This window comes from Roseivivax halodurans JCM 10272, from assembly GCF_000521785.1.
Classification (GTDB): domain Bacteria; phylum Pseudomonadota; class Alphaproteobacteria; order Rhodobacterales; family Rhodobacteraceae; genus Roseivivax; species Roseivivax halodurans.
In genome coordinates, this window is the sequence record NZ_JALZ01000019.1 from 1 (window position 1) to 46,715 (window position 46,715).

Annotated in this window: 42 protein-coding genes, 2 pseudogenes and 1 other annotated feature; of the genes and pseudogenes, 27 read left to right on the top strand and 17 right to left on the bottom strand. The window is 65.4% G+C overall.

Features of this window, described 5'->3' with window-relative positions; all coding sequences use genetic code 11:
- From OCH239_RS23535 to OCH239_RS14975, 4 genes and pseudogenes are all read left to right on the top strand, one after another.
- A pseudogene (locus OCH239_RS23535) lies at positions 1-154 on the top strand (GTP-binding protein); the annotation flags it as partial.
- The gene (locus tag OCH239_RS14965) at positions 151-807 is read left to right on the top strand and encodes a DUF1826 domain-containing protein (protein WP_084782507.1); all 657 of its coding nucleotides are present in this window, start codon (positions 151-153) and stop codon (positions 805-807) included. The pseudogene OCH239_RS23535 and the gene OCH239_RS14965, both read left to right, overlap by 4 nt.
- A 241-nt stretch (positions 808-1,048) precedes the next feature.
- Complete coding sequence (gene uxaC / locus OCH239_RS14970; protein WP_037264396.1) at positions 1,049-2,455, top strand: glucuronate isomerase; 1,407 nt, start codon at positions 1,049-1,051, stop codon at positions 2,453-2,455.
- Entirely contained in the window at positions 2,452-3,876 is a 1,425-nt protein-coding gene (locus OCH239_RS14975) for a mannitol dehydrogenase family protein (RefSeq protein ID WP_037264399.1), read from the top strand. The genes uxaC and OCH239_RS14975 overlap by 4 nt, the downstream gene beginning before the upstream one ends.
- A 9-nt stretch (positions 3,877-3,885) precedes the next feature.
- Here the strand turns inward: OCH239_RS14975 and uxuA are convergent, their stop codons facing one another.
- The gene (gene uxuA / locus OCH239_RS14980) at positions 3,886-5,103 is read right to left on the bottom strand and encodes a mannonate dehydratase (protein WP_037264402.1); all 1,218 of its coding nucleotides are present in this window, start codon (positions 5,101-5,103) and stop codon (positions 3,886-3,888) included.
- 116 nt (positions 5,104-5,219) lie between these two features.
- Here uxuA and OCH239_RS14985 point away from each other — a divergent pair, with 116 nt between their 5' ends.
- The 5 genes from OCH239_RS14985 to OCH239_RS15010 all read left to right on the top strand — a co-directional run bounded on the left by OCH239_RS14985 (position 5,220) and on the right by OCH239_RS15010 (position 10,019).
- Positions 5,220-5,942, top strand: coding sequence for a GntR family transcriptional regulator (locus OCH239_RS14985; protein WP_037264405.1), 723 nt, complete (start codon positions 5,220-5,222; stop codon positions 5,940-5,942).
- Positions 5,943-5,947: 5 nt separating this feature from the next.
- Complete coding sequence (locus OCH239_RS23350; protein WP_084782508.1) at positions 5,948-6,991, top strand: AGE family epimerase/isomerase; 1,044 nt, start codon at positions 5,948-5,950, stop codon at positions 6,989-6,991.
- A 141-nt stretch (positions 6,992-7,132) separates the two neighbouring features.
- On the top strand, positions 7,133-8,116 hold the full coding sequence (locus tag OCH239_RS15000) for a C4-dicarboxylate TRAP transporter substrate-binding protein (RefSeq protein ID WP_211241993.1): 984 nt from the start codon (positions 7,133-7,135) through the stop codon (positions 8,114-8,116).
- A 14-nt stretch (positions 8,117-8,130) separates the two neighbouring features.
- Positions 8,131-8,736 (top strand): TRAP transporter small permease, encoded by a 606-nt coding sequence (locus OCH239_RS15005; protein ID WP_051489510.1) that lies wholly within the window; start codon positions 8,131-8,133, stop codon positions 8,734-8,736.
- The gene (locus OCH239_RS15010) at positions 8,733-10,019 is read left to right on the top strand and encodes a TRAP transporter large permease (RefSeq protein ID WP_037264413.1); all 1,287 of its coding nucleotides are present in this window, start codon (positions 8,733-8,735) and stop codon (positions 10,017-10,019) included. Before OCH239_RS15005 ends, OCH239_RS15010 begins: the two co-directional genes overlap by 4 nt.
- Before the next feature lie 281 nt (positions 10,020-10,300).
- On the opposite strand, the gene OCH239_RS15015 is transcribed toward OCH239_RS15010, so the two are convergent.
- From OCH239_RS15015 to OCH239_RS15040, 6 genes are all read right to left on the bottom strand, one after another.
- On the bottom strand, positions 10,301-10,918 hold the full coding sequence (locus OCH239_RS15015; RefSeq protein ID WP_037264416.1) for a class I SAM-dependent methyltransferase: 618 nt from the start codon (positions 10,916-10,918) through the stop codon (positions 10,301-10,303).
- Position 10,919: 1 nt separating this feature from the next.
- Positions 10,920-11,672: a CDP-diacylglycerol--serine O-phosphatidyltransferase gene (gene pssA, locus OCH239_RS15020; RefSeq protein ID WP_037264419.1), complete on the bottom strand. Its 753-nt coding sequence runs from the start codon at positions 11,670-11,672 to the stop codon at positions 10,920-10,922.
- Positions 11,669-12,355 (bottom strand): phosphatidylserine decarboxylase, encoded by a 687-nt coding sequence (locus OCH239_RS15025; protein WP_211241994.1) that lies wholly within the window; start codon positions 12,353-12,355, stop codon positions 11,669-11,671. Before OCH239_RS15025 ends, pssA begins: the two co-directional genes overlap by 4 nt.
- Positions 12,356-12,704: 349 nt before the next feature.
- Entirely contained in the window at positions 12,705-13,499 is a 795-nt protein-coding gene (locus OCH239_RS15030) for a metal ABC transporter permease (RefSeq protein ID WP_037264425.1), read from the bottom strand.
- The gene (locus OCH239_RS15035; protein WP_037264487.1) at positions 13,499-14,242 is read right to left on the bottom strand and encodes a metal ABC transporter ATP-binding protein; all 744 of its coding nucleotides are present in this window, start codon (positions 14,240-14,242) and stop codon (positions 13,499-13,501) included. Before OCH239_RS15035 ends, OCH239_RS15030 begins: the two co-directional genes overlap by 1 nt.
- Positions 14,243-14,247: 5 nt before the next feature.
- Entirely contained in the window at positions 14,248-14,724 is a 477-nt protein-coding gene (locus OCH239_RS15040) for a transcriptional repressor (protein ID WP_037264428.1), read from the bottom strand.
- A 93-nt stretch (positions 14,725-14,817) separates the two neighbouring features.
- On the opposite strand from OCH239_RS15040, the gene OCH239_RS15045 reads away from it, so the two are divergent.
- From OCH239_RS15045 to OCH239_RS15055, 3 genes are all read left to right on the top strand, one after another.
- A complete protein-coding gene (locus OCH239_RS15045) occupies positions 14,818-15,936 on the top strand; it encodes a zinc ABC transporter substrate-binding protein (protein WP_051489515.1) in 1,119 nt (372 codons plus the stop codon).
- A 373-nt stretch (positions 15,937-16,309) separates the two neighbouring features.
- Positions 16,310-16,369 (top strand) — a sequence feature (sul1 is cis-regulatory element that is thought to sense ions involved in sulfur or methionine metabolism; They are found in Alphaproteobacteria).
- A gap of 69 nt (positions 16,370-16,438) precedes the next feature.
- Positions 16,439-17,920 carry a SulP family inorganic anion transporter gene (locus OCH239_RS15050; protein ID WP_037264432.1) on the top strand — a complete coding sequence of 494 codons (1,482 nt, stop codon included), beginning with the start codon at positions 16,439-16,441 and terminating at the stop codon, positions 17,918-17,920.
- Positions 17,921-17,933: 13 nt separating this feature from the next.
- The gene (locus OCH239_RS15055) at positions 17,934-18,785 is read left to right on the top strand and encodes a universal stress protein (protein WP_037264434.1); all 852 of its coding nucleotides are present in this window, start codon (positions 17,934-17,936) and stop codon (positions 18,783-18,785) included.
- A gap of 166 nt (positions 18,786-18,951) precedes the next feature.
- Here OCH239_RS15055 and OCH239_RS15060 read toward each other — a convergent pair whose 3' ends face one another.
- Entirely contained in the window at positions 18,952-20,805 is a 1,854-nt protein-coding gene (locus OCH239_RS15060; protein ID WP_051489511.1) for a sigma 54-interacting transcriptional regulator, read from the bottom strand.
- Positions 20,806-21,013: 208 nt separating this feature from the next.
- Between OCH239_RS15060 and OCH239_RS15065 the strand changes: the two genes are divergently transcribed.
- The 5 genes from OCH239_RS15065 to OCH239_RS15085 all read left to right on the top strand — a co-directional run bounded on the left by OCH239_RS15065 (position 21,014) and on the right by OCH239_RS15085 (position 25,203).
- Complete coding sequence (locus OCH239_RS15065; RefSeq protein ID WP_037264435.1) at positions 21,014-22,393, top strand: CmpA/NrtA family ABC transporter substrate-binding protein; 1,380 nt, start codon at positions 21,014-21,016, stop codon at positions 22,391-22,393.
- A gap of 4 nt (positions 22,394-22,397) precedes the next feature.
- Positions 22,398-23,234 carry a nitrate ABC transporter permease gene (ntrB, locus tag OCH239_RS15070; RefSeq protein WP_037264437.1) on the top strand — a complete coding sequence of 279 codons (837 nt, stop codon included), beginning with the start codon at positions 22,398-22,400 and terminating at the stop codon, positions 23,232-23,234.
- A 13-nt stretch (positions 23,235-23,247) separates the two neighbouring features.
- A complete protein-coding gene (locus OCH239_RS15075) occupies positions 23,248-24,159 on the top strand; it encodes an ABC transporter ATP-binding protein (protein ID WP_037264439.1) in 912 nt (303 codons plus the stop codon).
- Between the two features lie 19 nt (positions 24,160-24,178).
- On the top strand, positions 24,179-24,646 hold the full coding sequence (cynS, locus tag OCH239_RS15080) for a cyanase (protein ID WP_037264440.1): 468 nt from the start codon (positions 24,179-24,181) through the stop codon (positions 24,644-24,646).
- Between the two features lie 92 nt (positions 24,647-24,738).
- On the top strand, positions 24,739-25,203 hold the full coding sequence (locus OCH239_RS15085) for a nuclear transport factor 2 family protein (protein WP_037264442.1): 465 nt from the start codon (positions 24,739-24,741) through the stop codon (positions 25,201-25,203).
- A 120-nt stretch (positions 25,204-25,323) separates the two neighbouring features.
- On the opposite strand, the gene OCH239_RS15090 is transcribed toward OCH239_RS15085, so the two are convergent.
- Complete coding sequence (locus tag OCH239_RS15090; RefSeq protein WP_037264445.1) at positions 25,324-27,591, bottom strand: FdhF/YdeP family oxidoreductase; 2,268 nt, start codon at positions 27,589-27,591, stop codon at positions 25,324-25,326.
- Positions 27,592-27,751: 160 nt separating this feature from the next.
- Between OCH239_RS15090 and fdhD the strand changes: the two genes are divergently transcribed.
- Positions 27,752-28,576, top strand: a complete 825-nt coding sequence (gene fdhD / locus OCH239_RS15095) for a formate dehydrogenase accessory sulfurtransferase FdhD (RefSeq protein ID WP_051489512.1) — start codon at positions 27,752-27,754, stop codon at positions 28,574-28,576.
- A gap of 289 nt (positions 28,577-28,865) precedes the next feature.
- Here fdhD and OCH239_RS15100 read toward each other — a convergent pair whose 3' ends face one another.
- From OCH239_RS15100 to OCH239_RS15110, 3 genes are read right to left on the bottom strand one after another with little or no spacing between them, the layout of a single operon-like run.
- Positions 28,866-30,203 (bottom strand): sensor histidine kinase, encoded by a 1,338-nt coding sequence (locus OCH239_RS15100; protein ID WP_051489513.1) that lies wholly within the window; start codon positions 30,201-30,203, stop codon positions 28,866-28,868.
- The gene (locus tag OCH239_RS15105; RefSeq protein WP_037264447.1) at positions 30,200-30,862 is read right to left on the bottom strand and encodes a response regulator transcription factor; all 663 of its coding nucleotides are present in this window, start codon (positions 30,860-30,862) and stop codon (positions 30,200-30,202) included. Before OCH239_RS15105 ends, OCH239_RS15100 begins: the two co-directional genes overlap by 4 nt.
- Positions 30,859-31,173: a PepSY domain-containing protein gene (locus tag OCH239_RS15110; protein WP_037264449.1), complete on the bottom strand. Its 315-nt coding sequence runs from the start codon at positions 31,171-31,173 to the stop codon at positions 30,859-30,861. Before OCH239_RS15110 ends, OCH239_RS15105 begins: the two co-directional genes overlap by 4 nt.
- A gap of 129 nt (positions 31,174-31,302) precedes the next feature.
- Here OCH239_RS15110 and OCH239_RS15115 point away from each other — a divergent pair, with 129 nt between their 5' ends.
- Together OCH239_RS15115 and OCH239_RS22730 are read left to right on the top strand one after the other, a co-directional pair.
- The gene (locus OCH239_RS15115) at positions 31,303-31,956 is read left to right on the top strand and encodes a PepSY domain-containing protein (RefSeq protein WP_037264453.1); all 654 of its coding nucleotides are present in this window, start codon (positions 31,303-31,305) and stop codon (positions 31,954-31,956) included.
- A gap of 439 nt (positions 31,957-32,395) precedes the next feature.
- A complete protein-coding gene (locus tag OCH239_RS22730) occupies positions 32,396-32,791 on the top strand; it encodes a hypothetical protein (protein ID WP_157577885.1) in 396 nt (131 codons plus the stop codon).
- Here OCH239_RS22730 and OCH239_RS15130 read toward each other — a convergent pair.
- Positions 32,788-33,723, bottom strand: a complete 936-nt coding sequence (locus tag OCH239_RS15130) for a LysR family transcriptional regulator (RefSeq protein WP_051489514.1) — start codon at positions 33,721-33,723, stop codon at positions 32,788-32,790. The two genes, OCH239_RS22730 and OCH239_RS15130, sit on opposite strands and share 4 nt — an antisense overlap.
- A 133-nt stretch (positions 33,724-33,856) precedes the next feature.
- Here OCH239_RS15130 and OCH239_RS15135 point away from each other — a divergent pair, with 133 nt between their 5' ends.
- Genes OCH239_RS15135 through OCH239_RS15150 form a run of 4 tightly spaced genes read left to right on the top strand, consistent with a single transcriptional unit; the run spans position 33,857 to position 38,423 of the window.
- Positions 33,857-34,807: a Bug family tripartite tricarboxylate transporter substrate binding protein gene (locus OCH239_RS15135; protein ID WP_037264462.1), complete on the top strand. Its 951-nt coding sequence runs from the start codon at positions 33,857-33,859 to the stop codon at positions 34,805-34,807.
- Positions 34,804-35,313 (top strand): tripartite tricarboxylate transporter TctB family protein, encoded by a 510-nt coding sequence (locus OCH239_RS15140; protein ID WP_244430365.1) that lies wholly within the window; start codon positions 34,804-34,806, stop codon positions 35,311-35,313. Before OCH239_RS15135 ends, OCH239_RS15140 begins: the two co-directional genes overlap by 4 nt.
- Positions 35,314-35,316: 3 nt before the next feature.
- Positions 35,317-36,828 (top strand): tripartite tricarboxylate transporter permease, encoded by a 1,512-nt coding sequence (locus tag OCH239_RS15145; protein ID WP_037264465.1) that lies wholly within the window; start codon positions 35,317-35,319, stop codon positions 36,826-36,828.
- Positions 36,828-38,423 carry a gamma-glutamyltransferase family protein gene (locus tag OCH239_RS15150; protein WP_037264467.1) on the top strand — a complete coding sequence of 532 codons (1,596 nt, stop codon included), beginning with the start codon at positions 36,828-36,830 and terminating at the stop codon, positions 38,421-38,423. Before OCH239_RS15145 ends, OCH239_RS15150 begins: the two co-directional genes overlap by 1 nt.
- A gap of 292 nt (positions 38,424-38,715) precedes the next feature.
- On the opposite strand, the gene yghX is transcribed toward OCH239_RS15150, so the two are convergent.
- The gene (yghX, locus tag OCH239_RS15155) at positions 38,716-39,630 is read right to left on the bottom strand and encodes a YghX family hydrolase (protein ID WP_037264469.1); all 915 of its coding nucleotides are present in this window, start codon (positions 39,628-39,630) and stop codon (positions 38,716-38,718) included.
- A 389-nt stretch (positions 39,631-40,019) separates the two neighbouring features.
- Between yghX and OCH239_RS15160 the strand changes: the two genes are divergently transcribed.
- The 3 genes from OCH239_RS15160 to OCH239_RS15175 all read left to right on the top strand — a co-directional run bounded on the left by OCH239_RS15160 (position 40,020) and on the right by OCH239_RS15175 (position 45,660).
- Positions 40,020-41,183, top strand: coding sequence for an efflux RND transporter periplasmic adaptor subunit (locus OCH239_RS15160; RefSeq protein WP_037264472.1), 1,164 nt, complete (start codon positions 40,020-40,022; stop codon positions 41,181-41,183).
- Positions 41,184-41,187: 4 nt separating this feature from the next.
- Positions 41,188-44,295 (top strand): efflux RND transporter permease subunit, encoded by a 3,108-nt coding sequence (locus OCH239_RS15165; RefSeq protein WP_037264474.1) that lies wholly within the window; start codon positions 41,188-41,190, stop codon positions 44,293-44,295.
- A 345-nt stretch (positions 44,296-44,640) separates the two neighbouring features.
- On the top strand, positions 44,641-45,660 hold the full coding sequence (locus OCH239_RS15175) for an ATP-binding protein (protein WP_037264478.1): 1,020 nt from the start codon (positions 44,641-44,643) through the stop codon (positions 45,658-45,660).
- 231 nt (positions 45,661-45,891) lie between these two features.
- Here the strand turns inward: OCH239_RS15175 and OCH239_RS22735 are convergent.
- The 3 genes and pseudogenes from OCH239_RS22735 to OCH239_RS23545 all read right to left on the bottom strand — a co-directional run.
- Positions 45,892-46,002: pseudogene (locus tag OCH239_RS22735) on the bottom strand (IS5/IS1182 family transposase); the annotation flags it as partial.
- 67 nt (positions 46,003-46,069) lie between these two features.
- Positions 46,070-46,186: a phage integrase central domain-containing protein gene (locus tag OCH239_RS23890; RefSeq protein ID WP_425280289.1), complete on the bottom strand. Its 117-nt coding sequence runs from the start codon at positions 46,184-46,186 to the stop codon at positions 46,070-46,072.
- Positions 46,152-46,559 carry an Arm DNA-binding domain-containing protein gene (locus tag OCH239_RS23545; protein ID WP_341871951.1) on the bottom strand — a complete coding sequence of 136 codons (408 nt, stop codon included), beginning with the start codon at positions 46,557-46,559 and terminating at the stop codon, positions 46,152-46,154. The genes OCH239_RS23890 and OCH239_RS23545 overlap by 35 nt, the downstream gene beginning before the upstream one ends.
- Positions 46,560-46,715: the final 156 nt, after the last annotated feature.

The following is a 46,715-nucleotide window of genomic DNA, read 5'->3' on the forward strand; positions in this document are numbered from 1 at the left end:
CCAGGAGCTTGTCTTCATCGGCGTAGGCATCGACTGGCCCGCGCTGAAGGCGCGGCTGGACGCGGCGCTGGTGCCTGCGGCGGTCGCCCCGGGTCCGGACGCGCTGCCGCACCTGCCTGACCCGTTCCCGGCCTGGCGGAGGGCGGCGGCATGACGGTCCAGCGCTTCATCAGACCTGCCAGCACCCATGGCGTGGTGAGCACGCCGTCGCCTCACGGGATGCGGGATATCCGGACCTCCGAGGTCGGCGGTGTCATCTGGGACCGGGAGCCGCTGGCCTCGTTCCAGACCTGGATCGGTGGACTGAGACCGTCACGCCTGCCGAAGGCACGGGTCATCCTGCGGCCCGCGGCGATCCGCGACGCGGTCACGGCGGCCTGCGACAACGCCGGCACGCCGGACGGCCCGGAGCGGCGGCGCCTCATCGACGACGTCGCGGCGCTCGCCCACATCTTCTCGGACGTCATGGATGCCCGCTGGATGCGCCTGCGCGTCGATGTGGTGACCGGCAATGCCTGCCGCCGCTTTCACGTCGACCGCATCACCGCGCGGCTCGTCTGCACCTATCGCGGCACCGGCACGCAATACGGAGTCTCCGAGACTGGAGACGAAGATCCGCAGACGATCCACACCGTCGCGACCGGATCGCCCCTCGTCATGCGCGGAACGCTCTGGCCGACCCGACCCGATCAGGGGCTGCGGCACCGCTCGCCACCGATCGAGGGCACGGGGGAGACACGCCTCGTCCTCGTCCTCGACCCGGTCGCCGACCCGGCGGACGAGGCAGAGAGTGACATCGTTCACTGAACTGATGACCCAGGAAGTAGCTTCACGAAGACGCGCGCCGCCGTCGCATGGGAGCCGAACCGCCCCCTGGAGATCGAAGAGATCGTCCTCGAGGGCCCGAAGGAGGGTGAGGTCGCGTCCGGATCGTCACGACGCGCACGCTGATCGACGACGCTGCGCTCACTGGCGCGGGTCCGTCGACACGCGCAAACTGATATGCTAGTTGGACCAGTAGGTGACTGGCGGAGGAGATGTGACCGATATGCCGAAACTCGATCCCGACCGGCTGTTCCCGTCCGAGCCACGTCGCCGCGATATCGCGCGCGATCTGTTCGCCGCCATCGAGGGGCGCCCGATCCTGAGCCCGCACGGTCATTGCGACCCATCGTGGTTCTCGGAAAATGCGGCCTTTCCCGATCCCGCGCAGCTCTTCGTGGTGCCTGACCACTATATCTTCCGAATGCTCGTCTCTCAGGGGGGCGGGCTGGCCGATCTGGGGATCTCGCGGCGCGATGGCGGGCCGGTGGAAACCGATCCGCGCGCGATCTGGCGGCGCTTTGCCGCGCACTACTACCTGTTTCGCGGCACGCCCACGCGGCTCTGGATCGATCACGCGCTGGAGCACGTGTTCGGCGTTGACGACCCTCTTGGTCCCGACACTGCGGATGCGATCTACGATCATGTGGCAGCCTGTCTCGAAAGGCCCGAATTCCGACCTCGCGCCTTGTTCGACCGGTTCAATATCGAGCTTCTGGCGACGACCGACAGCGCGCTCGACACGCTCGACCATCACGACCGCATCGGCGACGCGGGGCTGAAGGGCCGGGTGATCCCGACCTACCGACCCGACGCTGCGCTCGATCCCGAAATCGAGGGGTTCGCCGAAAATATCGCCGAACTCGGCCGCATCACAGATTGCGATACCGCGTCCTGGGCGGGGTATCTCGAGGCGCATCGCCGCCGCCGTGCCTATTTCCGCAAGCGGGGCGCCACCGCGACGGATCACGGACATCCGAGTGCGCGGACTGAAGCCTTCGACACAGCCACCGCAGAGCGGTTGTTCCATACCTGTCTGTCGGGGCAGGCGACGGCGGAGCAGGCCGATGCTTTCCGGGGCCAGATGCTGACCGAGATGGCGCGGATGAGCGTCGAGGACGGCATGACGATGCAGCTTCATGTCGGATCGTTCCGCAACCATTCGGGGCCGGTGATGCGCGATTTCGGACGCGACAAGGGCTTCGATATCCCGATCCGCACCGAGTTCGTGCATGCGCTGAAGCCGATGCTGGACGAGGTGGGGCAGGAGCCAGGTCTCGAGATCATCCTCTTTACGCTCGACGAGACCACGTTCTCGCGCGAACTGGCGCCGTTGGCCGGGGCCTATCCCGCGCTGCGTCTCGGCCCGCCATGGTGGTTCTTCGACAGCCCCGAGGGGATCATGCGCTATCGCCAGCTCACCGGCGAAACGGCAGGCATCTACAACACCGCCGGGTTCAACGACGACACGCGGGCATTCTGTTCGATCCCTGCCCGACATGACGTGTCGCGCCGGGTTGATTGCTCCTGGCTGGCGGGGCTGGTCGCGGATGGGCGCATCGGCCTCGACGAGGCCCACGAGATGGCGGGTGAATTGACCACCGACCTCGTCAAGAAAGCCTACAAGATATGACCGACGGTCTGCGCCGCACCGGACCTGCTCCAGCACCGGGCATTGTGCATTTCGGCCTGGGCGCGTTCTGGCGCGCCTTTGGCGCGCTCTATATTGCCGAGGCGGTCGAAAGGTCGGGGGGCGCTTGGGGTATCGTCGGCGTCAGCCTGCGCTCGCCCGATACCCGCGACGCGCTTGCGCCACAGGCCTGGGCTTACACGGCGGTCGAAATCGGCCCCGAGGGCGATCTCCCGACCCAGGTGGAGGTCCTGACGGACGTGATAGTGGCGCCAGAGGACCCCGAAGCGCTTTGGGCGGCGCTCGACCGGGCCAATCTCGTGACGCTGACCGTGACCGAGAAGGGATATTGCCACGTGCCCTCGACCGGGCGGCTCGACCGGGCTCGCGCGGAGATCGCGCAGGACCTGCGCACACCCGCTCATCCGGCCTCCGCGTTGGGATATATCGCGCATGCACTCGATGCCCGGCGCCGGGCGGGGCGTATGCCCTTCACGGTGATGAGCTGCGATAACATTCCCTCCAACGGCGCGCTCTTGCGCGGTGTGGTGCTGGAGCTTGCCGCCGAGATCGACCCTGCGCTCAGCGAGTGGATCGCGGCTGAGGTCGCCTTTCCCTCGACTATGGTCGACCGCATCGTGCCGGCCACGACGGCGGCAGATATCGACCGGATCGAGACACTTATCGGAACACGAGACGCGGCGCCGGTCACGCACGAGCCGTTCAGGCAGTGGGTGATCGAGGATCGGTTTTGCGCGCCACGCCCGGACTTCGGCGCGGTGGGCGTTCAAGTGGTGAAGGATGTCGCGCCGTTCGAGCACATGAAGCTCCGCTGCCTCAACGGTACGCATTCGGCGCTGGCATATCTGGGATATCTTGCCGGCGCCGAAACGGTGGCCGAGGCCGCAGCGCGCCCGGCGCTTGCGGCGTATCTGCATTTTCTCTGGGACCGGGAGATCACGCCGGTGTTGACCGCGCCGCCGGGCGTGGTGCTCGCAGACTACACGCGATCCCTGTTCGACCGTTTCGCCAATCCCGCGATGCACCACCGGACGTGGCAGATCGCGATGGACGGGTCGTTGAAACTGCCGCAGCGCATCCTCGATACGATCCGCGAAACCCTGGACGCGGGGCGCGTGCCTCGTGGGCTTTTCCTCGCGGTCGCGGCATGGATGCAGTTCACGTCCGGGCGCGGCCTCGACGGGTCGGAGATCGAGGTGAAGGACCCGATGGCCGAGCGGCTTCGCGCATGCTGGGATGGCGATCCCGGAACCGAAGAGGTGGTACGACGCTATCTCGCTCTGGCCGGGGTGTTCGCGCCAGACCTCGCCTCCCGACCCGAGCTTCAACAGGGCCTCGTTGTCGCGCTCGATGACTTGCGCCGTCACGGGCCGGAGGCAGCCGCCGCCGCCATCGCTGGCTGAGCCCCGCGATCAGTCGCGCAGACCGACCGTGTCGTGAGACAGCGCCGCCATCACTCCGCGTAATTCCGCGAGCCCACGCAGCCGCCCGATGGCGGGATAGCCCGGCTGGGCGTTTCGGCGGTGGTCGTCGAGCAGGTTTTGCCCGTGATCGGGCCGGAACGGAATACTCGCATCGGGCCGTCCCGCGGAGCGGCGGCGCGCCTCTTCGCGCAAGGTTGCGGCGATCAGCGCGACCATGTCGGTGCCACCACCCAGATGCTCGTCCTCGTAGAACGAACAGGGCAGGGTGTCGGCGTCCCGGGTCACGTTGCGCAGATGCAGGAAATGCACGCGGTCGCCCAGCCGCTCCATCATGCCCGGTAGGTCGTTATCCGCCCGTGCACCGAGCGAGCCGGAGCAGAGCGTAACGCCGTTCGCGGGTAGGTCGACCGCGTCGAGCAAGGCGCGGTAATCGGCCTCGGTCGAGACGACCCGCGGTAGCCCCAGAAGCGGGAAGGGCGGATCGTCGGGATGGCAGCACAGGCGCATCCCGAGCGATTGGGCCACCGGCGCGACCTCGGAAAGGAAGTCGATGAGGTGCCGCCGCAAGGCGTCGTCCGAGATGGAAGAATAGGCCGCTAGGTGAGCCTTCACGTCCTCCATAGTGAAATTCTCTGCAGCCCCCGGCAAGCCGAAGACGACGTTCCGGGCGAGCGCGGATTTGCGATCCGCATCCATCTCCGTCGCGCGCCTGGCGGCGGCCTCCGCGATCTCGGGGGGGAAACTTTCTGCAGCGCCGGGGCGGGCGAGGACATGGATGTCGAATGCGGCAAAATCGATCAGGTCGAAACGCATGCAAGTCGCGCCGCTTGGACGGGGCCAAGCCAGATCGGTGCGAGTCCAGTCCAGGACAGGCATGAAATTGTAGCACACCGTCTCGATACGCGCCTCCGCGAGGTTGCGGAGGCTTTCCTTCCACGCATCGATATGGCCCCGCCAATCGCCGCTTTGGCGTTTGATGTCCTCGGAGACCGGGATGCTCTCGACCACATCCCAGGTGAGGCCGGTGGCCGTTCCGTCGGGATGGTGGGCGATCTCGGCCTGGCGTCGGGCGATTTCCCCGGCGCTCCACGCGGTGCCGGTCGGAACGTGGTGCAAGGCAGAAACCACGCCCTCGACGCCGGCTTGGGTCATGTCCGACGCGCTCACCTGATCTTTGGGTCCGAACCAGCGCCATGTCTGCCGCATCGCATGCCTCCTTAGTATCGCGGATCTGATTATGAGTGACGGCGCAGCGGATCGAAAGGAGAATCGTATTGACTAGAATGTTAGTTGGCATAGTCTGAAACGTGGGGAGAAAAACGATGACGAATCCGAGTGTCGTTCCGGATACCATACTCGCAGAGCGTATCGATCTGCGGCAGGCGGTCGGCCCGCAGCTGTGCAATGTCATGCGGGAGCAGATCATTCGCGGCGAACTCGCCCCTGGCTCGCGCCTTCTGCGCACAGAGATCGCCGCGCGCTTCGGCGTAAGCCGCCAGCCGGTCAGCGACGCCTGCGCGCGTCTCGCGGAGGAGGGGCTCGTCGACATCCTGCCGCAACGGGGTACCTTCGTCAGCCGGATCATCCTCAAGTCGGTCCTGTCCGCGCGCTTTGTCCGCGAGGCCGTGGAGGTGGAGATCGTGCGAGCGCTTGCGGCAAACCGAAGCGACGCCATGCTGATCGAATGTGCTCTTCTGCTCGAGGATCAGAAGCGCCAGATCGACAACCCCGATCCGATGCCGTTCATGGCCCTCGATGAGGCGCTGCACTACCATTTCGCGCAATCCGCCGGGCAAGAGGCGGTCTGGCGAATTCTGCAGCCGCTCAAGACGCAGATGGATCGCCTGCGTCATATCTCCGCACGGGAATTGCCCCGCAAGCTCCTGATCGAGCAGCACGAAGCGATCATCGACGCAATCCGCCACAACGATGTCGCCCGCGCGGATGCGGCGATGCGCGAACATCTGCGCCAGATGCTGGATGACCTGCCCGCGCTGATCGGCAGCCACAGGGATTACTTCGACATCCGGGGGGCCGCGATTTGAGCCTCATGGCTGCCACCTTCGCCACGCAGTTCGTGCCGCGTTGGCTTGCCCGCGTTGCCGACACGGATCGCGGTGGCATGGCCGAGAGCCTTGATATGCGCGGGCGCCCAAAGATGGACGAACCGCGTACGAGTCTCGCGCAGGCGCGCTGCGCGTTCGCGCTTGCGCATCTGTACCTGAAGACTGGCGACACGCGGCTCTGCGACGGCGCGATCCATGCCTGGCAATTTCTCGAGACGCATTTGCGCGACGGCGATGGCGGCTATCGCGCATCGACCATGCCTAGTGCCGAGGGTCGCGCTCGTCGGAGCTATGATCAAAGCTTCGTGCTGCTTGCGCTCGTCACCATTTCGAAAGCTGCGCCCGGCCTGGTCCCGCCGGACCGAGTTCCGGCGCTCTGGGACTTCATCGAAACGCTGACCGAGCCTGCGACCGGCGCGCTTTGGGAACATGACGGGATGGCCAACGCCGGTGCGGGGGCGGGCGACAAGCGGGGGCAGAACCCGCAGATGCACATGCTTGAGGCGACGCTGCAGGCTGCCGAATTGACCGGTGACCCGTGCTGGCTGGCCCGCGCGGAGCGGTATGTTGCGCTGGCGCCGAGTTATCTCATCGACCCCGTGACCGGGGCCCTGCGGGAATGGGTCGGGGCGGATCTGAAACCGCTCTGCGGGCCGGAGGGCGGACGCCGCGAACCCGGGCACCAGTTCGAATGGGCGTGGCTTCTGCACCGGTTTGCCGATCTCGGTGGCGATCCAGGCGTCCGTGATCTGGCCGAGCGTATGGTCGTCTTCGCCGAGACGCATGGACTGAGCAGCACCGGTGATGGCAGGCGCGCCTGTCGATGCGCTCGGCGCGGATGGCACTGTCACCGAGCCCACCCACTTGCTCTGGCCCGCCACCGAGGCAGGGAAATACTATGCCTGGCGGCACCTTGCGCGGCGCGACAAAGCCGCGGCGGAGGACGCCCACCGCCTCGAGCGGGTCGTGTTCTCACGCTTTTTCGCGTCCGAGAACCCGCCCGTCTGGCACAATCAACTGGATGCTGAGGCGCGTCCGATGCAGCCTGTCGCGCTCAGCCGGTTGGTATATCACGTGGCGCTGTTCGTGACCGAAGGCGCACGCGCCGGTCTTTGGCATTTGGCCGAATCCGATACTGCCGATACCATCATGAACAGGGAGGAATTAACATGATGACCCGTTGGACCACCACCGCGCTTGTCGGCGCGATGGTCGTTGCCGCGAGCTCCGCCGCGGCTCAGGATTACACCCTGGGCCTGTCGACCTCGCAGCCGACCAGCGACCCGCTGACCCAAGCGATGCTCGCCGCAGAGCAGCGCATCGAGGAGCGCACCGACGGCGCGGTCGACGTGACCGTCTATCCGTCCTCGCAGCTGGGCGAGGACAACGATGTGCTCGAACAGATCCGTAACGGTTCGCCGCTGGCCGTTCTGGTGGATGCGGGCCGGCTCGCGCCATTCCAGTCGGAACTCGGCATCCTGTCGGCGCCGTATCTCGTCGACGATTACACGCAATATGCCGAGATCACGTCGTCGCCGGTCTACGAAGGCTGGGTGGACGAGCTTGCCGCCGGCTCGAATCTTCGCCTTCTGAACTACAACTGGTTTCAGGGCACGCGGCAGGCCTTTACCCAGAAGCTGATCGAGGAACCCGGCGACCTGCAGGGTGTGCGCATGCGCACCATCGACGCGCCGATCTGGGTCGCCACGATCAACGCGATGGGCGCAACCGCCGTGCCAATGCCGTGGACGGACGTCTATTCCGGTCTCCAGCTAGGCTCCATCGATGCTGCCGAGGCGCAGCTCACCGGGGCCGAGGGGATCAACCTGCAGGAAGTCACCACCAACGTGGCCTTCACCAACCACATCCAGCTCTTCACTGGCCTCGTCGTGTCGGAGGAATGGTTCCAGGCGCTGCCCGAGGATATCCGCGCCATCGTGGATGAAGAGCTCGACGCGGCGGGCGAAGAGGCCTCGGCCAACACCGTTGCAGCGCTCGATGCGGTGCAGGGACGCATGGAAGAGGCAGGCGTGTCCTTCAACGAGGTCGATCTCGCGCCGTTCCGCGAAGCCACGCTCGGCGTGTACGAGGAGGTCGGTCTGACCGCCGCGCGCGAGGCGCTCGCGCCCTACCTGCCCGGCGGATCGAACTGAGGAGGCGCGCCGGCATGCCCGACATTAGCAGCGACACCGGCGCGGATGAATTGGGGGGCCGGCCGGAACGCCGGCTCTCCGATGCGGGCGACATGGGCACGGTTGGGGGCCGAGGCGGTCTTGCGCGGCTCTGGGCGCTCTATGACCGCCTCGAGACGGCGCTGACACTGCTAGCCCTGTCGATCACCGTGCTGACGGTGCTCGTCGCGGCCATCGGACGGTCGATGGGCATGCCGGTACGCTCGGCTCCGCAATTGGCGCTCTTGTTCTTGATCTGGGCGATCATCCTCGGCGCCGATATTTGCATGAAGCGGGGTGAGCATATCCGAGTCTCGCTACTTGCCGGCCTCTTGCCGGCACCCGCGCGGCGCGCCCTCGTGGCGCTGCACCTCTTTCTAATGATACCGTTTTTGCTCTTTTGCATCTGGTACGGGTTCGATCTTGCCGCCGGGAATTGGCAACGCCAACTCGGAGCGACTGGCCTCAGCTACGGCCTCATCACGCTGGCACTTCCGGTGGGTTGCGTGCTGTTCCTGATCTCGATCCTGCGACGGCTGGGAACGCATGGGCTCGATGCCACTCTCGAACCCGAGGACCATCATCAGGAGTCGCCCCTATGACATCCGTCATGATCCTGTGCGCGGTCCTTCTTCTGATCTTTCTGGGCATGCCGGTCGCCTTCGCCATCGGGATCAGCGGCGCGGCTTACTTCCTTTTGCCCTCCACGGTGCTGCCTGACAGCACGGCGGTGCAGCGCATCGTCGCCGCGAGCCAGTCTTTCCCGCTTCTTGCGGTGCCGCTCTTCATCCTGCTGGGCAACCTGATGAACCGCGCCGGTATCACGCCACGGCTAATCGAGCTCGCCATGATCCTTGCGGGGTGGATGCGCGGCGGGCTCGCGCAATCCTCGCTGATCCTGTCGGCGTTGATGGGCGGGATCTCTGGCTCGGCAGTGGCCGATGCGGCGATGCAGGCGCGCATCCTCGGTAAACCCATGACCGAGGAAGGCTACGACCCGGGCTTCACCGGAGCGCTTCTTTCGGTGGGCGGACTTATCACCGCGACCCTACCGCCTTCGCTGGGGCTCATTCTCTATGGCTACCTGGGCGAAGTCTCCATCGGGCGGCTTTTCATCGCCGGGATCGTTCCGGGCGTGCTTCTGACCGTCGCCCTGATGGCGACGACCTGGGGCATTTCGGTGCGCCGCGACTACAAGCCTACACGCGCGGAGTTTCCGACGCTGGGCGAGGTTGGGCGCGGGCTCTACCGCAGCTTCTGGGCGGTGATCTTTCCGATCTGGCTTCTCGTCGGGATCCGGTTCGGGTTCTTCACCCCGTCCGAGGCGGGCGCCTTCGCGGTGGTGTACGCGCTCGTCGTGGGTGGTCTGATCTATCGCGAACTGAGTTGGCACGCGACGCTAGACGCGATGATTGAAAGCGCGCGGGATATCGGGATGATCATGCTGATCATCCTTTTTTCGGGCGCGTTCGGCTTCGTCATAACCTTCGAGCGGGTGCCGCAATCCATCACCGAGTTTTCGCTTACCGCGATCGAGGACCCCACGGTCCTGCTTTTCGTGATCTCGGGCTTCCTTCTGGGGCTCGGTATGTTGATCGAGGCCACCGTTCTCGTGATGCTGCTGACGCCGATCCTCGTCCCGGTCATCACGGCCGCGGGGATCGACCCGGTGCACTTCGGGCTCATCATGATGACGCTGGTGACCTTCGGCGGCATGACCCCGCCGGTCGGCGTATCGATGTTCACCGTTTGCGGTATACTGAACGCCTCGTACGTGAGCTATTCGCTGCGGATCATTCCGCTGGCACTGGCCGTTTTGGCCGTGGTCGTGGCGATGATCCTCTTTCCGAACCTGGTGTTGTTCCTGCCCGAACTTGTCATGTGAACCCGGCCGAAGCGCGTCTGGCCGAGATGCGCCTGCGAGGGGCTATTCCGGCCCCCCCGCATGGCGTCGATCAGAAACGGAACCTTGTTCTTTCGACCGCTCCGATACGGTTTCTCGCGATCACAGAGCCAGCCCAGCCTGGAACGGGCCGGGCGTCGATCCCGCCAGCCTGCATCCGCGACAGGGAATGGGACACACGCGTTCGCCGGAACTCGACCAAGAGTAATCGTTTGTCGGTCGAAAACTCCTGCAACTCTGAGATTTGAGGTGACAGGCTGAGTTCACCCCGCCTTTCGGAGCGTCATGAAGGTCATCATGCCGAATGGTGGTAGGGGCTTGCGCTCGACGGGCGACAAGCTGGTCTCTCCGAGAACCGTCTGATCCGAAAAATCCGAGTGCCACCCCAAATAATTCGCGAATGGCGCGAAGCCGCGTTCAAGCATCGCCAGTACGCCCGTCGTTCGCTTGAAGTGATTGACTACGACCACCTCGCCGCCCGGTTTGCAGACGCGTGCGATCTCGGACATCACCGTTTCGGGGTCGGGCACGACCGATAGGACGTGCATGGCGACAACGGTGTCGAAATGCGCATCGGGATAATCGATCTCCCGCGCGTCCATCTGGCGGAGTTCGCGAACGTGCGTCAGGCGCATCCGATCGACCTTGTCGCGTGCCTTGCCCAGCATGTCCTCGCTGTAGTCCACGCCGGTAACCTCCAGATCGTCCCGGTAATGCGGCAGCGCCAGCCCGGTGCCGACGCCGACCTCCAGAACCGCGCCGCCCCTGTGATTGACGTATTCGACGGCCCTGCGCCGCCCGACATCGGTAATGGCCCCGAACGTCCGGTCATAGATGGGCGCCCAGCGGGCATAGGAAGTCTCGACGGCGTTGGTATCCATGTCAGGTGTCCTTCGACGGAGCCGCGCGCGGCTTGGTGACAAGTGCCCAGATGACGACAGCGACGTAGCCGATGCAAAGCGCAACAAGCGTGACCCAGGCGAAGGTCAGAACGCTTGCTCCGACGAACGCGACCGCCACCAGGAAAGCCTTCACATTGCGACGAGATATTGTGGTGGTCTTGAACGACCAGGTCGGAATCCGGCTGATCATCAGCAGACCGATGACGGCCAGATAGAGCGATATCCCGACCGGGTGCAGGATCGGGGCGCCGATGAATGCGAAGGAAAGGAACATCGGCAGCATGGCCAGCATCGCGCTGGCGGGGGCCGGAACGCCAACGAAATAGGCGTCGTCCTTGCCTTTCGTCTCCGACTTGGTGCCGACATTGAACCGGGCGAGCCGCAGAACGCAGCACGTCGCGAAGATGAGGACGGAGATCCAGCCGATACTGGTGTGGCTCTGCAAACCCCAGAAGTAGATCACCAGCGGAGGCGCCACACCGAAGTTCAGGAAATCTGCAAGCGAGTCGAGTTCGGCACCGATCGCGCTGTCGGCTGCCATCGCGCGGGCCAGGCGCCCGTCGAGCCCGTCGAGCACGCAGGCCGCGAGGATCAGCTTCACAGCGAGGGTGAAATCGCCCTGTATCCCGAAGCGGATCGCGCTCAGACCGGCGCAGATCGCCGCGATCGTCAGCATGTTCGGCACGAGCTGGATGAGCGGGATCTCCGGTCTGCGTGGCGGCTTTTCGGTCATCGGGGCTGGCCGGACCCGGCTGTTTCCCCGAGATCGGCCATGACGGTCTCGCCCGCGACCATCGTTTGCCCGATGCGCACTTTCGGGGTCACCCCAGGGGGCAAATAGACGTCGAGCCGCGAGCCGAAGCGGATTAGACCGAAGCGCTCTCCGGTCGAAAGCAGATCACCTTCGGAGGTCCAGCAGACGATGCGGCGCGCGACCAGCCCCGCGATCTGGACGACGGCCAGATCGTCGCCGGCCTCCGTCCGGATACGCAGACTGTTCCGCTCGTTGTCGGCGCTGGCCTTGTCGAGGGACGCGTTCAGGAATTTTCCGGGCCTGTAGGCGATGCTTGTGATCTGCCCCGCCGTCGGCGCGCGGTTCACGTGGCAGTTGAAGACGTTCATGAATACGCTGACGCGCGTCAGGGACGTTGCCGCCATGCCGAGCTCGGTAGGGGGAACGGCCGGTTCGATCAGGGACACGATGCCGTCGGCGGGGCTGACCACCAGACCATCCCTCTCGGGCGGCACGCGTTCCGGGTCGCGGAAAAAGTAGTAGCACCAGACCGTGATGCCGACGCCCAGCCATCCGGCCACGGGGGTTACGAAAAACAATCCTGCAGCAATTGCCGCGAAGATTGCAACGAACTTTACGCCCTCGCGGTGCATCGGTTTCACGAAGGTCGAGACCATGTTCACAGGACACCTCAAAGCTGTGTTCGCCAACTGCGCGCAATTGTGGCGCTGAACTAAATCGCCCCCATGTCGCACCACCGGTCGAACATACGCGGCCCCAGAACTGCGATCATTTTCAGCCGTACTGCGAGGTCAACCCTCCAACCGCGTACTTCACAACCGTCGGGTAGGCAACCCGAGCCACCGCGGCAGCCGAGGTGGGATGATATTCGATGTGGATGGCGGCTTGTCTTGAACCGTGTGGGCTGCGCTCTGACCGCACGACCGTACCGGGCTCCGGCGGCGATGATCGCCAAGGAGGCGCGCTCTTCTGACGCCAGCCGCCAAGACCGCGTCCTACCGGCTTTGCCGCTTACGCCGCACGCCTGAGGCCGGCCATAGCCGTCGAAAGGCAGAATAGCAACGCCGTGACGCACACGATCGTCGGGCCGGTGGGCGTGTCGAACTCGTAGGAGGCGCGCAGTCCCGCCCAGGCCGAGACCATCGCGACAAGCGCGGCCATCAGGCCCATGCGCTCCGGCGTCGCGGCGAAGGGGCGCACGGTGGCCGCCGGGATGATCAGAAGCGCGGTGATGAGCAGGACGCCGACGACCTTGATTGCCACGGCGACAACCACCGCCAGCGCCAGGGTCAGGACCAGTTGTTCGCGCTTCGGGTCGATCCCCGCGGCGCGGGCGAGGCCCTCGTTCAGCGTCGAGGTCAGGAGCGCGTTCCAGCGCCAGCCGATCAGCGCAATCACCAGCGCCGCGCCGCCCCAGATCACCGCAAGATCGCCGCGCGACACCGACAGGATGTCGCCGAAGAGATAGGCCATGAGGTCGATGCGCACGCCGGGGATGAAGGTCACGCCCACGAGCCCGAAGGCGAGCGCTGAATGCGCCATCACGCCGAGCAGCGTGTCCATCGCGTAGCCCCGTCCCGAGATCGTCGAAACGATCGTCGCCATGATCAGCGCCACGATCATGGCGCCCGCGAAGACCGGAAGCGAAAATGCCAGCGACAGCGCCACGCCGAGGATCGCGGCATGGGCGGTGGCGTCGCCGAAATAGGCCATCCGGCGCCAGACCACGAAACAGCCGAGCGGCGCCGCCGCCAGCCCGGTGCCGATGCCGGCGAGGGCGGCGCGTGTCATGAAGTCGTCGAGCATTATTCCGCGGCGTCCTGTGCGTGATCGTGCGTGTGACTGTGGTCGTGCGTGTGGCGGTAGAGCGCGAGCGCCCCGCGCGTGCCCTCGCCGAAGAGGCGGCGGTAATCGGGCGCGTTGGCGACCACCTCGGGCGTGCCTTCGCAGCAGACATGGCCGTTTAGGCAGATCACGCGGTCGGACGTGCTCATCACCACGTGAAGATCGTGGCTGATCATCAGGACGCCGCAGCCCGTCTCGCTCCGCACCTCCTCGATCCGCCGGTAGAACGCGGCGGCGCCCGGCTGATCGAGACCTGCGGTGGCCTCGTCGAGGATCAGCAGATCGGGCTCCTCGAGGATCGCGCGGGCGAGGAGGGCGCGCTGGAACTGCCCGCCGGAGAGGGCCGACATCTGCCGTTTGCCGATCTCGGGAACGCCCGCGCGCTCCAAAGCCTCGCGGGCCTTGGCCGCCGGCACGCGGCGGGGCAGGGAGAGGAACCGCTCGACATTCATCGGCAGCGTGGGATCGAGGACGAGCCGCTGCGGCACGTAGCCGATGCGCAGGTCCGGGGCGCGCTCGATCGTGCCTCCGGCTAAGGCGACGCCGCCGAGGATCGCCGTGAGCAACGTCGACTTGCCGGAGCCGTTGGGGCCGACGATCGTGACGATTTCGCCGGCATTCACGTAGAGGTCCACGTCATGCAGAACCGTGGCCGCTCCGTAGCGGACCGTCAGGTTTCGGGTCGCGACGAGAGGCGTCGACATGACAGTCATGCCGGTTTGCTGCAACCGGGGCAGAGCCCTTCGGCCTCGCGCACGGCCCGTTCGATGACGAAACCGGCCTGTTTGGCCGCACGACCGATCTCGCCCTTCGACGGGTCCGATTCCGCTTCGACGACGCGGTCGCAGGATCGGCAGATCAGAAAGACCGGGGCGTGCGGATCCTCGAGATGCGAGCACGCGATGAAGGCGTTGAGCCGCTCGATCCGGTGCGCGAAGCCATGTTTGGTCAGGAACTCGAGCGCGCGGTAGGCGACGGGGGGCTGCGATCCGAGACCGTCGGCCCGCAGGATGTCGAGAATCTCGTAGGCGCCCATCGCCTTGTGTTCGGAGAGCAGGATCTCGAGCACGCGCTGACGGGTCCTCGTGAATTGCAGACCGCGATCGGCGCAGATCTGTTCGACCGATGCGACGCCGCCCGAAATGCAAGCGTCATGGTCGTGCGCTTCGAATGCCTGATCGGTCACTGCCGCCTCCTGCACAGATTTGGTCTTGCTACGATATATCGTAACGACTATGCCAACGTTGCTGTTACTTAATCACAGGAGCTTCGGATGTCCATGAGCTTTGGGAAGTCTCTCGCGGGCAGCGTACTCGCGCTCGCTGCGGCGAGCGCCGCACAGGCCGACGTGCCGCAGGTCGCAACGGACATCGCGCCGGTCCACGGCCTGGTGGCCCGCGTCATGGACGGTCTCGGGGAGCCAGCCCTCGTGGTGCAGCCGGGGGCCTCGCCGCACAGCTATTCGATGCGCCCGTCGGAGGCGCGTGCCCTCGAGCAATCGGATGCCGTCTTCTGGATCGGTGCGGAGCTCGAGCCGTGGCTGGAGGAGTCGATCGACACGCTGGCCTCGGATGCGCTTGTCGTCGAGCTGCTGGGCGTCGACGGAATTACGACCCTCGAATTCCGTGAAGGCGCGACCTTCGAAGCGCACGATCACGAGCATGGCGACGAGCCCCACGCGGACCATGATCACGACCACGCGAGCGAGGAACACGCGGCTCACGACCATGCCGACGAGACCGCGCACGACGATCACGATCACGCGGACGAGGCGTCGCACGAGGGTGAAAAGCACGATGGGCACGACCATGGGGACGAGGAGCATGACCACGAAGGGGAGGACCATGCCGGCCACGACCATGCCGGTCACAGCCACGAGGGCGTCGATCCCCACGCCTGGCTCGACCCCGAGAATGCCAAGACCTGGCTCGACGTGATCGCCGAGGACCTCGCCGAGCTCGATCCCGAAAATGCCGAGACCTATCGCGCGAATGCCACCGCGGGCCGGGAGGAGATCGATGCCGCGATGGCCGATGTGGAGACCATGCTCTCGACGGCCGACGATGTCAGCTTTGTCGTCTTCCATGACGCCTATCACTACTTCGAGAACCGCTTCGGCATTTCCGCCGCGGGGGCGATCTCGCTCAGCGACGCGACGGATCCGAGCCCGGCCCGGGTCGAAGAGGTGCGCGACACGATCCGCGATCTCGGTGTGGCTTGCGTCTTTGCCGAACCGCAATTCAACCAGGATCTCGTGGCGACCGTCTCGGACGGGACCGACGTGCAGGCTGCCGTCATCGACCCGCTCGGCTTCGAGCTGGAGATGGGCCCGGACTTCTACCCCGAGCTCATCCGCTCCATCGGCGACAGCATCGCGAGCTGCACAAGCTCGTCCTGACGGCTCCCGAGGGCTGGGCCCCGCCGCTGCGCCGGTGGCGGGGGTCCGCTCCGCCGCTGTGGGGAACGCCCACCGCTCGGTGAAACTTGGCGCAACGAGGTCATCGACGAGACGCGTGATGCCCGCGTACTGATATCGCCGCGGCGGGCTTTACCGTCGCTCGGCCGTCCTTGAGACTGCGGCTGACGGGTCAACGTGCAGCGGGCTGATCCAGTAACCCGCGCCTATCCGAGTGTGTCTGCCACGCCCCTCCAGCGTCTCCCCGACGATCCGCAGCCGAAGCGACGGAGCCAATCCCAGGCGACACGGCGGTCTAATTACGGCGCGCTCTCTTGCGTGCTTCGTCCTGGGGGGCTACGGGGCCCGCGTATCATCTGGACCTGGGGTGCGACTCCCCGGGTGGCTCTCCCGGCCGCCGATCCGCCGGGTCAACCAAGACTATCTGTATAGATGACCGGCGCGGCGTCGCCGCCGGGCCGGACTGGAACGGGACATCTCGACCATGAACCTCAACGCATACCGGCGCCAGTGGCTCAGTAACGTCCGCGGCGATCTGCTTTCCGGCCTCGTCGTCGCGCTCGCCCTCATCCCCGAAGCGATCGCCTTCTCGATCATTGCCGGCGTGGACCCCAAGGTGGGTCTTTACGCGTCGTTCTCGATCGCCGTCGTCACCGCCATCGCCGGGGGCCGGCCCGGCATGATCTCGGCCGCGACGGCCGCAACCGCCGTGCTGATGGTGACGCTCGTTGCAGATCACGGGCTTCAGTACCTGCTGGCGACCACGGTGCTCGCCGGCCTCCTTCAGATCGTCGCCGGCTTCGCGCGGCTCGGTCACCTGATGCGCTTCGTATCTCGCTCGGTGATGACGGGCTTCGTGAACGCGCTCGCCATCCTGATCTTCATGGCGCAGATCCCCGAGCTCGTCGGCGTGCCGTGGCTGACCTATCCGCTCGTCGCGGCCGGGCTCGCGATCATCTACCTCTTTCCGTACCTGACCCGGGCTGTGCCGTCGCCGCTGGTGACGATCATCGTCCTGTCGGTCGTGGTGATGGTCATGGGCTGGGACGTCCGCACCGTCGGCGACATGGGGGCGCTGCCCGACACGTTGCCGATCTTCCTGATCCCCGACATCCCGCTCACCTTCGAGACGCTGGGGATCATCTTCCCCTACGCCGCCGCCATCGCCGTCGTGGGGCTGCTCGAGAGCCTGATGACCGAGAACATCGTCGACGACCTGACTGATACAAAGTCGGACCGGAACCAGGAGTGCATCGGTCAGGGCCTCGCCAATACCGCGACCGGTTTCATCGGCGGCATGGCCGGCTGCGCGATGATCGGGCAGTCGATCATCAACATCAAATCGGGGGGGCGGGGGCGGCTCTCGTGCTTTGCCGCCGGTGTCTTCCTGCTGTTCATGGTGGTCGTGCTCGGCGATGTCGTGGCGCAGATCCCGATGGCCGCTCTGGTGGCGATCATGATCATGGTCTCGATCGGCACCTTCTCCTGGTCCTCGCTCAAACAGCTGCGGACACATCCGCGATCCTCGTCCATCGTGATGCTCGCGACCGTGGCGGTGGTGGTCTACACCCACAACCTCGCCATCGGCGTACTCGTGGGCGTCCTGCTGTCGGGCCTTTTCTTCGCAGGCAAGATCGCGCAGCTCTTCCGGGTCACGTCGTCGCTGGCGGAGGACGGGCGCGTGCGGACCTACCACGTCGAGGGCCAGCTCTTCTTTGCCTCTGCGGAGGATTTCATGGAGGCGTTCGACTTCAAGGAGGCCGTGGAGCGCGTCGTGATCGACGTGAGCGAAGCTCATATCTGGGACATCTCCTCGATTGCGGCGCTCGACATGGCCGTGCTCAAGTTCCGAAGGGACGGCTCCGAAGTCGAGATCGCCGGCATGAACGCAGCGTCCAAGACCATCGTCGACAGGCTGGCCGTCCATGACGAGCCCGGCGCGATGGACAAACTGACGGCGCATTGAAGGAGGAAACGTCATGACCAAGAAGATCATCGCCTTGGTGGACGGTTCCACCTATTCGAAAAGCGTTTGCGACCATGCCGGCTGGATCGCCGGCCGCGGCGTCTACGCCGTCGAGCTGATGCACGTGCTCGGCCGACGCGAGGGCGGCGCGGGATCCGATCTGTCCGGAGCAATCTCTCTGGGCGCGCGCAGCGCGCTGCTCGAGGAGCTCTCGAGACTTGACGAACAGCGCGCGAAACTGGCCCTCACGCGCGGCCGTGCCATCCTCGAAGACGCGAAAGCGCTGCTCGAGGACGACGGCATCCGAGCGACGGAGCATCTGCGTCACGGCGATCTGATCGAGGCGATCTCCGAGAAGGAGGGCGACGCCGAGATGATCCTCGTCGGCAAGCGCGGCGAGGCCGCCGATTTCGCTAAGGGTCATCTCGGATCGAACCTGGAACGGGTTGTGCGTGTCGCCTCGAAACCGCTTTTCATCGCCTCCCGGGCGTTCCGGCCGATCCGCAAGGTGCTCATCGCCTATGACGGCAGTGCAAGCGCCAGGCGCGCGGTCGATTACGTGGCACGCTCTCCGCTCTATGCCGGTCTCGGTGTCAGCATCGTCACCGTCGGCTCGGACACGGATGCCGCGAGGGCGGGTCTCGACGACGCGAGGACCATGCTCTCGGCTGCGGGGATCGAGGCGGAAACCGCCATTCTGCCCGGCCAGCCGGAGGAGGCGCTCGGCAAGCTCATCGAGGAATCCGGGTTCGATCACCTCGTGATGGGCGCCTCGGGGCATTCCCGTTTGCGGTCGCTCTTCGTCGGCTCGACGAGCCTCGAGATGATCCGCACCTGCAAGGTTCCGATCCTCCTCGTGAGGTGAGCCATACGCGGGCCGGCAGGAGAAAGCTGCCGGCCCGTGATCTTCCGCGTCATGTGGGGATGCGCCGGTGAGGCAAGGATTTCTGCCCCTTGCCGAACCTGGGATCGGTGGAGACATGCGTCAGGCTTGGGGTGGCCGGCTCATCATACTTTTATCGATCGGCTCCCTAGTGCCGGCGCCAATCCCCCGCCTGGATACCGAAAGCGCGCAACCGGGAGTAAAAGGTCGTCGCGGGCACGCCCAGCATGGCTGCCGCGCCGCGCGGCCCGGCGACCTTGCCGTCCGCCTCTCGCAGGCAGGCCAGCAGGTTCTCCCGGATCGCCTGCTGCATGTCGGACTCGGTCCGGGCGCCGATCTGCGGCCCTCGTTCCGCCCGCGTGGAGGATCCGAGCTCGACCACCAGCTTCCCGCGGGTCGACAGGATGGCGCTGCGTTCGATCACGTTGCGCAGCTCGCGCACGTTTCCGGGCCAGTGATAGTCGCAGAGTTGCCGCATCGCTCGTTCGGTGATGATCGGCGGATCGCGGTAGAGCCGCGCGCAGGCCAGCTTCAGGAAGTGCGTGGCGATAACCGGGATATCCTCCGGCCGATCGCGCAAGGGCGTGCAGGCGATCGGGAAGACGTCGAGAAAGAGCCGCAGATCCTCGCGCAAGCGCCCGTTGCGCACTGCCTCGTCCAGCGGCCGCGCCGTGGCGGCGATCACCCGGACGTCGATCGACCGCGCGCGCGTGTCGCCGAGCCGGGTCACCGCCCTTTCCTGTAGCGCATGCAGGAGGCGTCCCTGGCAATCGGGCGGCAGTTCCTCGACATCCTCCAGGAAGAGCGTCCCGCCATGGGCCAGCTCCAGCTTGCCCGGCCGGTCCCGGAGCGCGCCGGCGGACGCGCCGCGCATCTGGCCGAAGAGCTCCGCATCGATTGCCTCGGACGCCACCGCGCCGCACTTGAAGTGGATGAGGGGGCGCCGCCCGCGCTCGGACTCGCTGTGGATCCCGGTCGCCACCAGGGACTTGCCCGTGCCCGGCTCGCCGGTGATGACCACCGTGGCGTCGGTGCGCGACACCAGTTCCACCTTGCTGAGGAGATGCCGGATCTGCGGCGAACGCCCGAGGATGTCGTGATGCGCCCGCTCGGTGCTGATCGCCTCCTGCAGATACGCGTTCTCCTGCTCCAGCCGGTCGCGCAGGTCGGCCACCTGGTCCATGGCTTCGCGCAGGCGGCGCTCGTTCTCTTTGCGCTCGGTGATATCGCGGAAGATGATCACCGCGCCGGCCAGCATCTTCTGATCGTAGATTGGGGTCGACACGTATTCGACCCGGATCGGCCGTCCGTCCTTGCGCCAGAACACCTCGTCTTCGATCCGGTTGACCTGCTCGAAGCGGAAGGCGCGGTAGATCGGGCAGTCCTGCGCCGGATAGGCGCAGCCGTTCAGGTGATGGTGATGGATTGTCGTGTGCATGTCGCGGCCGAGGAGTTCCTCGGCGGTCCAGCCCAGCATCTCCTGCGCGGCACGATTGACGAAAGTGGTCTTGCCGTCGGCATTGACGCCGTAGATGCCCTCGCCGGCGGCGTTCAGGATCAGGTGGTTCTGGCGTTCGAGCTCGGTAAAGAAACTCTGGGCGCGCATCCATTCCCCGACGCCGGCGCGGTGCAGCTCGGCGGCCTCGGAGAGCTGCGCGCGGCGGTCGATCTCGTCGAGGTCATGGAGCACGAGAAGGAAGCGACCCGGCGCGCCGGGCACCGACTTGCCGCTGAGCTCGCATCGCAGCGGACGGCCGGCGAGTACGGAGAGATCCACATCGCGGGTCCAGGCGCTGCCGCGATGGTCGATCTCCTCGATGAAGACGATGAAGTTCGGCAGCGCCGGCCCGAGCCGCGCCGATACCGCTCCCCCGCTCGGCTCGATAAGGGCGGCCGCCTGCGAGTTCCACGCCGCGAAACGGTCGTGCTCGGCATCTAGAACGACGGCCGCGTCCGGCAGAGCGTCCAACAGCGAATCGAGCTGGGCCATCGTCTCGAGCATGAACGGAAGCCTAGATGCGGCGCAGCGGTAGCGACTAGCGAAATTTCGTAATTTACGAAATCTCGTAGAGAATCGGGCGGGTGGGCCCATCCCAAATCATTGATAAATATATATTTTCAAGTCCGCCCGAATTTTGGGCTCGGGCTTACTCTGATCCGAGGAGCCGGTCATGCTGGTCTCATAAGAAAATTTGCAGGGGACCCAGACCATGCCGATCAAGAGCCTTGGAGATCCGTTTTCCGAAAAGACGGACCTGCGTCACGGCGCCGATTGCGGATGCAATGCGTGCAGCTCGGGCAAGGGAGAGGCGCACCACGCCGCGCCGATGTCGCGCGAGGACATGCTCGAACGTGCGGTCGAAAGCGCAGTCGTGCGGTCGATCTTCAACCAGAGCGACGTCAGCCGGCGCTCCTTCATGGGCATGATCGGAGGGGGCACAATGGCCGCTGCGCTGGCCTCGGTCCTGCCGCTCGACAAGGCCAAGGCCGCGATCCTCGACGAACTCGGGCCGCCGGAGAAGACGGACCTGTCGATCGGCTTCGTGCCGATCACCTGCGCGACCCCGATCATCATGGCGCAGCCGATGGGCTTCTACGAAAAGCACGGGCTGAATGCCCAGGTGATCAAGACCGCCGGCTGGGCGGTGGCGCGCGACAAGTCGCTGTCGGGCGAATACGACGCGAGCCACATGCTGACGCCGATGCCGCTCGCGATGACGCTGGGCGCCGGCAGTATCGCCGAACCCTACATCATGCCCGCGGTCGAGAACATCAACGGGCAGGCCATCGTCCTGTCGAACCAGCATCAGGACAAGCGCGACCCGCAGCAATGGAAGGGCTTCACCTTCGGCGTGCCGTTCGAATATTCGATGCACAACTTCCTGCTGCGCTACTACGTCGCCGAGCACGGCCTCGACCCCGATCAGGACATCCAGATCCGCGTCGTGCCGCCGCCCGAGATGGTGGCCAACCTGCGCGCCGGGAACCTCGACGGCTATCTCTCGCCCGACCCGTTCAACCAGCGCGCGGTGTGGGAGGAGATCGGCTTCATCCACATCCTTACGAAGGACATCTGGGAAGGTCATCCCTGCTGCGCCTTCGCCTGCCCGCAGAGCTTTGCGACTGAGTTGCCCAACACCTACGGCGCGCTTCTGAAATCCATCGTGGACGCGACGCAATACGCCTCGAACCCCGAGAACCGGAAGGAAATCTCGGAGGCGATCGCCCCGACGAACTACCTCAACCAGCCGGTTCCGGTGATCGAGCAGGTGCTGACCGGCACCTATGCCGACGGCCTCGGAGAGGTGAAGCGCGTGCCCGACCGGATCGATTTCGACCCGTTCCCGTGGCACTCGATGGGCGTGTGGATCCTCACCCAGATGAAGCGCTGGGGCTATATCGAGGGCGATGTCGACTACAAGGCGGTGGCCGAGCAGGTCTACCTCGCGGCCGATTGCGCCAAGGTGATGAACGATCTGGGCTACGAGGCGCCCGAGGTCACCTACAAGTCGCACACGATCATGGGCAAGACCTTCGACCCCGAAGCGCCGTCCGAATACGTGTCGAGCTTCGCGATCGGGCGGGGCTGAGGCGATGCTCGGAACCCTCTCCGTCAACCAGCGGGCGGCGATCCTGTCGATCGTCCTGCTCGCCGTCGGCCTCCTCGTCTGGGAGGCCGCCATCCCCGCGCAGAAGGCCGCCGAGGATCTGACCGAGTACGAACGCCTCACCGGGGGCGGCGCACCCAAGGCCGGAATCCCGCCACCCTCGGACGTCATCGCCAAGGCCTGGGAGCAGCTGTCGGACCCGTTCTACGACGCCGGGCCCAACGACAAGGGAATCGGCATCCAGATCGGCTACTCGCTCTTCCGGGTGCTGTCGGGTTATGCCGCCGCGGCGCTCGTCGCGATCCCCCTCGGCTTCCTGATCGGCATGTCTCCGGTCGCCTACCGGGCGCTCAACCCGTTCATCCAGGTCATGCGGCCGATCTCGCCGCTCGCGTGGATGCCGCTGGCGCTCTTCGTGATCCAGGACAGCGAACTCAGCGCGATCTTCGTGATCTTCATCTGCTCGATCTGGCCGATGCTGCTCAACACCGCCTTCGGCGTCGCGGGCGTGCGGTCGGACTGGGTCAACGTGGCGCGGACGCACGAGCTGGGGCACCTCAAGACCGCGTTCACGGTCATCCTTCCGGCCGCGGCGCCGACCATCGTGACGGGAATGCGGATCTCGATCGGCATCGCCTGGCTGGTGATCGTCGCCGCCGAAATGCTCGTCGGAGGGACAGGCATCGGCTACTACGTGTGGAACGAGTGGAACAACCTCGACCTCACCTCCGTGATCTTCTCGATCCTCGTGATCGGCGTCGTCGGCATGTTGCTGGATGCGGCCTTCGCCGCCCTGCAGCGCGGCGTCGCCTATGTGGAATGAAGGAGCCGTTCCCATGTCGAAACATTTCCTGTCGATAGAGAACCTCACCCAGCGCTTCCCGGACGGGCAGGGCGGCACGCTCACCGTCTTCGAGAACGCGTGTTTCGGGGTCGAGAAAGGCGAGTTCGTCGTCATCCTCGGGCATTCGGGCTGCGGCAAGTCCACCATCATGAACATTCTCGCGGGGCTCGCCGAGCCGACCGAGGGCGTGGTCAAGATGGACGGGTTCGAGGTTTCGGGCCCGAGCCTCGACCGCGGCGTCGTGTTCCAGAACTACTCCCTGCTGCCATGGCTCTCGGCCCTGTCGAACGTCACCTTCGGGGTCCGGGCGCGCTACCGCGACTGGACCAAGGCCCGGGTGATCGAGGAATCGAAGACATACCTGTCGATGGTCGGGCTCGAAGGCGACGTGATCCACCGCAAGCCCTCGCAGCTCTCGGGGGGCATGCGCCAGCGCGTGTCGATCGCGCGGGCGTTCGCGAACCACCCCAAGCTTCTGCTTCTGGACGAGCCGTTCGGCGCACTCGACGCGCTGACGCGCGGCACCATCCAGGACGAGTTGCTGAAGATCTGGGGCGGCACGGAACAGACCGTCTTCATGATCACTCATGACATCGACGAGGCCATCCTGCTGGCCGACCGGATCCTGTTAATGACCAACGGGCCCTTCGCGCGCGTCGCGGAATCGGTGGAGATCACCATCCCGCGGCCACGGACGCGCACGGGCATCGTCGATCATCCCAACTACTACGCGATCCGCAACCACCTCGTCCATTTCCTTGGCGAGCGGTCGAAGGCGCTGTCCGGACAGAAGGCCGAGGGACCGCAACGTCCCGAGACGGTGCGGATCGACCGGACCGAGCGCGCGGTCGATCCCGATCCCGCGCCGGCGGACACACCGCGCCTGCGCGCGGTGAACACCTGACAAATCAGAGGAGAGAGCTATGAAGGACAGCTACGTGACCGAGATGATGACGAAAGAAGACGTAACCGCGATGATCCTGTCGGCCAAGAAACAGGCCGGTCTGACCTGGGAAGGCATCGCCGAGAAGATCGACATGTCGCCGGTCTGGACACATTCCGCCTGCATGGGAATGCAGGCGTTCCCGAAGGCAAAGGCCGATGCGCTCGTGACCGCGCTGGGCCTGCCGCAGGAGGCCGCGTCGGTTCTAGAGGAGAGCCCGACCAAGATCTGGGAACAGACGGTGCCGACGGATCCCTGCATCTATCGTCTCTACGAGATCGTTGGCGTCTACGGCCCGACGATCAAGGCCCTGATCCACGAGAAGTTCGGGGACGGCATCATGTCGGCCATCGACTTCGACATGTCGGTGACACGCGTGCCGAACGAGAAGGGTGACCGCGTGAAGCTCGAGATGTCGGGGAAGTACCTCGGCTACAACAGCTGGTGACCACTGGGTCGCCGGGACGCGGGCCAGCCCCGCTCCGCGTCCCGGCGCCCACGCCTAGAACCGTCCGCCCACGTAATCGCGGTCAGAGATCCATGACACGAGCCCCCATACCCCCCTATTCCCACGAGGACGCGGTCAGGAAGGTCCGCATGGCGGAGGATGCGTGGAACACCCGCGATCCCGAGCGCGTTTCGCTCGCCTACACCCCGGAGACCCGCTGGCGGAACCGCTCTGAATTCCTGACCGGACGCGACGAGGTTCAGGCGTTCCTGATCCGCAAATGGGAGCGGGAACTGGATTACCGCCTGATCAAGGAAATATGGGCCCACGACGCAAACAGGATTGCCGTGCGGTTCTGCTACGAGTGCCACGACGCGGCCGGGCAGTGGTATCGCGCCTACGGCAACGAGAACTGGGAGTTCGACGCGGGCGGGTACATGGCCATGCGTCACGCGTCGATCAACGACGTGAGGATCGACGGTGCGGAGCGTCTGTTCCACTGGGCCCCTGGCCCCCGCCCGTCGGGCCATCCCGGATTGACCGAACTTGCGCTTTAGTCTCTCGCCCCCTGAGGCAGGGCGTCTCGCGGCAGCCAGATAACGAGGCCGAGAAACCGAAGCGGCAGAGTTTCGAACGCTATCCGACCGGGTTCTTCCACAGCGACATCGCCGAGGTGCCTAAGCCGCCTCGATACGAACCGGCACGGCCTTGTAGCCCGGCGTCTTCGATAGATGGTCGTGGAGAGAGATCGGCACCAGCACGTTGCATTCGGGGTAGTAGGCTCCGATGGTTCCCTCGGGGATGTCGTATCGGATCACTTCGAGGCCCGGGAGCCGTCGCTCGACTCCGTCTCCGGCATCGCTGACGAGGGTGACGCGATCGCCGTGGCTCAGACCCTGACGCTCCATGTCCGCGGCATTCACGAGCACCACGTCGCGCGTCCCCTCGATCCCTCGGAAGCGGTCGGAATAGCCGTAAATCGTCGTGTTGAACTGGTCGTTCGACCGCATCGTGAGAAGGCGCATGCGTCCCTCGGCGGGCTCGAAGGCGAGGGCGTTGAGTTTTTCCGGCACGGTGAACTCGGCGCGTCCGCTCTTGGTTTTCCAGATCCGATGCGCGGCCGCGTTGCCGCGCCAGAAGCCTCCGGGCTCGAAGAGCCGGGAGTTGTAGTCCCGGAAATCCTCGGGATAGGTCGCCTCGATCAGCTCGCGGACGCGGGAATAGTCGCGCAGCCACGCGTCCCATTCGAGCTTCGGATGGGGTGGCACAATCGCCTTCGCCAGGCCGCAGACGATGGCCAGTTCGGATTTCAAAAGCTTGGAGGCGGGTGTGCGCCGGCCCGTCGAGCCGTGGATATGCGAGAAGCTGTCCTCGATCGTGATGATCTGGTTTCCGGTCTCCTGCTGGTCCTTCTCTGACCGAGCGAGGCAGGGCAGGATCCATGCCGACTTGCCCGGAAAGAGATGCGAGCGGTTGAGCTTGGTCGAGATCATCACCGTCAGGTCCTGATCCTGCCATGTCGCCTCCAGCCGGTCGCGGTCGGGCAGGGCGCGCAGAAGGTTTCCGCCGAGGCAGAGGGTGGCCTTGATGCGACCGGCGACGATCCCCTCGGCAGCATCGACGATATGCGTGCCGTCCTTCTGGGGTGGCTCGAAGTCGAAGAGCTCGCGCAGCTTGTCCATCGGCACGAGCTCCACCTTCTCGGCGATGCCGACAGTGCGCTGGCCCTGCACGTTGGAATGGCCCCGGACAGGGCAACAGCCGGTCCCGGTACGGCCGATATTCCCGCGCAGCATCAGAAGGTTCACGAGCATCCCGACGTTCCACGCGCCGTGCGCCTGCTGGGTGAGCCCCATGCCATAGACGCCGATCACGCGCTCGGCTTCCATGTAGACGCGGGCGGCATCGCGGAGCGCCTCCTCGGTCAGGCCGCATTCGGTGGTGATCGCCTCCCAGGTGGTCTCCCGCGCGAAGCTCACGAAGTCGTCGAATTTGGTCGTGTGCTCCTCGACGAAGGCCCAGTCGATCACCGTCCCGCCCGCTTCGTCGTCCGCCTCGATCACCGCCTTCGAGACACCGAGGATCGCGGCGATGTCGGTGCCGGACTTCAGCTGGTGGTACTGGTCGGAGATCTTGGTCTCGTCGCCCGTGACCATCGCGACAGGGCTCTGGGGATCGACGAAGGAAACGAGCCCCTGTTCGCGGATGGGATTGAAGGTGACGATCTTGCCGCCCCTGTCCTTGCACTCCTTGAGCGGGTGCAGGAAGCGGGGCGAATTGCTTCCCGGGTTCTGACCGAAGAAGAAGTAGCAGTCGGTGGCGGCGATATCGTCCCAGGTCACGGTGCCGACGGGCGAGCCGATGACCTTCTGCAATCCCACGCTCGTCGTCTCGTGGCACATGTTCGACGATTGCGGCAGGTTGTTGTTCCCGTAGAGCCGGGCCAGCAGCGCCCAGAGATACGACGCCTCGAGCCCGGCATGGCCCGAGGAATAGAACACGACATCGTCGGGCGGCAGGTCCGAGAGCTTGGCGCCGATGGCGGAGAACGCCTCGTCCCACGTCGTCTCGCGGTAGCTGTCGGTTGCGGCATCGTAGCGGAGCGGATGGGTGAGCCGCCCGGTCTTTTCGAGATCGTGGTCGGTCCAGCTGCGCAGCTCGGCCACCGTCCGCCCGTCCCAGAAATCCGGGCCGCAGCGGTCGCGGGTCGATTCCCACATGGTGGCCTTTGCCCCGTTCTCGCAGAATTCGAATGGCTTGTAGTTCGGCGGCTTCGCCCAGGCGCAGGACGAGCACATGAACCCGCCGGGCTTGTTCTGGCGCTTCAGAGTCTCGAGAACTCCGGGGGTCGGTTTGGCCTCACCGCCAACTTCCCTCATGCCGCGGAGCGAACCCCAGCCGCCGGCGGGCCCTGGGTTGCGGGGAAGGTCGTCTGAATCGGACATCGTGTCTCACTCCGCGGAACGGGCAGGTGACTCTCCAACGCGCGGCGCGTCGAAAGGATGCGCATCCCGCCGTCGCATGATTCAGAATTGTCCCGCCGGTCCGCGCGCTAGCTTTCCGAACTGCGGGGGGACGATGCCGCCCGCAGGCGTGGAGGTCCTTATGCCCATTCCCCACACGTTGCGGGCGCCGGCGGACGGCGCGGGACGACCGCTGGCCGAGGAAGTGCCGGTGGCGATTGTCTGCAACGCCGTTTCCCAGGCCGTCCTGATGGCGACACCGGACGATCTGGAGGACTTTGCGACCGGTTTCCTGATCGGTGAGGGTCTGGTCGGTTCGCCGGGCGAGATACGCGACATCGAGACCGTCATCCACGGGACCGGCATCGAGGTCCGGGTCTGGCTGGCCCCGCAAGCGGCCGCGGCCTCGGCGGAACGACGCCGAAACGGGCTTGCGCCGGCAGGATGCGGTCTCTGCGGAATCGACAGTCTGGACCAAGCGCACCGGGACCTGCCCCGGATGCGAGATACCGGCCTGCGGATCGCGGCAGCCGATATTGCGGGAGCGCCCGATGCCCTGCGCCGGTTCCAGCCCCTGCACGATTCAACGCGCGCGGTTCATGCGGCGGGCTTTTTCATGCCGGGCGAGGGCATCGTTCTCGGACGCGAGGATGTGGGGCGTCACAACGCCCTCGACAAGATGATCGGTGGGCTGGCCCGCAGCGGCCGCAGCCCCGCCGCTGGAGCCGCGGTGATGACGAGCCGCGTCTCCCTGGACCTCGTGCAGAAATGCGCTGTCGCAGGGATCCCGATGCTTATCAGCGTCTCGGCACCGACCTCGACCGCCGTTCGGGCGGCGTCGGATTGCGGGCTTACGCTGGTCTGCAACGTACGGCACGGGTCCCTCGACATTCTGGCGCATGGCACCCGCGTCGAAGATGTAGCACCCACGTATCGCATATCCCGTAACCCGCAGATGGGACAATAGCCGCGACTTTGGGAGGGCCCCAGCTGATCGGTTCAACTGTGCAGTCTTGATGCAGCTAGAAACTCTACGGTGCGCCCACGTAATCCACTTTGGTCAGGTGGCGCAGAAAACCCTGGCGCTGGAGCACGTAGTCCGCCGCCGATGTGATCCCCGACTTCGAAAGTGGCGACGATGGTCGGGACCTGTCCGTGATCGCCGGCGTCTCGGACTTCGGGGACGTTCGTGCCACTGCCGGACAGAGCGGCGACCACTTGGCGGCGATGAGGTGGCGATCCGGAACACTTTTCCCTTACTGAGAGGTCATCCGCGTCGTGGTTCCGAGGCGCGGGTGCGTTCCGCTCGCAGCCTGGGGCAGGGTGACGGACACCAGAAGCCCGCCATCTCGGGAGCGGGCGAAGACCAACGTCCCCTGGTTCAAAGCCACGAGGTCAGCCACGATGCCGAGACCCAGGCCAGTCCCGTTGACGGATTCGTCGAGCCGGGCGCCGCGCGCTAGCACGTGAGCGTGGCTTTCTTCGGGGATCCCCGGCCCGTCGTCTGACACCCTGACCACCATCTCGCCCCCCTCCGCCTCGGCGGTGACGTCCACGCGCGTGCGCGCCCAGGCGATGGCGTTCTCGACGAGGTTGCCGAGGATCTCCTCGAGATCCTCCCGGTCGCCCGCGAAATGCAGATCCTCGGGGCAGTCGACGCCCACCGAAACGCCCCGCTCCCGCGCGGCGCCGCGCAGGACCGTGACGATGTCCTCCGCGACCTCGACCACCGAGCTGCGCGCGCCGAGCAGGTTCGCGCGTCCCGCGCCCCGCGCGCGGCGGAGATGATAGCCGATCAGGCGGTCCATGCGCCGTGCAATCGCGGTCTCCTCGCTGCCTTCGGGCGCCTTGTTCAGAAGCGCGGCCAGCGGCGTCTTGAGCGCATGGGCGAGGTTGCCCACATGGTCGCGGGTGCGCGTCAGGGTGGCGCGGTTGGCCTCGAGCAGGGCGTTGATCTCGTCGATCGGGGCGTCGATCTCCGAAAGGCCGCGCCTCGGAACCCGGTCCGCCGCCCCGCTGCGGATCTCGCCTATGCCGCGGCGGATATGGGCGAAGCCCCCGAGGGCGAGCCGGCCCTGCAGCAAAGCGAGTGCCGCAAGACCCGCCCCGAGCGCCGCAAGCGACCAGAAGAGCGGCGTGCGGATCTCGGCCCGCGTCGCCGCGAGCTCGCCGGCGGGAGCGGTCACCACCACCGTCAGCGCGCCGTCGACGCCCGGGATCGTGACCTCCCGCGCCATGGCGACCAGCGCCTGTCCGTCCGGCCCGGCCTCGTAGGGGGGAACAAGCGTCTCGCGGAAAAGCGATGTGGAGGCGATGCGCGTCTCTCCCGGTCCCGTCACCTGCCAGTACCACCCCGATAGCGGCCGCTCGTAGCGCGGATCGAGGATCGGAACTCCGAGCACCGCCCCCGTGCCGTCAGCCCGCGCCTCGAGGGAGGCAACGATGGCATCCGAAGTGGCCCGCTTCTCGGCGCGGAACCTCTCGGTCACGAACCGGTCGAGGCCTCCCCCGATCACCAGCCAGGCGCCGATCAGCGTGGCCCCGATCCAGAGCGCGGAGAGAACGAAGAACCGCCCGGCGAGGCTCCGCCTCATTCCGCGCTCCGCAGGCGGTAGCCGGTGCCACGCACCGTCTCGATCCGCTCGGGCCCGAGCTTGCGACGAAGCCGCCCGATGATCACCTCGAGAGAGCGGAAGTCGCGGTCGGCGGCGCTGTCGTACAGATGCTCCGACATCTGCGTGCGGGTGACGATTGCGTCCCGGTGGTGCATCAGGAAGCTCAGCAGCCGGTGCTCGAAGGCGGTCAGCCGCACGGCCACACCCTCCTGCGTCACCGTGCCGGTCTGAGTGTCGAGGCAGAGCGCGCCGGCCCGGATCTCGGCCTGCGCATGGCCCGCGGCGCGGCGCAGGATGGTCTGGATGCGCAGCACCACCTCCTCCACCCGGGCCGGCTTGACCACGTAATCGTCCGCCCCGGCCCGGAAGCCGGCGATCTTGTCGGTCCAGTCGCCGCGGGCCGTCAGGATCAGCACCGGCATGTCGATCCCGGCGCCGCGCCACCGCCCGAGGATCTCGATGCCGCCGAGCCCCGGAAGGCCGAGATCGAGGATCGCCGCCGCATAGGTCTCGGTCGCGCCGAGATATTCCGCATTTTCGCCATCGCGCGAGATCTCGGTCAGGAAACCGGCGTCGTCGAGCGCAGCTGCAAGCTGCGCGCCGAGCGTCGCATCGTCCTCCACCAGAAGGATCTTCATTTCCTGATCCGCGCCTCGGTCTGGCCGACGCCCTCGACCGAGAGGAAGGCCCCGGTATCGCCGTCGAGCCGCAGCGTCAGGCGGTTGTCGCCCGGGGTGAGATACTCGGCCTCGTAGACCACACGTGTCCCCATGCGGCGCTCCTCGCGGTCGGGCTCCTCGAGCTCCACTTCCATCAGGCGGCCGCGGTAGCGCGCCGCGATGCTCTTCGCGATCTCCGGCAGATCGAGCGCCGGCACCGGCGGCGGCGGATCGGCCGCGAGCGGCGAGGCCCCGAGGATGACGGCGAAGAGGATAAGGTACGGTCGCATGCGCACATCTTCTGCCATGAAGAACCCAAACGGAAGCTCAACGGGATGTTGCGGCTCCGTTTGGGTCCCGGGCCTTAGAACGGCAAGCGTTACGCCGACCCGGCGATTCACTTCTGTAAGGAGATCCACATGACACTCACCCGCACCCTGATCGCCGGCGCCAGCGCCGCCGCGCTTCTCGCCGCGCCGCTCGCTGCCACCGCGCAAGGGCAGGAGCTTCCGCAGGAGCTCTCTGCGCTCGGGCTCGAGGATGTCCGCGACCACCGCGACGGCGACGACGATCGCGAGATCCGCGCCAGCCTCGCGGGCACGGCATTCGAAGTCGAGTATGACGACGGCCGGATCGAGGAGGTCAAGGCGGCCCCCGGCGCCCCGCTGCCGCAGGCGGTGCTCGAGGCACTGGTACCCTCAGAGGCCCTCTCCCGAGCCGCCGACATGGGCATTGGCGACATCGTGCAGGTCGAGTTCGACGACGACGGCGAGATCGAGATCATCGGCACCGATGGTGACGGCCCGGTCGAGGTGACGATCGCCGCCTCCGGGCAGATGCTCGAATTCGAGCGCCGCGACGATGCCCGCCGCGGCCCGCCGGACCACGCGACCCGCCATGGCCTCGCGGAGGAGGATGTCCGGCGCATTGCTGCGGAGGCGGGCTACGGAGATGTCGATTGGATCGAGATCCGCCCAAATCACGTGGAATTCGACGCAACCAACCCAGACGGCGAGAATGTGGAGGTTCGCCTCAATCGCGAGGGCCAGGTCGTCCGCGAAGAGCGCCGCTAGGCGATAGCTTCGTCCAACCGAGGTCCTGACGGGATCGAGCCGCGTCCGGCGTCAATAACGCGGGCGCGGCTCGATCGGATGTAGCGTCGTGACCTTCCCCAGAGAACCGGGCCGTTGTGAAGTGGACCTTTTCACCTCTGAATGGATGAAGAGGGAAGGGCCGCTGAGCCAAGCGGTTCCGCAAAGAGACCGTCATCGGCGTGCTGAAGGACTAAGGCGCGTCGGCAAACGCGATGAAGGAGCCGCCAAACACTGGTAGGCCCATTGCGAAGCGCGAAGCCGTGGGCGCAACGATGGCGGAGCTAGGCCTGAGCGAGCGGCTCAGTTGCCGCATCGCGGGTCTGGCGCGACACGTAGCAGTAGTATCATCCGGTCCCGCAGGACGGGGCCGAAGTTGAGCAGCTCAAGGGGCTGGCGCCGCTAACTGCATCTGCATGCCATGCTGCGGCGCGAAGGGCTGCTTCAGCACCACAAACGCACCTTTCGGCTCTATACCGAGCAGCGCTTGCCGATGCGGACCAAGAAGCGCCGCAAGCTGCCCGCGGCGCGACCGGGTGGGCCCCATCGTGCCGGAGCGGCCGATGCCGCGGTGGTCGTCGGGCTTCATGAGCGATCAGCTTGCCGGTCACCGACGCTTTCGCGTTCGGTCACGTCCGTCGATGCGGTGGGGATTCCGGGTTGGCCAATCGAGGTCATCGGTCAGGCGGCTTGCGTTGGTATGCTGAGGAGCGGCATCGATGAGCGCGAAGGCCTCGACCTGCATGTAGCGGTGCTGGCTCTGCCAGTCATCGTTCTGCTCGAAGCAGGGCGCACCAAGTATGCCAGTCAAGCCTAGTCAACTGTCATCGCCGAGACTGCGGCCACCTCCGGCTGACCCGGTGACAGCGCATCGAGCCCTAGTTCGTTGACCACTCCATACATGGTCTGACGCAGGGCATTTAAGACCTCAGACCGTGAGGAGACCTGGCGCTGCACGAGGCCGAGTCGGCGCGTGATGGCTCCATTGCAGAAGGAGCGACAGACGAGTGTGCCTGGTCTCGCGTCGAGAAAGGAGATCTTGGGGACGATCGCGAGCCCCAGTCCCGCCTGCACCATTCCGACCACCGAGGGCATCGTGTTTGCGACAGCGATCTCTTTCACCGAACCACCGAGGCGGGACAATTCGGTGTCGATCTGCCTGGCCAGCGGCACGTCAGTCTCGTAGCGGATGAACGGCAGCGAGCGGACGAGCTCCACTTCAGTTCGGTCGCTCGCATCGGGAGGCGCGATCAGTACGAGAGGCTCGCTCATGACCGGTGACCAGGAGAGCGTTCCCGGCACCCCCACATGCTCTGCCACAAGTGCCGCGTCCAAACGACCGGCGGCAACGTCCGCCATCAGTCTCTCGGACATCCCGACCGTCAGATCGAATGACAGATCGGCATACAGGGACCGCATGCCAGCGAAGGCGAGAGGGACAAGACGCATCGACACCGTTCGGATTGCCCCAAATTTGAGCACGCCCGCCGTGCGACCCCCGGAAATCGCCATCCGTGCTTCGGTCATCGTCTGCAAGACTGAACGGGCCGCACGGACCAGTTCCTCGCCCTTGGCGTTCAGCTGTGGGGGGCGCTTATTCCGATCGAAGAGGAGCACGCCAAGCTCGCTCTCAAGTGCCTGAATCTGTTGACTGACTGCAGATGCAGTCAAGTTCACGATGCGAGCTGCGCCTGCGAAACTGCCGCTGTCGGCGACGGCCACGACGGTCTGGAGTTGTCGGGTGTCCATGGCTTTAGTTAAGCACTGCTTGATAAAACCTCAAAGAAAATTCGCTTTGTAAAGCGCTGCTGGATCACTAGCGCTGGTTGCACGCAGCTTCGACTGACAGCTCGCCCCCAAGGACAGAACAGGGAGACACCCAATGGCACTCTTTTCGCGTCTAGCCGCAGGCGCCGGACTCGCGGCAGCACTGCTCGCGCATCCCGCATCGGCTCAGGAATACCCCGAGCGTCCTGTCGAGTTCATCGTACCCTGGTCGCCAGGCGGCGGCAGCGACACGCTGATGCGCATCATCGCCAACAACGTATCGCCGTATCTCGGCGTCGAGATGCCGGTCATCAACATGCCCGGCGTCGGCGGCACCGTCGGACTGAAGGAGGCCTCGCGCCGCGACGCGGACGGCTACACGATCAGTCAGGTACATGAGGGGCTTCTGGCGGCGACGGAGACCGGGCTGACTGACCTGTCCTGGGACGATTTCGAGCCCATCGCCCTGTTGACGTCCTCGCCGCAATACCTCGTCACAGGAAGCGATGCTCCCTATGAGACGTTCGAAGGGCTCGTGGAATACGCGCAGGCGAATCCCGGAGAGTTGACCATCGGCGTGACGCTCGGCGGCGTGCCCCATCTTCACGCGGCGATGATCGCGGACGCCTTCGATCTGGACTGGAAGTATGTCGGCTACGAGGGCACCGGTGAGCGCATCCGTGCTTTGGTCGGCGGCAATCTCGACCTCGCCATCGGCGATATCGCGTCCTCGCTGCAATTCGTGGAGAACGGCGATCTCGTGTTCCTGGCGACAGGCGCGACCGAGCGCATGGAGCAGACGCCTGACGTGCCTACGCTGACGGAACTCGGCGCGGAGCTTGATCTTGCGATCACACGCGGCATCGTCATGCCGAAAGGCGCGTCGGAGGACAGGCAAGCCACGCTCGAGGCTGCGTTGCGGGAGCTGTCCGAAGACGAGACATTTGTTGAGCAGATTAACAATGCCGGAGCAGAGGTCGCGTTCCGCGGGCAGGACGAGTACACCACCTACCTCTCGAACCTGTCGGACACGGTCCAGCGCCTCGCCGAGGTCATCGCCCCGTGAGCCTGCCCGCCCGACCATCGCCATCCGAAGAGGCGGGGGAGATCGCCCGCCTGCTTTCGTACATCGGTTTGCTGACGATCTCTGCCGGGCTCTTCCTCGAAGCGGTGCGCATACCGACCTCGCGCTTCGAGGCTCTGGGCGCCGGCGCCTTTCCGATGCTGGTCCACGCCGTTCTGATGCTGCTGCTCCTGAGCGCAATCGCCGGATCGATACGCACCCTGCCGTCAGAGGCCTACGCGCGCTTCGCGGGCCAGGTGCGAGACTGGGCGAGGGCGCGGCGACTGGTCTTCGTCGTCTTTGCCTGTCTCGGCCTTTACCTTTTCGCCATGCCGATCGCCGGTTACCCGATCGCGACCCTCGCATTTCTCGCCGTGCTACAGACCACGCTGGCCCCGAAGACACGAGGCGCGATGGCCGTCGCCCTCGTCGTCTCGGTCCTCTTCTCCTTCGGTCTCAACTGGCTCTTCGCCGAAGTGTTCAACGTGTTTCTGCCGAGAGGAGGCTGAGCGATGGAGGCGTTCCTGCTTGGCGCAGGCGAGGTCCTGTCACCCGTCACCCTGATCTTCATGCTCATGGGGTCGGTGGCCGGGATCATTGCCGCGGCGATACCGGGCTTCACGGTGACCATGGCGATCGTGCTGACGCTCCCGCTGACGTTCTCAATGGATCCGCTCCAGGGCATCGCGGTGATGTTGTCGGTCTACGTGGGCGGCTATACCGGCGGCCTCGTCTCGGCCGCGCTGCTCGGCATTCCGGGAACGCCCTCTGCGGTCGCCACGACCTTCGACGCGTTCCCGATGTCCCGCAACGGGCAGCCGGGCCGTGCCTTGTCTCTCGGGGTATGGGCGTCGTTCTTCGGGACTGTGATCTCGACGGCAGTGCTTATCGTGGCGGCCCCGCCACTGGCGCTCTTCGCGGTAAGACTCGGGCCATGGGAGTATTTCTCCCTGATCGTGTTCGCGCTGACCATCGTGGCCAGTCTCGTGGGGCACTCGCTGCAGCGGGGGCTGATTGCGGCGCTGATCGGGCTGGCCATCGCGACCATTGGCACCGACCCGATCATGGGTCGGCCGCGCTTCGACATGGGGATCGAGATGCTTGCTGCGGGACTGCCTTTCCTCGTTGTCCTGATCGGCATTTTCGCGATCTCGCAACTCGCCTCTGAAGTCGAGGACGCCGGGGCTATCAAGACCGGACAGAAGCTGGTCGTCGGCGATATCGACTTCAAGACATGGGAGGTCATGCGGGAAGTTCTGATGCGCCCCGTGAACCTCGTTCGCTCGTCGCTCATCGGCGTCGCCATAGGAGCGCTGCCAGGCGCCGGAGGGTCGATCGCAAACCTCGTCGCCTACGACCAGGCCAAGCGGTCCTCGCCGCATCCGGAAGAGTTCGGCACCGGCATCCCCGACGGCGTGGTCGCGTCAGAAGCCGGCAACTCGGCGACCGCCGGGGGAGGTCTGATCCCGCTGATCGCGCTCGGCATTCCCGGGTCCGCGGTAGACGCGATCCTGATGGCCTCGCTCATGGTCCACGGCATCTCGGTCGGGCCGCGGCTCATCATGGACAACGCTGACCTTGTCTACGGCATGTTCTTCGCGATGGCGGTCTCCAGTCTGATGATGCTCGTCGTCTGCGTCCTCTCGATGCGGACCTTCCTGCGCGTAGCCGAAGTGCCGAAGTGGGTGGTCGTGCCGGTGGTTCTCGTATGCTGCGTCGTCGGTTCGTTCGCCCTCAACAACCGTGTCACCGACCTCTACCTCCTGGGGTTCATCGGGCTCTTCGGCTACGCCCTGAAGGCGCTCGATTACCCGCTTGCACCGCTGGTGCTCGGCGTGATCCTCGGACCGATCGCCGAGACGAACCTGCGCCGCGCGCTCATGACCGATGGCGATTGGTCGCTCTTCGTGACCCGCCCCGTCAGCCTGCTGTTCCTGGTCGCCGCCGTCCTCTCGGTGGCGTGGGCGGTGCGCGGCATCCTGAAATCGAAACGTCAGACGACCGACGCAAAGGATACTATCTGATGAACCTGCGTCACGACGCGCTTTACACGTCCCGCCGCTCGCCGGTTTTGGCCGACAACCTCGTATCGACCTCGCAGCCCTTGGCGGCGCAAGCGGGACACTCGATGCTCGCGCGGGGCGGAAACGCCGTGGATGCCGCGATCGCGGCGGCGGCGACTCTGACGGTCGTCGAACCGACCGGTAACGGGCTTGGCTCGGATGCCTTTTGTATCCTTTGGGATGGAGAGGAATTGCACGGGCTGAACGCTTCGGGTGCAGCCCCCGCCGCATGGACGCCGGACCGCTTCGCAGGGCACCAGACGATGCCGCAGATCGGATGGGACAGCGTTACGGTTCCCGGAGCGGTGAGCGCCTGGGTGGAACTCGCACAACGCTTCGGCACTCTAGACCTGCCGACCCTGCTTGCCCCCGCGATTTCGTATGCGGAGAATGGCTTCGTTGTCTCGCCGGTTATCGGCGCGCTTTGGAAACGCGGTGCGGACGTTCTGTCGGATCAGCCCGGGTTCGCGGATACCTTCATGCCGAAGGGCCGTGTGCCGCACGCAGGCGAACGCTTTCGCAATCCAGGATTGGCGCGCAGTCTTGCACTGATCGCCGAGACGGGCGGCAAGGCCTTCTACGAGGGCGAGCTGGCGGAGAAAATCAGCACCGCGGCCGGAGCCCACAACGCCGCACTGACGCTCGAGGATCTGGCAAGCCACCGACCGGAGTGGTGCGGCACCATATCGACGGACTTCGACGGGGCGGCGCTTCACGAGATCCCGCCCAACGGACAAGGCATTGCGGCGCTCATGGCGCTCGGAATACTGGATCACACGAGGATCCGCGATCACGGGCCGGACGACCCCTTGGCGATACACCTGCAAGTGGAGGCGGTGAAGCTCGCCTTCGCCGACTTGCACCGATACGTGGCCGATAACCGGTTCATGACGGATGCAAGCACGGAAGAATTGCTCGGTTCAGACTATCTCGCCTCACGCGCAAAAACGATCAGCCATGATTCCGCTCAGGTTTTCGGGGCAGGTGCGCCGCGAAACGGCGGGACCGTGTATCTGTCGACGGCAGATTCCTCGGGCATGATGGTGTCGTTCATCCAGTCCAACTATGCCGGTTTCGGCTCCGGAGTCGTGGTGCCCGAGACCGGGATCAGTCTGCAGAACCGCGGCGCCGGGTTCAGCCTGGAGTCGGGCCATCCGAACGAGGTAGGGCCCGGAAAAAAGCCGTTCCACACGATCATTCCCGGCTTTTTGATGGGTGACGAGTCTCCGATCATGAGCTTTGGGGTCATGGGAGGCCCGATGCAGGCCCAGGGCCACGTTCAGATGGTGCTGCGAACGCAGCTCTGGGAGCAGGACGTCCAGAGCGCGGTCGACGCACCGCGTTGGCGGTTCACGAGCGGCAGGGAAGTTGCCTGCGAGGAGGCATTGCCCACGGCCACGAGAGAGGCGCTGGCGGCACTCGGGCACGAGATTGCCGTAGAAGCACCTGACAGCGCTTTCGGTTTCGGAGGCGCGCAGCTTATCCAGAAGCTGGAATCAGGTGGTTATGCCGCCGGGTCAGATCCGCGCAAGGACGGTCAAGCGGTGGGGAGCTAACACTGGAAGTCGCTGGGTTTGGCGAACCAGACGCTCATCCACCTCGAGCACGGCGCAAAGTGTGCCCGCTCCAAAGGCTTCGGTGTCCACAACAGTGTCTCGACTATCCCGCTGGGCCCGACGCTTGAGCGTAGCGCAGATCAAGTTTGCCGGCAGTGTGAAAGTCCTGCGTGCTGACCTCGACCCGGTATCTGCAGCATGCTCGATGCCCGACAATCACGCTGCATCGTCGCAAGGCGGCTCGCGTCGATTTCGGAAGTCGCGCCCGGCTCGGAGCGGGCGCGATATATCATCAGCCTGCGAGGTAGGTCCGGAACCAGGCGACCATACGTTCTTCTGCCAGCATGGCGGCCGCCTCGTCGTAACGGGGCGTCGTGTCGTTGTGAAAGCCGTGGTTCACGCCCGGATAAATATGAGCCTCATAGCGCTTGTCGTTCTCCTCCAGCGCCTTCTGGAACTCGGGCCACATCGCGTTGATACGTTGGTCGAGTGCAGCGAGCTGGATCATCAGAGGCGCCTCGATCTGCGCCACTTGGCTGCTGTCCGGCGCGGCGCCGTAAAAGGGCACGCCCGCCGCCATCTCGGGATACGCCACGGCCAGCTTGTTCACCACGCCGCCACCGTAGCAGAAGCCAGTCGCGCCGACCTTGCCGTTGGTGTTCTCGAGCGCTTGCAGATACTCGAAGCCGGCAAAGAAATCGTTCAGCAGGGCTTCCTGATCAAGGCTGCGTTGCATTTCGCGGCCTTCGTCGTCACTACCCGGGTAGCCACCGAGGGACGACAAGCCGTCCGGTCCCATCGCGACGAAACCTGCCTTGGCCAGGCGTCGCACCACGTCGCGGATGTATGGGTTGAGGCCACGGTTCTCATGAACGACCAGCACGGCGGAGGGTGGGTTCTCAGCGTCCACCTCCGCCGGCCTGACGAGATAAGCAGTGATCTCTCCCGTCCCATCCGGGCTCTGGTAGGTGATGTCCTCGCCCTCGATGTCCGGATCGTCCTCCGTCACCTGCTGTGCAAGAGCATAGTTCGGCGCCAGGGTTCCGAGGATTGCGGCTGCAGTCACTCCGCCGACGGCCCATTTCCCGGCGCGGTCGAGAAACTCTCGCTTCGAAATCTTCCCGTGTGCATAATAGTCGTAGAGGTCGAGCAGCTCTTGGTCGAAATCCGCCGCCGTAAGCCGGCGCGTCAAAGCATGTTTGGTCATGAATGGGCCTCCCGGAGATATGGGGTTGTGTAGCATAGACATGGGAGGCGACCGGTCACGTTCTTGTCGGCATGTTGGCCGGCCTCGAAAACCATGTCTGCCTGGTCGGCAGAAGCCCTTCGCCTTGTTGCGGGAAGGGTGTGGCACGGGTCAGGGTCGCCTCCAGTTTTTCGATGGAGATTCCGTCTCGCTTCGAACCTCAGCGCAAGCCGGGTACGGTCACGTCGAAAAAGGATCTGACACGCACGGTCCAGTAATTAAGTCCTGCCAACGTTCCTTGCCGACCGACGACCAGTATCACATCGGCGTGTTGCCACATCACCCGATGTCCGTCGTCCTATAGTGTTTCCGAGCAGAAACCTTCCCCAGGCCGAAATACGGATGCCTACGTGTTCTCATTGATACGCCAAATTCTTCTCTCTGCGGCCCTGCTCGGAGCTGCGCTTTATGTCTGGATCGCTCATGTCCCGGCGGCGCAACCGGCGCTCGACCGCCTCGGGATACTCGATGCCCTGGGGATCGAGATGCAGCAGGCCTCACTCGAAACCGCCGGCCCGGAGCGGAGCGCCGACAAAGGCCCGCGCGTGATCGTCGCCGACGTCGAGGAACGGGTCCTCGAGGACCGGGTCACGGCGATCGGCGACGGACGGGCGGTGCGCTCGGTCACGGTGCGGTCCGAAGCGGTGGGGCTGATCACCGATCTGCCGGTGACCGCCGGGCAGCGCGTGGAGGCGGGCGACGTCGTCGCGCAGCTCGACGACGAGGCCGAGAGGATTGCACTGGAGCGGGCGAGGCTGATCCTCGAAGACGCGCGGGTTGACGAGGCGCGCCTGCGCCAGCTCCGCGGCTCGGGCGCCATCACCGAAGTCGCCTCCCGAGAGGCGCAGCTGGCGCTCCGCACCGCGGAGCTCGCGGAGCGGCAGGCGATCTTCGATCTCGAGCAGCGCCAGGTGATCGCGCCCATCTCCGGCGTCGTCGGGATCCTCGACGTGGAGATCGGCGACCGCGTCGCCGCCCGGGAAGAGCTTGCGACGATCACGGACCGCTCGGTGATCCTCATCGATTTCCGGATCCCCGAGCGGGTGATCGGCCGGGCCTCCCTGGGCATGGAGGTCGAGATCACACCGCTGGGCTTTGCCGATACGACGCTCGCGGGCGAGATCAGCGCCATCGATACCGTGGTCGACCGGGCCAGCCGCACCCTGCGGGTGCAGGCGCAGGTCGAGAACGCCGAGGATCGCCTGCGCGCCGGCATGGCCTTCTCGGTCGCCCTCACCTTCCCGGGAGAGACGCTGATCGCGGTCGATCCGCTTGCCCTGCAATGGTCGAGCGAGGGCGCCTTCGTCTGGGCGGTCCGGGACGGCAGGGCGGAGCGGGTTCCGGCGTCGATCGAGCAGCGCAACAGCGGTGCGGTGCTGGTCGATGCGGATCTGCAGGCGGGCGAGCGGGTCGTGGTCGAGGGCGTCCAGACCCTGAGGCCGGGCTCCGAGGTCAGCATCACCGAGGGCGCGACCGCGCTGCGCGAGGGGCAGACCCCTCCGCCGCGGCTGTAGGCCCATGGCGGAGAACCCGTCCCCCTCCCGTGCCCGCACCTCGGGCATCGCGGTCTTCGTCCGCAGGCCGATCCTCGCCTTCGTTCTGAGCGCGCTCATCGTGATCGCCGGCATCGCCGGTCTCTTCGGCGCCGAGATCCGTGAATTGCCGAACGTCGACCGGCCGGTCATCTCGATCACCACCGAATTTGCGGGCGCCTCGCCGCAGACCGTCGACCAGGAAGTGACGGGGCGGATCGAAGGCGCCGCGGGACGCGTCTCGGGGGTGCGCAACATCTCGTCGAACTCACGCTTCGGACGCAGCCGGGTGACGCTCGAATTCGACGACAGCGTCGATATCGACGTCGCGGCCACCGATACCCGCGACGTGATCGCCCGGATCGCCAACGACCTTCCCGAAGGGGCCGACGCGCCGGAGGTGGTCAAGGCCGATGCCGACGCCCAGCCCGTCATGCGCATCGCCGTGACCTCGCCGGGACGCTCGCCGCAGGAGCTGACGCGCCTCGTCCAGGACCGCGTCGAGGACCGGCTGATCTCGGTCGCGGGGGTTGCCGACCTGCAGATCTACGGTGATCGCGAGCCGATCTTCCGGGTCGATATCGACCAGCTCGATCTTGCGAGCCGCGGCCTCACCCTCGCCGATATTCGAGCCGCGCTGACCGACATCGCCTATGACGCGCCCGCGGGCGGCCTGACCGGGGACCGTCAGACGATCAACGTCCGTACCACGGCAACCGTGGCGACGCCCGCGGCCTTCGAGGCCCTGCAGATCCGCGAGAACGTGGTTCTCGGCGACGTGGCAGTGGTCACTCTCGGGCCGGAGCCCGACGAGACCGTCCTGCGCGCCAATGGCCAGACCGGGCTCGGCATCGGCATCGTCCGCCAGGCGACCAGCAACACGTTGGAGATCTCCGCCGATGTCCGAGCCGCCGTCGCCGAACTCGACCAAACGCTGCCGGACGACGTCTCGATCTTCGTGACCTCGGACGATGCCACCTTCATCCGCGGATCGATCGAGGAGGTGCTGACGACGCTGGGTCTCGCGGTCGCCATCGTCGTCGTGGTGATCTTCCTCTTCCTGCGCGATCTGCGCGCGACGCTGATCCCCGCGCTCACTCTGCCGGTCGCCCTGATCGGAACGCTGGCGGCGATCTATCTCGTCGGCTTCTCGGTCAACATCCTCACGCTGCTCGCACTCGTCCTCGCGACCGGCATGGTGGTCGATGACGCCATCGTCGTGCTTGAGAACATCGTGCGCCGGCGCTCCGAGGGGATCGGGCCACGCGCGGCGGCGGTCCTCGGCACCCAGCAGGTCTTCTTCGCGGTCGTCACCACCACCGCGACCCTTGCCGCGGTCTTCGTCCCGCTGTCCTTCCTGCCGGGCCAGGCCGGCGGCCTCTTCCGGGAATTCGGCTTCACCCTCGCCATGGCGGTGATGCTCTCATCGCTCGTCGCGCTGACGCTCTGCCCGGTCCTCGCCAGCAAGCTCCTGCGCCGTCCGCCCGAGACCCATCCCAGCGGGCCGCTGATCTGGCTGGGGAACAGGCTCGCCGGCGCCTATGCCGCGACGCTGCGCGTGGCCCTCGCCATGCCTTTCGTGATCGTGACGGCGGCGGCGCTCTTCGCGCTGACCGCCATGTTCGTCGCCGGCGGAATACGGCAGGAACTGACCCCGTCCGAGGACCGCGCCGTCGCCCTTCTCAGCGTCACCGCGCCGCAGGGCGTCTCGCTCGACTACACCACCTCCAAGATGGGGGAGATCGAGAGTCTGGTGCAGCCGCTGGCGGAGGCCGGCGAGATCACCAACGTCTTCTCGATCACCGGCTTCGGGGCCGAGAACCGCGGCTTCATGGTGTTCTCGCTGGCCGAATGGGACCGACGGGAGCGCGGCCAGCAGGAGATCGTGAACGAGATCAACGGCAAGCTGAGGGACGTCATCGGGGTGCGGGCCTTCGCGATCCAGCCCAACTCGCTCGGGATCCGGGGCGCCGGGCGCGGTCTGACCTTCGCGGTCACCGGCGACAGCTACACGCAGCTTGCCGACATCTCCGAGGAGCTGGTCGCGCGGATGCAGGAGATCCCCGCCATGGGGCAGGTCCGGCTGGAATACGAGACCACCCAGCCGCAGCTCTTCATCGAGATCGACCGTGCCCGCGCCTCCGATCTCGGCATCGACATCACCGGTCTCGGGGACGCCCTGCGCGCGGTGCTCGACGGCCGGTCGGTGGGATCGATCTTCCTCGACGACACCAGCTACGACGTGCAGATGCTCTCGACCGCCAATCCGGTCAACGATCCCGGCGATCTGGAGAACATCTTCGTTCAGACCCGCGACGGGCAGATGGTGCCGATGGCGAGTTTCGTGCGCCTCGAGGAGCGCGCGGTGGCGCCCGAGCTCGACCGCGAGGGGCAGAACCGTTCGGTCGAGATCTCGGCCGGGTTGACGCCTGAACTCGCGCTCGGATCCGCGCTGGCGGAGGTCGAGCGCCTGGCGGAGGACATCCTCGGCGAGCAGAACCGCATCGTGCCCCTGGCGGAGGCGGCGGAGCTCGACGAGACCTCGAGCGGCCTCGCGCTCACCTTCGGCTTCGCGATCGTGGTGGTGCTGCTGGTGCTCTCCGCCCAGTTCGAGAGTTTCATTTCGGCCATCGTGATCATGGTCACCGTACCGATCGGCCTCGCCTGCGCCGCCTTCGCGCTGCTCTTCACCGGGCTCAGCCTCAACGTCTATTCCCAGATCGGCCTCGTCATGCTGGTCGGGATCATGGCCAAGAACGGGATCCTGATCGTCGAGTTCGCCAACCAGCTGCGCGACCGGGGCCAGGACGTGGGCAGCGCGATCCTCGATGCCGCCACGATCCGGCTGCGCCCGGTGATGATGACCATGGTCTCTACCGTGCTCGGAGGCGTGCCGCTGATCCTCTCGTCCGGCGCCGGCGCCGAGGCGCGCGAGGCCCTGGGCTGGGTGATCGTCGGCGGTCTCGGCCTCGCCACCGTCTCGACGCTCTATCTCACCCCCGTGGCCTATCTCCTGCTCGCGCGCTTCTCGAACCCCCGCGCAGCAGAGGAGCAAAAACTGGAAGCCGAGCTCGAAGCCGCCGGCACGGTCTGATGCGCGAGAGCTTTCGAACGTGTGGGCAACCTTCGCGATCTCGCGCTGTTCAACCTGGCCATCGACAGCAAGCTGCAAGCTTGGTCGTTGGTCAACAGGTGGAAGGTCGGGGTGAGTGTGCGCAGGTCGAGTTCTACGAAGGCGAAGAAGTCCGCGTCTCCCTTGGTTTCCATGTCGATCACCCGGCGCAAGATGCCAGCTGATCGTTCGAGCAAGTGCCAGCGCAAGTACACCTCCGACGCGGTCCGCTGAGGGGACGGATGAACCGTCAGGTCGGGCCACTTCAGCGCCAGACCCTGACGACATCAAGACCATGACCTTCGGCCCCATCAAGGACAGCAAGCTGTGACCAACCCTTTCATCATCCCCTCGTTGGCAAACCTGAATGCGGATCTGGCACAGCGGCATTTCCCGCTCGCCAGGGGCGAGGAACTTCAGCAGACCTTCGCGCAACTTTTCAGTCGCCACCTGGGGCGTCTGCAGTCCGGAAAGGGCTTCGAGGCGCGCAGCCTCTTGGTCACGGGGCTGTCCGGCTCGGGCAAGACCGCCGAGATCACGGACATGCTGAACCGCTTCAACGAGAGTGCTGTTGCCATGCCGGACGGCAAGGATGCGAGGTTTGCGCGCTGCGTGCTTGAGGCGAAAGGGAGTTGGAAGGACCTTGGCCGCAAGACACTGCACGCCTTGAGCTATCCTATTACGAACAAGACCCGCCGGACACAGTTTGAGATCTGGGATTTGGTTATCAAGCAGGCCAAGCTCCAGGGCGTCATCGGGATCTACTACGACGAGGCCCAGCATATCATGCGTGGCAAGTCGGATGCCGAGGTTCTGAGCGTCTTGGATGCCTTCAAGACCCTGATGAAGTCACACGACTGGCCGCTGATGCTGATCCTTTCGGGCGTGCCGGAACTCGGCGACTACGTGGAGCGCGAGCCACAGCTCGATCGGCTGATGACCAGGATCGAGTTCCAGGAAATCGATTTGAGTAGTGCGCCTGGGCATCCGGCACGGGACTACGAAACCCTCAACGAAATCGTCGGCAGCTACGCCATCAGCGCGGGGCTCGATGTCGATGCCAGCCTGCCGACTGGAGATTTCCTGCACCGCCTCGCGACTGCCGGCGCATTCAGGTGGGGCCTGGTCATCGACATGGTCGTCGATGCTGTGGCGCTTGCGGTTGCCAGGAGGGCAGGGGTGGTTGAGCGGTCAGATTTCGTGGCGGCCTGGTGCGAGAAAACCGGAATGAACCAGCTGGCGACGCCGTTTACCCATGATAGCTACGAGAGGATGTTTCGGAGGGACAAGCCGTTCCGGGCCGCCATCGGCACCTGGATCTTCCAAGAAAATTCAGTCTTCGAGTAACCCGCGCTTCGGCGCGGGTTTTTTTATGCCTGGAAGCTGCTGCACGGATGGCCTCATGGGCTAAGCCTCTGACGCTGCGTAGCCCTTTGGCTTCTGCGCAGGCTTATGCTTTCAACCAGCAACGCTTGCCGAACAAGTTATTAAAAATGTTTATGAATTCCTTTCGCCGAATCGAAAACGGAAGCATAAGTCTGCGCAAGTGGTGTCAAGGGTGAAACGTACCGGCGGCACCCACACAATGTCCGGATCGAACCAGCTGGTGAGCGAGCCACGCTGCTTGAGCGCTTTATTGTAGCACGGCCAGTTCTTGGTCTTGTAGCTCGGCGGATTAAGTCTGTTCAGGACGCCCCAGCTAGCATGCTGGGTTCACGAGATTAATCCTACATCCGCCTTTGCGCAATAAAGCCGTTCAGGTGGGGGAGAGGACCTGCAGAACCTCGGGCTGGTCGATCTCGGAGACTGGTAGGCGGCCGATCTTCGGAAAGGCATATTCAGCGAGTATGTTGATCCACTGCTTGCTGGCCATGCTTCGGGTTCTTCCAAGTCGGTAGACGCTCTATGTGGACTTGACGGGGGATCTCCTCGAAGCAAGGTACTTCCTTTTTACTACGGAATTTAGGCTTCAAACCTTGCTTAGCTAGGCGCCGGTACTCAAGCGCACGCTCGCGGGCGACGGTCAGTGTGATGCTGTCAGCGCCGCCGAGCCCGAAGTCGGTTCGGTTAGGCTTGCCCTCACGATTGCGCTGCCCCTTGACTGTGACGCGCACAATCCAGCGGCGGGCACCGGATGGGTGCACGACGAGGTATAGGCCGTTGACGTCGCCGTGCCGCCCTGGTCCGAGCGTGCGGACGAGGTTCTTGCTTAGTTTACCGGAAGTGCAGGCCAACGGACGTACCACCTTTCATACCACGGAGCGAACAGCACCGAGCGCAATCAAAATGACGCGAACGCAAATAGGCGCATAAGTCCATAGACTTATACGCTAGCAAGCGCCTCAAGACCATTCAATTAAAATGGTAGGTGGCGGAGACGAAGGGATTCGAACCCTCGAGAC

Bases quoted from the DNA above. Each gene is read 5' to 3' on its own strand.
- ntrB (WP_037264437.1), top strand. From the start codon at position 22,398: ATGCTCGGAACCCTCTCCGTCAACCAGCGGGCGGCGATCCTGTCGATC.
- OCH239_RS15030 (WP_037264425.1), bottom strand. From the start codon at position 13,499: ATGCTCGACGACTTCATGACACGCGCCGCCCTCGCCGGCATCGGCACC.
- OCH239_RS15055 (WP_037264434.1), top strand. From the start codon at position 17,934: ATGACCAAGAAGATCATCGCCTTGGTGGACGGTTCCACCTATTCGAAA.
- OCH239_RS15130 (WP_051489514.1), bottom strand. From the start codon at position 33,723: ATGGACACCCGACAACTCCAGACCGTCGTGGCCGTCGCCGACAGCGGC.
- OCH239_RS15100 (WP_051489513.1), bottom strand. From the start codon at position 30,203: ATGAGGCGGAGCCTCGCCGGGCGGTTCTTCGTTCTCTCCGCGCTCTGG.
- uxuA (WP_037264402.1), bottom strand. From the start codon at position 5,103: ATGCGGCAGACATGGCGCTGGTTCGGACCCAAAGATCAGGTGAGCGCG.
- yghX (WP_037264469.1), bottom strand. From the start codon at position 39,630: ATGACCAAACATGCTTTGACGCGCCGGCTTACGGCGGCGGATTTCGAC.
- OCH239_RS15010 (WP_037264413.1), top strand. From the start codon at position 8,733: ATGACATCCGTCATGATCCTGTGCGCGGTCCTTCTTCTGATCTTTCTG.
- OCH239_RS14975 (WP_037264399.1), top strand. From the start codon at position 2,452: ATGACCGACGGTCTGCGCCGCACCGGACCTGCTCCAGCACCGGGCATT.
- OCH239_RS15015 (WP_037264416.1), bottom strand. From the start codon at position 10,918: ATGGATACCAACGCCGTCGAGACTTCCTATGCCCGCTGGGCGCCCATC.
- pssA (WP_037264419.1), bottom strand. From the start codon at position 11,672: ATGACCGAAAAGCCGCCACGCAGACCGGAGATCCCGCTCATCCAGCTC.
- cynS (WP_037264440.1), top strand. From the start codon at position 24,179: ATGAAGGACAGCTACGTGACCGAGATGATGACGAAAGAAGACGTAACC.
- OCH239_RS14985 (WP_037264405.1), top strand. From the start codon at position 5,220: ATGACGAATCCGAGTGTCGTTCCGGATACCATACTCGCAGAGCGTATC.
- OCH239_RS15035 (WP_037264487.1), bottom strand. From the start codon at position 14,242: ATGTCGACGCCTCTCGTCGCGACCCGAAACCTGACGGTCCGCTACGGA.
- fdhD (WP_051489512.1), top strand. From the start codon at position 27,752: ATGCCCATTCCCCACACGTTGCGGGCGCCGGCGGACGGCGCGGGACGA.
- OCH239_RS23890 (WP_425280289.1), bottom strand. From the start codon at position 46,186: ATGGCCAGCAAGCAGTGGATCAACATACTCGCTGAATATGCCTTTCCG.
- OCH239_RS15050 (WP_037264432.1), top strand. From the start codon at position 16,439: ATGAACCTCAACGCATACCGGCGCCAGTGGCTCAGTAACGTCCGCGGC.
- OCH239_RS15045 (WP_051489515.1), top strand. From the start codon at position 14,818: ATGAGCTTTGGGAAGTCTCTCGCGGGCAGCGTACTCGCGCTCGCTGCG.
- OCH239_RS15065 (WP_037264435.1), top strand. From the start codon at position 21,014: ATGCCGATCAAGAGCCTTGGAGATCCGTTTTCCGAAAAGACGGACCTG.
- OCH239_RS23350 (WP_084782508.1), top strand. From the start codon at position 5,948: ATGGCTGCCACCTTCGCCACGCAGTTCGTGCCGCGTTGGCTTGCCCGC.
- OCH239_RS15110 (WP_037264449.1), bottom strand. From the start codon at position 31,173: ATGCGACCGTACCTTATCCTCTTCGCCGTCATCCTCGGGGCCTCGCCG.
- OCH239_RS15105 (WP_037264447.1), bottom strand. From the start codon at position 30,862: ATGAAGATCCTTCTGGTGGAGGACGATGCGACGCTCGGCGCGCAGCTT.
- OCH239_RS15060 (WP_051489511.1), bottom strand. From the start codon at position 20,805: ATGCTCGAGACGATGGCCCAGCTCGATTCGCTGTTGGACGCTCTGCCG.
- OCH239_RS15075 (WP_037264439.1), top strand. From the start codon at position 23,248: ATGTCGAAACATTTCCTGTCGATAGAGAACCTCACCCAGCGCTTCCCG.
- OCH239_RS14965 (WP_084782507.1), top strand. From the start codon at position 151: ATGACGGTCCAGCGCTTCATCAGACCTGCCAGCACCCATGGCGTGGTG.
- OCH239_RS15000 (WP_211241993.1), top strand. From the start codon at position 7,133: ATGATGACCCGTTGGACCACCACCGCGCTTGTCGGCGCGATGGTCGTT.
- OCH239_RS15145 (WP_037264465.1), top strand. From the start codon at position 35,317: ATGGAGGCGTTCCTGCTTGGCGCAGGCGAGGTCCTGTCACCCGTCACC.
- OCH239_RS15005 (WP_051489510.1), top strand. From the start codon at position 8,131: ATGCCCGACATTAGCAGCGACACCGGCGCGGATGAATTGGGGGGCCGG.
- OCH239_RS15085 (WP_037264442.1), top strand. From the start codon at position 24,739: ATGACACGAGCCCCCATACCCCCCTATTCCCACGAGGACGCGGTCAGG.
- OCH239_RS15135 (WP_037264462.1), top strand. From the start codon at position 33,857: ATGGCACTCTTTTCGCGTCTAGCCGCAGGCGCCGGACTCGCGGCAGCA.
- OCH239_RS15090 (WP_037264445.1), bottom strand. From the start codon at position 27,591: ATGTCCGATTCAGACGACCTTCCCCGCAACCCAGGGCCCGCCGGCGGC.
- OCH239_RS15165 (WP_037264474.1), top strand. From the start codon at position 41,188: ATGGCGGAGAACCCGTCCCCCTCCCGTGCCCGCACCTCGGGCATCGCG.
- OCH239_RS15150 (WP_037264467.1), top strand. From the start codon at position 36,828: ATGAACCTGCGTCACGACGCGCTTTACACGTCCCGCCGCTCGCCGGTT.
- OCH239_RS22730 (WP_157577885.1), top strand. From the start codon at position 32,396: ATGCTGCGGCGCGAAGGGCTGCTTCAGCACCACAAACGCACCTTTCGG.
- uxaC (WP_037264396.1), top strand. From the start codon at position 1,049: ATGCCGAAACTCGATCCCGACCGGCTGTTCCCGTCCGAGCCACGTCGC.
- OCH239_RS15115 (WP_037264453.1), top strand. From the start codon at position 31,303: ATGACACTCACCCGCACCCTGATCGCCGGCGCCAGCGCCGCCGCGCTT.